Source organism: Microbacterium sp. VKM Ac-2923 (assembly GCF_022815605.1).
Lineage (GTDB): Bacteria > Actinomycetota > Actinomycetes > Actinomycetales > Microbacteriaceae > Microbacterium.
In genome coordinates, this window is record NZ_JALGRP010000001.1 from 91386 (window position 1) to 146836 (window position 55451).

A 55451-nucleotide genomic window follows, 5' to 3' on the forward strand; every position below is an offset into this window, starting at 1 on the left:
CGACGGTCTCGATGTTCGCCATGTGGGGTTCGCCGGCGAGGAAGCGGGAACCGGTGTAGAACATCCGCCAGATCCCGTCGGGGCCCTGCAGGACGTTTCCCGTCCAGGTGGCCGTCTCGTCGAACGCCCCGGCGGATCCGACCGAGAAGGGGGCGTCCCGCAGCTCCCACCGGACGAGGTCCGTCGACACGGCGTGACCGATCCGCGCGGCGCGGTGTCGGCGGGACTCGTCGCCCAGGGACATCGGTGCGTGCAAGAAGAACAGGTGGTGGTCGGTCCCGTCGTCGGCCAGCCAGAAGTCCCACACCCACGAGTCGTCGAGGCTCAGCATCGGGGGCACCCGCGTCCGTTCGTGGTTCCGCTTCGCGGTGTGGTGAGTGACACGGGGATCCTTCGGCGTTGAGGGTGGGGAGAGTGCTAACACGCTTGACTAGTGAAGTTAGGCGCTTTAGCAAACCGTGTCAAGCGCTTTAGCAAACGGATCGATAGGCTGGGATCAGGCAGCGGCGATGAGGAGGTGCGCACGTGGGGCAGAAGCGTGTGACGATGGCCGATGTCGCGCGCCTCGCGGGAGTCTCGACGACGGCGGTGTCGCTGATCATGAACGACCGGCAGGGCACCCGTCTGTCCGCCGATGCCGCTGCGCGCGTGCGCGCCGCGGCGGACTCTTTGGGCTATCGCCCCAATCTCACCGCTCGTGCGCTGAGCACGCAGAAGTCGCACGTGATCGGCTTCATCTCCGACCAGGTCACGACCGACCGCCTCGCGAGCGGGCTGATCCGCGGGGCGCTGAGAGAAGCAAAGAAGCACGGTCACGTTCTGTTCATCGCGGAGACCGACGGTGAAGACGGAGCGGTCGACGGAGCGATAGAGGCGCTGTTGGATCGGCAGGTCGACGGCATCATCTACGCCGCGACGAGACCGCATACCCTCTCGGTGCCCGAGCTCGTCGGTGTCACGCCCGTCGTGATGCTCAACGCGACCGCGGAGGGCGCCAGAGGGGTGGTGCTGGCCGACGAGTACCAGGGCGCGCGCGACATCGTGACGCTCTTGTTGGACGCGGGCCACACGACAGACGTCGTCATCCTGGGGCGGTCTCTCGACCAGCCCGATGACGAGTGGCTCACCGTCGCGGTGCAGCGACGACTCGACGGGATCTGGGACGCACTGCGCTCACACGATGTCGTTCCCGTGGCCCAAGTCCCCGTCCAGCCCTGGTCGATGATCAACGGCTACCGGTCCGTTCGCGCGCTGATCGACGACGGATCGGTGCCGGCCGCGCTCATCTGTCTGAACGATCGTCTGGCGTTCGGCGCCTATCGCGCGCTGGGCGAGGCGGGTCTTCGCGTGGGACGCGACGTCGCGGTCGTCTCCTTCGACGACGACGACATCGCCGTCTACCTGGATCCGATGCTGACGACGGCCGCCGCTCCGTTCGACGAGATGGGCGCCGCCGCGGTTCGCCTGCTGTTGGCGGGGGTCCAGCCCGAGCAGGAGCATCTCGTCCCGGTCCCGCTGCGCGTGCGCGGATCCGTCGACGTGCCCCCGGACCTCGCGCGAACGTTCGAGACGAGTCCGAGCGAACCCGACTGGGTGCGCTGATCGAACGCCGCACTCCTTCGCTCGAGGACGCGACGCGCCCTACAGCTCGAGCGTGATCCGCTCGCACGCGGCCCGCGACACGCACACCATCATCGTGCGGTTCGCCGCCTGCTCCTCGGGCGAGAGGACCGAGTCGCGGTGCTCCACCTCGCCGTCGACGATGGCGACCTCGCACGTGCCGCACGTGCCCACGCGACAACTGGAGGGGACGATCGCGCCGGCCTCCTCGATCACCTCGAGCACCGACCGCTCGGGCGGCACCGTCACGGTCACCCCCGACAGCATCAGGTCGACCTCGAACGGCTCCGTCCACACCGGCGGTCCCAGCACCTTGGCCTCGAAACGCTCGACGTGCAGGCTGCCGCCGGGCCAGGCCGACATGGCATCCTCGAGCGCCTCGAGCAGGCGCGCCGGCCCGCACGAATAGACGACCGTGCGTGCGACAGGCGCGGCGAAGCGGGCGGCCAGATCGAGGCGGCGTCCCTCGTCGGCGGCATACACCTCGACCCGCTCGTCGTACCGCTCGGCGAGCTCGTCGACGAACGCCATGGTCCGGCGCGAGCGCCCGGCGTACAGCAGCGTCCACGACGCGCCCGCGGCCTCGGCGGCCTCGATCATCGGCACGATCGGGGTGATGCCGATCCCGCCGGCGACGAACACGTACGACCGACCGGCGGTCGGCGCGAACAGGAAGTGGTTCGCGGGTCCGCGCACGCGCAGCGAGGCTCCGTCGTGCGCGTTCTCGTGCAGCCAGACCGATCCCTCGCGCTCCCGCAGTACGCCGATGCGCCAGGTGCCGCGCGCCGCGACCGAACCGCACAGCGAGTACTGCCGCTCGAGACCGCCGGGCAGCACGACGTCGATGTGCGCGCCGGGCGACCAGTGCGGCAGGGTGCCGGCGGTGCGCTCGAGGTCGAGCAGCACGATGCCGTCCGCGGCATCCCGTCGGGCGCGCACCACGACATCGAAGGTGACGCCGCCGCTCACGCGTCGGCCCCCGTCGGCTCGTCGGCGCCACCGCCGTGCACCCGTTCCTTCACGATGAGCAGTCGATAGGGCGAGCCGTCGGGTGAGTGCCACCGGTGCGGGGTGCCGGAGCGGCAGTAGACCGAGTCGCCGACGTGCAGGGTGCGCGTGCCGTAGACGCCGAACGAGATGACGATCGACCCCTCCAGGACGGTCAGGAACTCGTCTTCCTCGTGGACGTAGTGATCGCCGGGTTCCGCGTTCGAGCCGGCGAACTCGAGCGGTTCGAACCGGCGCGGACCGGTGGCGAGCAGTCGCGCCGTGCCCTCGGCGTACGGACCGATGACGCCTCCATCTGCGGCGACGAACGAGGGCTGTGCGTCCTGCTCGGTACGCGGAGGCTCGGATGCCGCGATGAGTTCCACACGGCTCGTGCCCAGGGCTCGGGCCAAACGCTCCAGGCTCGCCATGCTGGGGCGGGCGAGACCGCGTTCGAGCTGGCTGAGGAACGGATGCGACAGGGTCGCCGCCTCCGCGAGTTGGGTGAGCGTCAGCCCGCGGGCTTTGCGCAGGCCGCGGAGATGCGCGCCGAGCCGCTCGTCGCCGGTGGGGGCGTCGACATCGATCGCGGGGGCCATGGTGGTCATCGTCGCACTCTCTCGAACAGCTGGGCGACGATCTCTTCCTCGTCGGCGGTGGTGAGTCGGCCCTCGTCGACGACGATGCGTCCGTCGACGACGACCGTGCGGGGTCGGCGGCCGGGGGAGGCCCAGAGAAGCCCCGCGACGGGATCCGCGACCCCGGCGTCGGCGATGCCCGAGACGTCCCAGAGGCACAGGTCGGCGGCCGATCCGGGGGTCAGGCGCCCGAGCTCCGGTCGGCCGAGACCGTCGGCGGAGCCCGCGGTGGCCATCTCCAGCACCTCGGATGCCGGCAGCTGCGGACCCATGAGGGCGGAGACCTGCAGCGCCAGGCGCGCGTCGGCGAGGAGGTGACCTGCGTCGTTGCTGCCGCCGCCGCTCGTGCCGAGGCCCACGGCGAGCCCGGCGTCGCGGAGGAGCCGGACCGGGGCGACACCCCACCCCATCGGCACGTCGCAGCCGGGGGCGTGGGTGGCGGAGACGCCGGATGCCGCGAGGCGGGCGATCTCGTCATCGGTGACGTCGCACAGGTGCGCGAGGGTGACGTCGGGGGCCAGCCAGCCCCACTGCTCGAGCAGGTCGAGGGGGCGCGAGCCGTAACGCGCGAGCGCGATCTCGACGTCGACGACCTCGTTCGCCTGCGTCCGCCGACGCAGGCCGTGCGTCCGGGCGACCTCGCCCAGCAGGTCGAAGCTCTCTCGCGGGTCGCTGTGCACGCCCGCGGGTCCGACCGCGATCTGCAGCATCCCGTCTGTCGAGACGCCGCCGTGGATGCCGGGCAGGAGCGCGCGCACGATGGCGTCGGCCGAGGCGGCCGCCTCCTGCGGATCGTCGCGCGCCGCGCCGCGCACGAAGGCGAGGCGCGCACCGAGCCCGGCCGCGGCCCCCGCGGCGGCCTGCGCCATGGCGACGGTGTCCGCATCGCTCGGCCAGGTCAGGTGGTGGTCGGCGACGGTCGTCACCCCGCTCAGCAGCGACTCCGCGAGCCCGGCGCGGGCGGCGAGGCCCGTCAGCTCCGGGTCGACACCGGCCGACGCGTAGGCCGAGGCCATCGCGGGGAGCCAGTCGCGCATCGGGATGCCGCGCGTGCCCGGAAGAGTGCGGAACGCGGTCTGGAGCAGGTGGTGGTGGGCGTTGACGAGGCCGGCGGTCACGACGCACCCCGTCGCGTCCAGCACGGTGGCATCCGTGACATCCGCGCCCTCGACGATCGTTCCGTCGATGCTCACGACATCGCCGGTGCGCACGCGGCCGCTGTCTTCGACCACGGCCACCGCGCCGCGCACCACGAGGACGCTCACGCGGTCCTCACCGCGCACGCGGCCGTCGCACCGTGTTCCTCGGTGCCGTGTCTCGCAGTGCTGTGCAGTCGCGGCCCGTGCGCGGCGCGGAGGGGCCGGGCGTCGGCGCCGTTTCGGGATGCCACGATCTCGGCGATCACCGACAGAGCCGTCTCCTCCGCCGTCGCACCTCCCAGGTCGAGGCCCAGGGGTGAATGCAGCCGCGAGAGCTCGGCATCCGTCACCCCCGCCGCCCGCAGCAGCATCGCGCGGCGCGCGACGGTCGCGCGCGCCCCCATCGCCCCGACGAACCCCACCGGCAGCCGCAGCGCCGTCCGCAGGGCCGGCACGTCGAGGCGCTCGTCGTGGGTCAGGACGCAGATCGCGGTGCGGGCGTCGGGGGAGGGTAACTGCGAGAGGTATTCGTCCGGAGCGGCGACGACGAGCTCGGCGGCGTCGGGGAAGCGTTCCGGCGTCACCAGGAGCGCCCAGTCGTCGCACACCGTCACCGCGAAACCGGCCGCGGATCCCAGGCGGCAGAGCGCCGCGGCGTGCTCCCCGGCGCCGAGGATGATCAGGCGGGGAGCGGCCGGGCGGTGCAGGTCGAGACCGTCGCCGTCGAGGGCGAGGTGCAGCGAGGCCTCCCGCCCCGCACGGGCGGCGACGAGAGCCGGGAGCGAGAGGGCCGGGTCGATGCGGTAGGCCACGACGTCGACGGCGCCCCCGCAGGCGAGCCCGGCGGTGATGGGGGTGACGGTGCCGTCGTCGGTGAATCCGAAGCGCGCGCGGCGGACCGCATCGGTGCGGAGCGCATCGAGCCCGAGCATGACGGCGTCGTTCTCGACGCATCCGCCCGAGATCGATCCGATCACGCGCGCGTCGCGCGTGACGGCCAGTGTCGCGCCCACACCGCGCGGTGCGCTGCGCACCACACCGGTCACCGTCACCGCAGCGACGGGCACACCCGCCTCGAGCAGCGGCACCAGGTCGGCTGCGAGATCGAGCATGGCTTCGACCGTAGTCGGGGTGTGTTTCGCGCGCGCTACGCTGTCGTCACCATGCCGGCCACGCCCTCCGAAGCCCCCTGGGGGCTCGTGTTGGCCGCGGGAGCGGGGCGCCGATTCGGCGGTCCCAAGGCGCTCGCCCGTACGTCCGCCGGAACGCCGTGGATCGCCCTCGCCGTCCACGCCCTCCGCGCGGGTGGCTGCGGCCGGATCCTCGTGACGCTCGGCGCCGCCGCCGATGAGGCGTTGCCGCTCGTCCCCGCCGGGGCGACCGTCGTCCGCATCGCGGACTGGCAGACGGGGGTCGCGGCGTCGGTGCGCGCGGGTCTGGTGTCGGCGGCATCCGGATCCGCTTCGGCTGCCGTCGTGCTGCCGGTCGACACCCCGGACGCCCCGGCCTCGGCCGTCGCGCGGCTTGTCCGTCGCGCCGCACCGGACGCGCTCGCCTTCGCCTCCTACGACGGTTCCCCCGGACACCCGGTGCTCATCGGGCGGGAGCACTGGAGTGCCCTCGCGGCGTCGGTGCGCGGCGATGTCGGCGCTCGGCCGTATCTCATCGCCCAGGGGGCGGATGCCGTCGAGTGCGGCGATCTGTGGTCGGGCGCCGACCGCGACGAGCGCTGAGCCGCGACGCGCTCACGGGGTCGGCCCCGCTGGTGTGTCCACCGAGCGGGGCGGGGCTCCCCTCCCTGCTGAGCGAGGGCGGGCGTGCGGCCGAGGACGGCGTGTCGGCGTGGCCCGCGGGGTCGGCGGGGCCGGCGGGGTCGGCGGGGCCGCGGCGCGAGTTCGCAGCGGACGGGGCCGTGGTGACGACGGACGCGCAGCGGGCGGCGGCCGACATTCACCCTCGCCTTCACTCGCGGACGCGGTCCACGCCCCGTCCCCGGTCAGCGCGCGAGCGCGTCGCGATACGCGTCCAGGGTGCGCTGCGCCATGAACTGCCACGAGTACATCTCGGCCCGCCGGTGTCCGCGTGTGCGCAGACCCTCCGCCACCTCGGGGTCGGTCAGCACGCGCGAGACGGCGGCTCCGATCTCCGACACCCTCGACGGGTCGAAATACACCGCCGCGTCGCCGTACACCTCCGGAAGGCACGTCGCGTCGCTGCTGACCACCGGGCACCCGTGGCGCATGGCCTCGAGCCCGGGGAGTCCGAAGCCCTCGTAGAACGAGGGGAAGGCGTACACCGCCGCGTTCTCGTACAGCCATCGCAGGTGACCGTCGGACACGAAACCGGCGAAATGCGTCGCCGCCCGCTCCCGGTCGTCGAGGTCGCGGATCAAGCGCGCCCCGTCGCCGTCCACCTTTCCGGCGACGACGAGCCCGAGCGAATCGTCGGCGACGCGCAGGGCGGCGACCGCGCGGATGAGGGAGGAGAGGTTCTTGTAGGGCACTTGCGTGCCGACGTACAGCACGAAGCGCCGGAACGGCACCTCCACGGGCGCCGGGGTCTCGGTGATCGCATCCGCCGCCGGGTACGTCAGCGTCACCCCGCTCGCCGCGGCTCGGGTGTACTTCAGCAGATCGCGTCCGGAGTAGGCGCTGACGACGAGGTTGACGCGCGAGAGATGAGCGACGGCGGTGAAGGCGCCCGCGCCGACCGCACGTTTGGCGAGCGACACGACCGGATGCTTCTTGTGATTGCGGATCTTCAGCAGCGTCATGTCGTGGAAGGTCGTGACCCGGGGACTTCCCACGGAGAGCGGCTGCTGCGGCATCGCGAAGTGCACGAGATCGGGCTTCAGCGCGCGCAGTTCGCGTGAGAACGTCGTCTGCTCCCGCAGCGAGAAGTAGGGGGTGTCGGTGGCGGCCTTGGCGAAGAGCGGACTGCTCGGCTCCCAGTCGTCGTACTGCGCTCGCGGGAGGACGATCGTGTAGCGATGCTCGGTGTCGATGCTCTGGAGGTTTTCGATGAGCTTGCGCGTGTAGCGCCCCGTCGAGGTGAACATCGAACGGGCATCGATGACGATGTGCGGGCGTCGTGCATCCACGGGGTGCTCTCTTCTCGGTCGGGACGTCGCCGATTATGACCGCCCGGGGTGCGGCCGCGACGCACAGTGGGACCGCGGCTGTCACCCCGCCAGCGGGTGAAGGCGAAGGTGAAGTGGCGGAACGGCGCGCCGCGACCGGGGGCGCTCGGGCGTGCGCGCCGTCTGAGGGAGGGACGCACCGCGAGCGCTGCCGTCGAGGTCGCCGCGCGGTCGGCGGTGAGGGCGTTGGTAGCTTCCCCGGGACGCCCGCCTGTCCGTGCGGGTCCGTCCGGGAGCACGGTGCGAGGAGAACATATGCGGATCGTCAGCCTGATGGCGCACGTCCCGTACCCGGGGATTCCCCACGCGGGCGGACAATACGTCCTCGCCCACCTCCGTGCGCTTCGGGGGCGGGGTCACTCGGTCACGGTGATCGCTCCCGGCTGGCGGGGCAACGGCGAGAACGCCCGGCTGCTCCGCGACGAGCTCGACGTCGAGGTCGTCGTGTGCGAGCCGCTCCTCTCCGGTCGCCTCGCCGAGTGGTGGGACACCCAGCAGATCCGTCTGTTCCCCGTACGGCCCCCGCGGCGCTTCCGGCAGGCGATCCGACGCTCGCGTCGCGCGCAGGCCGCCCTCGCCGACGGCGAGCTGATCGAGGCGCAGTGGACCGAGATGGGATGGCTTGCGCGGTCCGCTCGCCGCGCGCACCCCCGGGTGCGCCGTGTGGTCACGGCCCATGACGTCATCGCGCAGACCTACGAGCGCGTGTTCGCCACGACGCAGACGAGGTCGCTCGCGCGCGTGCTGGGGCTGTGGCGTCGATGGAGCGTCGCGCGCGACGAGGGACGGCTGTATCGCGAGATGGATGCCGTGATCGTCTTCAGCGCGAAGGACGCCCGCTACGTGCGCGAACTGAGCGATGGGGCCGCTCGCGCCGTCGTGCTGCGACCTCCGTTCGACGGTGGTGTGGCCGACGAGTATCGCGTCCTCCCGGACGGCCCCCCGACGATCGTTTTCGTCGGTGCGTTCTTCCGCGACGTCAACGCGCAGGCCGCCGAGTGGCTGATCGACGAGATCGTCCCGCTCGTTCGCGAGCGGCGGGCGGATGTCCGCTTCGTCCTGGCCGGCGCCGGCCCCACCGCGCGGATGATCTCGGCCGCGGAGGCGGACCCTCTCCTCGAGGTGACGGGCGAAGTGCCCTCGCTCGAGCCGTCGTACGCGGCGGCGACGGCGGTCGTGGTTCCCCTGCGCATGGGTGCGGGGCTGAAGTTCAAGACGGTGGAGGCGATGATGCGCGGTATCCCGGTGGTGTCCACGACCGTGGGGGCGGAGGGGCTGGTGGGCGAGGGTGACACGACGGGTCTGATGGTCGAAGACGACGCTGGGGGCATCGCCGACGCCCTCCTGCGCGTGCTCGACGACCCGGCCGCCGCCTGGCGTGCGGCGCGACACTCTCGCGAGTGGGCCGTCTCGGCCTTCTCCGCGACGTCGTTCCCGGAGCGTCTCGAGAGCGCCCTTCTCGGACGGGCAGGTCAGCGATGAGCGCGGCCGCCCGCGTGGCGGTGATCGTCCCCACCTGGAACGGGCGAGACGACCTGCCCGGATGCCTCGAATCCCTCCGACGCCAGAGCGTTCCGGTGGAGATCATCGTGGTCGAGAACGGGTCGACGGACGGATCGGTCGAGATGCTCCGGGATTCGTACCCCGACGTCACGCTGCTCGTACAGCCGGTCAACCTCGGGTTCGCGGGCGGGGTGAACGTCGGGCTCCGGTACGCCCTGCACCGTGGTCACGCCTTCGCCGCGCTGCTGAACAACGACGCGGTCGCCGAGCCGACCTGGGTGGAGCGCCTCGTCGAGGAGATGGCGCGTGACGAGAGCGTGGGGATGGTGGCGAGCAAGTTCGTCACGATCGACGGCTCCCGACTCGACAGCACCGGGGAGTGCTATTCGATCTGGGGGCTGCCCTTCCCGCGCGGTCGGGACGAACCGCGGTTGGATGCCTATGACACCCTCCCCGAGTTGTTCGGCGCGAGCGGCGGGTCGACCCTGTACCGCGCCGACATGCTCCGTGACATCGGTCTGTTCGACGAGGACTTCTTCGCGTACTTCGAAGACGTCGACCTGAGCTGGCGAGCGCGCCTGCGGGGATGGCGGGTGCGTCTTGCTCCGGCAGCCGTCGCCTCTCACCGGATCGGCGCGACGAGCGGACGCATCCCGGGGTTCACGACCTACCAGACGATGAAGAACCTGTTCTGGGTCGTGGCCAAGAACGTTCCGCGCCGCTACCTGGCAACAGTGGTGCCACGGCTCGCGCTGGCCTACACGCTCACGTTCTGGCGGGCCGTTCTGCGCGGCAACGGCGTCGTGGCCGTGAAGGGCGTCGCGGTCGCGGTCGCGAAGATGCCGAAGAAGCTCGGGGAGCGTCGTGCGATCCAGCGGGCTCGCCGCATCGACGACGAGACGTTGCGGTCGATGCTGACCTGGGACCTGCCGCCGGGCTCCACGAACCTCCGACGTCTGCGGGCGCTGTTCAGGCGCTCCTGAGCTGGCGGCCGCGTCCGGACCGCGGTCGCGAGCGGGTGCGGCGCGCAGACACTTCACCCGTCGCCTCACCCCGGCGGCCGGTCAGTGCGGGCGTGACGACGCGGCTCTGCGTCGCGATCACGAAGAGCGGCACGATCATCGAGGCGAACAGGGTGTCGGGGGCGTCGGTGCGCCAGGCGGTCTCGGTGATCGACGCCGCCGCCAGCACGCAGAGGAACGCCAGGGCCGCGACATGCTGACGATGCGGCAGGTATGCGGCGATCCGCGCAGCATTCAGCAGGACCAGCGCGATGAGCATCACGAGGATCAGGCCCCCCGTGACGACGTAATTGGCGAAGACGTTGTGCCCGTGGCCGGCGGCGGTCGACAACGCCGAGCTGAGCAGATCGTAGTGATCCGTGAACCAGGTGTGCCCGAGCCCGACGATCCACTCCGTCCCGTGCAGCTGAGACAGCACGAACTGCCAGATCGCCCCGCGGTCGGTGTACGCCTCCGGATCGGTCGTCGTGAGGGGGATGACGGCGATGGCGGCGACGAGCCCGATGAGCAACACCCCCAGGACCCGGCGGAGCGATGCGCGCAGCAGGAGGTTCAGCAGCATCACCACGAGCCAGACCGCCGCGCCGAACAGCGCCGTGCGCGAGGACGACCACACGATCGCGGCCAGGATGACGCCGGCGGTCGCCCAGCGCAGGTACCAGTGCGAGAACAGGTGTGCGAGGGGGAGGGCGAGCAGAAGGAAGAGCCCGTTCGAGTTGGGATGGCTGAAGAAACCTGCGAGCAGCGGCAAACCCGTGAGCGACTTGTCGGACGCGGCGTCGAAGCTCTGCGGCATGTACATGAGCGTGGGCGCGGTGACGGTCAGAGCCATCGACGCGGCGGCGAGGGCGGCGGTCAGCAGGGCATACAGCTTCAGGTCGTCGACACGCGTCTGCAGGGCCCAGAAGGTCACGGCCACACCGATCGGAAGGATCATCTGCGGAGAGACCCGCCCGCCCCGGGCGAATTCGTTCAGGATGATCCACAGCCACGGCGTGATCAGGACCAGCACGGGGGCGACGTCGTTGCGGACGAACGCGAAGCGGAAGACGATCACGAGGATGGCCACGACAGCGGGCAGATAGAACGCGACGTTCCACGCGTCGACGACCGCCTGCGCCAGGGTCGTCTTGACCCCCTCGACAGCCACCCGACGGCTCATCGTCAGCGTCTGCGCGACCGGACCCGACACGCACGCGAGCCAGAACACGAGAAGAAGACCGTACGAAGCCGCGCGCGCCCCGGGGCTCCGCGCGCCGGCCTCGAGGCGAGGGAGGTCGCTGGTGCGCACCCGCGCGCGGGCACCGGCCACGGCTGAGGAAGTCATCCGCACAGGTTAGGGGCGCTCTGCGACGCCACCGCCGCGACGGTGAGACGGCCTCCCGAGTCGGACACCGGGTGAAGTATCGGGCCCACCCGGGCGGGTGGGGGTCGAGGGTGAGGGGTGCGAGCGAGAGCGGCATCTAGGGTTCCGAGGGATGCGTCGCGCGCGGCGCGACGGGAGAGGACGGCCCACGTGGAGCCCGACGCATCCCCCGGTTCACGCGCCCGGGGCGCGACCCTGCTGCTGTCGACGCAGTGGCTCCGGTACGTGCTGCAGATCGTCAACATCGTGGTGCTCGCCCGACTCATCGGCCCCGCCGACTTCGGGATCGTCAGCCTGGGCCTGGCGATCGTCGGGATCGCGTCGGTGCTCGGCGACTTCGGCCTGAGTCTGGCGGCGCTGCGCGAGAAAGACCTCAGCCAGCAGCAGAAGAGCAACCTGCTGTGGCTGAACACGGCCATCGGTGCCGCCCTGGCGCTGGTGGTGGCGGCGGCGGCGGTCCCTATCGCGACCGCCTTCGACGACGACCGGCTCATCGCGGTGGTGCTCATCGCGGCTCCCGCCTACTTGTTCCGCGCCGCCGTCGTGCAGTTCCAGGTCGAGCTCAATCGCACCGATCGGTTCCGGCGTCTGGCGGCATCCGAACTCGGCGGCGATGCCGTCGGTGTCGCGACGGCCGTCATCCTGGCTCTTGCCGGGTCGGGCTACGTGGCGCTGGCCCTGCAGGGGACCGTGGCGGCCCTCGTCTCGCTCGTCTGGGCCTGCGCGGCCACCGGATGGCGTCCGAGCCTCCCGCGCAGGGCCCCGATGCGGCGCCTGCTCGTCTTCGGCGTCTCGACGCTCGGCACCCATGCCGCGCACTACATCACGACGAACGTCGACACCATCGTCATGGGCGCCTGGTACTCCGCGGCCACGGTCGGTTTCTACAGCCGCGCCTACCAGTTGGTGATGCTTCCCCTGCAGCAGGTCGCCGCGCCCCTCACCCGCATCCTCCTCCCGCGCCTGGCGGCCGTCGCCGACGACCTCGACGCGCTCAACGACGCCCTCGTCCGCGCGCAGCGCCTGGTCAGCCACGCCCTCCTCGCCGTCACCGGGTTGCTGGTGGTCGGCGGTGCGCCGCTGATCGAGGTCGTGCTCGGGGCCGACTGGCTGCCGGCGATGCAATACCTGCCCGTCTTGGCCGCCGGCACCGTGTTCCAGACGATCGCGTACGGCTACTACTGGGGGTTCGCGGCCCGGGGACGCTCGGGCGCCCTCTTCTTCTCCGAGGTGGTGGGCCGGGTACCGATGGTGCTGCTCATCCTCGTGTGGGCTCCGCTGACACCCGTCGGTGTCGCGTGGGGAGTGGTCGCCGGTCAGGTGCTGATCTGGGCATCGGGGACGTTCGTCTTCGCGCCGCGGGCGGGTCTGCGGGTTCGCGAGCTTCTTCTCACCGCGATCGTGCCGGTCACAGTGAGCGGTCTGGCGACCCTCGGGTCGTGGGGACTCGACACCGCGGTGCTGGGCACGCTCCCCCCTGTCGTCCGGCTCCTCGCCGTCGCCGCGGCCTGGACGCTGCTGGCCGGCGGGCTGCTCGCGGTGTGCGGTCGCCGCGACGCACGCCTGATGGGCGAGACACTCCGTTCGATGCGGCCTCGACGTCCGTCGTCGGCCGACTGACGACGCCCGAGAGCGTGCCGGGACCGTGAGGGCGGCGTCGCCCGGGTGGACGCCTTTCGAGGTGCACGCGCCGTCGCCCCGCGGAGCGCGCCGCCTCGCTCAGCCCCCGATGACGACGTTCAGCGGCTCCTCGCCGGAGCGCAGGCGGTCGATCTGTCGGCGCAGCAGACGCACGATGCGCGGGCGCATGGCATCCGTCGCCCCTCCGACGTGCGGAGCGATCAGCACGCCGTCGAGGCTCCACAACGGGTGGCCGGCGGGCAGCGGCTCGGGGTCGGTGACATCCAGCGCCGCTCGGATGCGGCCGCGCCGCACATGGTCGACGAGGGCATCGGTGTCGATGAGGGGGCCGCGTCCGACGTTGACGACGAGCGCTCCGTCGGGGAGGGCGGAGAGGGCGTCGTCGTCGATGACGTGTCGCGTCGCGTCGCCCCCGGGGAGGGAGGCGATGACGATGTCGGTCTCAGCGAGGACGTCGTACAGCTTTCCGAGCGGGAAGACCTCGACCTCGTCCTGCAGACGGCCGTGCGAGGCGACCGCGCGCAGGTCGACCTCGAAGGGCTTCAGGCGCGCGGCGATTGCACGGCCGACGCCGCCGAATCCCAGCAGTGTCACGCGCTGATCGGCCAGGCCGGTCGCTCCTCCACCGATCCATTCGCCGCGGTCCTGCGCGCGCACGAACTCGGGCAGGCGCCGTTGCGCCGCCAGTGCGAGTGCCACGGCCAGCTCGGCGGTCGCGGTTTCGTGGACGCTCGATGCGTTGGCGTAGACGAGGCCGTCTGGCAAGCGCCCCTCGACGTTGTCGTAGCCGATCGACTGGCTCTGGACGAGTCCGACCGAAACGGTCGACAGAGCCTCGATGACGCCGTCCATCGACATGTACGGCGGCACCACCAGGTCGAAGCGCTCGCGCGGCGCGGCATCCTTCATGTCCCAGACCACCACCTCGACCCCGTCGGGCAGCGGCTGCAGCTCGTCGCGCAGCTGAGAGGTGGGCACGGACACGACGAGGGGAATCTCTGTGGTCACCCGCTTCACGGTACCCGCGCGCTCGCCGCGTCGTCCTCGGTGGACACGACGCAGGAGATCTGATGCGATGCCCGCGCCCGGGCGGCCTCGGACCGGCTCCGACGGGGGATTTCCTGCGTCGTGTCTTCAGCCGACGGCGATCGGCGCGGACGCGCGCCGGCCGACGTGGACTCCGACCGGGACGTCGTAGGCGAGGTACTCCGTCAGCAATACCGTCGAGTCGCGCTCGAACAGGCGTCGTGACAGCGCCGCGGCGAGCTTCGTCGCACCGCCGACGAGACCGGGGATCTGGTGGCTCAGCATCCCCTGCGACAGGCGGGCGCCGTGATTGAACATGTGGATGCGCGACAGCGCCGATCGTCCGGCTGCGCTGCGGCTGACGAGCCCGAAGTCGTCGCCGAGGTAGGGGAACGCCGCCAGCCCGGGGTTCTGGGCGGCATCCTCGGGTGGGAGACGGTCGCTCCACAGGGCGGCATCCGACGCCACCGTCGCGAGTTCCGGGCGACGCGCCAGGTCGGCGGCGATCCCGGTCGCAGCGAAGACGACGTCGTAGTGATGGATGCCGTGCGGCGTGGTGACGGCGATGTCGCTGCCGGTCCACTCCACGCGTTGCCACGGCGATCCGGTCAGGAAGCGGAAGGTGTCGAAGGAGTGCGCGCGCCACAGCGCGTTCTGCGTCGCCGGTTGGTCGACGGCGGAGAGATGCACGTTGAACGCCCACTTCTGCGCGTCGGTGAAGGAGCCGTAGTTCTCGATGAGTCCCGCGAACTCCATCCAGCGGTAGGGGCTCACCTGCGGCATCGCCGACCGCCGCATGTGCACGTCGACGGATGCCGCCCCGTGTTCGAGCGCGGTCGCGGCGTTGTCGAACGCGCCCGTCCCGGCGCCGAGAACCCCGACGCGCAGGCCCGCGAGCGAGGCGAAATCGATCTCGTCGTGCGTGTGGTGGACGCGCTCGGCGGGGAGGCCCTCGAGCAGCGCGGGCACGTGCCGACCTCCCGCGCCCTCGATCCCGGTCGCGAGCACGACGTGGTGGGCGGGCAGGAGCCACTGTCCGTCCGGCCCGTCGAGGTGCAGGTCGAGCGGGCCGTCGGCGGTGGTGGTCTCCAGACGGGTCACGCGGGTGGCGGGGACCACGGTGATGTCGGACACCTCCCGGTACCACTGGAGGAAGCCCTGCCACGCGGTCGTCGGGAAGTACTCGATGCTCTCCCATGCGTCGGTGCCGTGGACCGCCTCGAACCAGGCCCGCGGGCTCACCGCGGGGGTGCCCCAGGTGGGCCACGCGATGTCCTTCGGTGTACGCAGCGTGTGCATGCGGGCATATGTGGTCCAGGGGCCTGCGGACCCGGCCGGGGCGGCGTCGATCACGACGACGTCATCGATCCCGCGGCGGCGGAGCCCCCGGGCGAGCACGAGACCGGCTTGTCCGGCGCCGACGATGACGACGGGTCGCACGCCGTCGCGCGCGGAGACCCACGACCGTCCGTCGCCGGCGCTGAGGGCGGCCTGGTGCGCCGCCTCCCGCTCGAGGGCGGCGAGGCGCGACGAGGCGTCGGGCAGGGCGGTGAGCACGGTCACTCGGCGTCGATCACGACGCGTACGCCGTAGGCGTCGTCGAGTCGGTGGTTGTGGTGGTCGGAGACGTTGGTGTCGTCAAGCTCGAGGTTGACGAAGTCCATGCTCGGCTCGGTGAAGAAGGGTCCGGCGTGCCAGGTGCCCTTTCGCATCGTGATGGCGGTGCGCGGTGGGATGCGGAAGGCGCGGAGGTCCTCGAGCGCGGGCTCGTCGATGCCGGGCGCGGCCACGGCGATCGTCCACTCGACGTCGCCGACCGACATCAGCGTCTGAGTGGTCTCGAGGTGGCGCGTGACACGCACGAACGCAGCCGGCTTGTCCTCGAGGTGCATGAGGTAGAAGCGCGGGATGCCGTTGGACACGTCGAGAACGGCCTCCTCGGCGGTGAACGGGGTGCCGTCCTCCATCGGTGTCAGCACGACGCCGTAGGCCTCGAAGCCGGAGGGGGTGATCGTCGCGGCGGTCAGGGTGTGGGTGGTGAGGGTGTCGGACACGGCGGCTCGCTTTCGTCGGGTGAGGCGAGCGTACGCTTGTCCAACAAGCTTCCTCGCCACTTGTCCGACAAGTTCACGGTGCGGTTACTTCCTCGAAACGCGCGGCCGGTCGTGCCCCTCGGGCGAGGGAGGAGTTTCGGCGGCGGGAGGAAGCCAAGAGGTGCAGGTGTCCTCCGCTCCCCAGATCTCCTCCGCCGCCAACGGCGCGCGCGTCAGGACCGCGCGCGTCAGGACCGCGCGCGTCAGGACCGCGCGCGTCAGGACCGCGCGCGTCAGGACCGCGCGCCTCAGGATCGCGCGCGTCAGGACCGCACGCGCCGGATCAGCGCATTGCGCAGCCCGGGCGGAGCCGGCAGCTGCACCTCTCGCGACCAGTACCCGATCGCGTCGTCGGCGCCGTAGCCGCAGTACGTCATCTCGATCACGGGTGTGCCGGGCTCGGCATCCAGGATCGCGGCGCGCTCGGCGTCGAGCTCGACCGCGTCGATCCACATGGTCTCCCACGCGACGCGCACACCGTTGGCCACCTCGGCGAGATCGAACACGGGCCGGTGCGGGTCGAGGTCGACGGCGCGCGTGAGGGGGACCATGTCTTCGGCGAGGGCGTACGGGGCGCCGTCGACGCGCCACATCTTGCGGGTTCGCAGCACCTCGGTGCCGTCGGGCAGATCGTCGTAACGGTCGTCGCCGGACACGAGCGTCATGCGCTTGGCCGCCACGACCTCGAGAGTCGGCTCGTATCCCGCGTCGCGGATCGACAACGAGTGATCGAACTGCTCGTCGATGCGGCGCCCCACCCCCGGCAGGCGCCGGTTCAGCGACGTGCGGGCGCCCTGTGTGCGGTGCACGTACCCGCGCTCCTCGAGGCGGATCAGCGCCTCGCGCACCGAGTTGCGGCTCGCGCCGGTGAGCTCGGCGAGCCGCGGCTCGGAGGGGAGGGCGTCGGCATCCGCTCGCCACAGGGTGCGGATGCGATCGATGAGCGCGTCCTGGTCGGGTGAGCGCTTCTCGGTCACGGGTGACGGGTCAGGCGGCGGCGCCCACCACGGCGGCGATCGCCGAGGTGAAGAACCCCAGTCCGTCGACGCCGGAGCGCATGGCGGCGCTCGTGCCCGGGCCGAAGCCGGGTTCGACGGCGTGCTCGGGGTGCGGCATGAGGCCCACGACGTTGCCGCGCTCGTTGGCGAGACCGGCGATGTCGTCGAGCGAGCCGTTGGGGTTCACGCCCACGTAGCGGAAGGCCACCAGGCCCTCGCCGTTCACGCGGGCCAGGGTCTCGGCATCCGCGATGTACCCACCATCGGCGTTCTTCAGGGGGATGACGATCTCGTCACCCTCGGTGAAGTCGCTCGTCCACGCCGTCGAGGCGTTCTCGACCCGCAGGCGCTGGTCGCGGCGGATGAACTGCTGGTGCGCGTTGCGGATGAGGCCGCCGGGAAGCAGGTGCGCTTCGACGAGCATCTGGAAGCCGTTGCAGATGCCGAGCACGGGCATGCCCTTGGCTGCGGCATCTTTGACCTCGGCCATGATCGGCGCGAAGGCGGCGATGGCTCCGGCGCGCAGGTAGTCGCCGTAGCTGAAGCCGCCGGGCAGGACGAGGGCGTCGACGCCCTTCAGGTCGTGATCGCCGTGCCAGAGGGCCACCGGCTCGCCGCCCGCGAGGCGGATCGCGCGCTGCGCGTCACGATCATCGAGCGAACCCGGAAAGGTGATGACCCCGATGCGGGCGGTCACTCCACGACCTCGATGTTGACCACGTCTTCGATGACGGCGTTCGAGAGCATCTCGTCGGCGAGCTCGCGGACGCGGGCCAGGGTGGCCTCGTCGACCTCGCCCTCGACGGTGAGCTCGAAGCGCTTGCCGATACGCACATCGGAGAAGCGGTGCTCGCCGAGTCGCGAGAGAGCGCCGGCCACGGCCTTTCCCTGCGGGTCGAGAAGCTCGGCCTTGGGCATGACGTCGACGACGATGGTGGGCACTGCAGCTCCAGGAGTCGGGTGGCGTTGTGGATGCCAGTCTACGCGAGGCGGCCAGGCGATTCCGGATGCCGACGAGCGACGGAACGCGAGACTGTGGGAGCGGTCCCACCAAACATGGCATCATACGGGTGGCGGTGAGAGGATGACCCTCGCGCCCAGGGAAGGAACCCGAACCATGTCCCATATCCGACCGTTTCCCGACGGCTTCCTCTTCGGTGCCGCCACCGCGGCCTATCAGATCGAGGGGGCAGCGTTCGAGGACGGCCGCACGGCCTCCATCTGGGACGCGTTCTGCCGCGTTCCCGACGCCGTCATCAACGCCGACAACGGCGATGTCGCATGCGATCACTACCATCGCTACGCCGACGATGTGCGGCTCATGAAGGAGCTCGGCCTCCAGACCTATCGCTTCTCGACTTCGTGGTCGCGGGTGCGCCCCGACGGTGGTGCGCTGAACCCGAAGGGCGTCGACTTCTACGAGCGCCTCGTCGACGAGCTGCTGGACGCCGACATCCTGCCCTGGCTCACGCTGTACCACTGGGACCTCCCGCAAGCGCTCGAGGAGAAGGGCGGGTGGACGGTCCGCGAGACGAGCGAGCGCTTCACCGAGTACGCCCTCGACATGCACGACGCCCTCGGCGACCGCGTCGACGTGTGGACGACCCTCAACGAACCGTGGTGCTCGTCGTTCCTCAGCTACACCGCCGGCGCCCACGCCCCGGGGCACTACTCGCAGGCCGAGGGCATGCTCGCCGCTCACCACCTGCTGCTCGGCCACGGCCAGACGGTGCGGGAACTCCGTGCCCGTGACGCCTCCCTCAACCTGGGTCTCACGCTCAACCTCACCGTGGCGGATGCCGTGAACCCGGCGGACCCCGCCGACCTCGACGCCGCGCGCCGCATCGACGGGCAGTTCAACCGGTGGTTCCTCGACCCGGTGTTCCGCGGCGAATACCCGGCCGACATCATCAAGGACTTCCGCGACACCGACTCCGAAGCCGTCGCCCGCTGGCAGGGGGCCGTGCGCCCCGGCGACCTCGACATCATCTCGACCCCGATCGACTCGCTGGGCGTGAACTACTACCACGGCGAGTTCGTCGGCGGCGCGCCGCCCGAGGTCGAGCCGCCCGCCGGCGACGCCCCCACGACGCGGCCGATCGGCAAGCCGTTCCCCGCGCACGACAACCTGTTCTGGCACGACCGCGGCCTGCCGCGGACGAACATGGGATGGGAGGTGCAGCCGGAGGGTCTGACCCGCCTTCTCGAGCGCGTGAGCGAGGAGTACTCCGCCGCGGCGGGCACCGCGCTGTTCGTCACCGAGAACGGCGCCTCGTTCGACGACGAGGTCGTGGTCGAAGACGGTGAGACCCGTGTGCACGACGCCGAGCGCGTCGAGTTCGTCGAGGTGCACCTGGCCGCCGTTCTGGATGCGGTCGAGAAGGGCGTCGACGTGCGCGGATACTTCTACTGGTCGCTCCTGGACAACTTCGAGTGGGCCTGGGGCTACGCCAAACGCTTCGGGATCGTCTCCGTCGATTACCAGACTCAGGAGCGCTCCATCAAGGACTCCGGCCGGCGCTACGCTCACATCATCGCCGAGCGCGCCCTGGCCACCGATCCCGCGGTGTGACCTTCGCGCGAGGCCCACGAGGAGGCAGCGTGATGGAGCTCGCACCCGCTCGAGGCACCGCCACGATCGAGGAGGTGGCGGCGCGCGCCGGCGTCTCCCGGTCGACGGTGTCTCGCGTGGTCAACGGTTCCACCGCGGTCTCGCCGGCGGCCCTCGAGGCCGTGCGCCGCGCGATCGACGATCTGCAGTACGTCCCCAATCGCGCGGCGCGCTCGCTGGCCAGCCGACAGACCCGTGCCATCGCGCTCATCATCCCCGAGCAGACCGACCGCTTCTTCGGCGACCCGTTCTTCGCTTCGATCGTCGCCGGCATCGGCGAGGTGGTTGGTGAGAGCGACTACCTCATGAACATGCTGATCGCCAGCGACGATGCCAGCGCCAAAGCGCTCGGGTACCTGCGCGGCGGCAGCGTCGACGGCGCGATCGTCGCCTCGCACCACACCAGCGACACCTTCCTCGAACGCATCGCCGACGTCGTCCCCGTCGTCTACGGCGGGCGCCCCGCGCGGGTGCGGGCCGAGGACTACTACGTCGACGTCGACAACGTCGCGGGTGGCCGGGCGGCCACAGCGCACCTGATCGCGCGCGGCCATCGCCGTATCGCCGCCATCTCGGGCCCGCCCGACATGGCGGCCGGCATCGACCGTCTGCAGGGGTTCCGCGACGAGATGGCCGCTGCGGGCCTGGCCCCCGCGGCGGTCGAGGACGGTGACTTCACCGAGAGGGGCGGTGCCCTCGCGATGAGCCGCATCCTCGGCGCCGGCGTGCGGCCCGACGCCCTGTTCGTCGCCAGCGACCTCATGGCGCGCGGGGCGTACGCCGCCCTGCGCGAGAGGGGCATCGAGCCGGGACGCGACGTCGCGGTGATGGGGTTCGACGACTCCTCGGTGGCGACCGCCCTCATTCCCGCCCTCACCACCGTGCGCCAGCCTTCCCGCGCACAGGGGCGTCAGATGGCATCCGTGTTGCTCGACGTGCTCGCCGGACGGCCCGCGGTGCACGCGACCATCCTCCCCACCGAGGTCGTCGCGCGCGCTTCGGCCTGAGGCTGCGTTCGCAGGCCAGCGGACGCTATGGTGAGCGACCAGGGGCCGCAGTGACTGCCCCGAGAGAGCAGGGGCTCGCATGCGACGCAAGAACGTCCTGATGACGGCGCTGGTGCTCACCGCCGTGACCGCACTCGCGGGATGCAGCGGCGGTGGGGCGGACCCGACGCCGTCGTCGACCGTGTCGAGCGCCGCACCCTCGCCGAGCCCCACCCCCAGTGCGACACCGAGTCCGACTCCCACCTCGACCGCGGCGGCATCCGTGTCGATCCCGACCTCGTGCGACGACCTCGGGAGCGCCGCGACGCGGGAGCAGACGGTCGGCGGTCTCACCGCCCAGCACGCCGACGGGTTCGTGCGCCCCTCGCCCGCGAACGCCACGACCGATCTGTCGTGCAACTGGATCCAGGAGGAAGCCGCCGCGGTCCTGCTCATCATCAGCAGCGCGAGCGCGGCCGACGTCGAGTCGGGGCTGGCCGCGCTGCCGGCGCAGGGCTACCAGTGCCAGGCCTCGGACGACTTCGGCGCGCAGTATTGCGTGGCACCCGGTGCGTCGACCGACACCGAAGACGTCGTCGTCGCCCGCGACGGGACCTGGATCTACCTCGAAACCGTGAACGTCAACGCGCGCGCGTGGCTGTCGGAGATCGCCTCGCAGATCTTCGGCTGACGCCTCTCACCGGTCGCGGTTCCGTGGCTGCCCCTGGTACACGTCCGGGACGTCGTCGCCGTCGGCGTCCACCTCCTCGGCGATCGCGAGCTGCTTGTACCGCCGGTTGCGCACGAGCAGCACGGCCGAGGCGAGCACGGATGCCACGAGCGAGGCGACCATGATGGCGATCTTGGCGCCGTCGGTGTGCGGTGAGCCGTCGGGGAAACTCAGCTCGGCGATCAGCAGCGACACCGTGAACCCGATGCCGGCGAGCAGGCCCACTCCGGCGAGGTCGATCCACTTCAGAGCGGGGTCGAGTCGCACCTTCGTCACCAGCGTGAGCAGGCGCACGCCGAGCAGGATGCCGAGGGGCTTGCCGAGCACGAGCCCCGCGACGACGCCGATTGTCACGGGGTCCGAGACCGCACGGAGCAGGCCCTCACCGCCGCCGACGGAGACGCCCGCGGCGAAGAAGGCGAACAGGGGAACGGCGATACCGGCGGACAGCGGGCGGAAGCGGTGTTCGAACTGCTCGGCGAGGTCCACGCCGCGGATCTCGGGTCGGCGGCGTGAGGCGGCCACGGGGATGGTGAAGGCGAGGGCGACACCGGCGATCGTCGCGTGCACCCCCGACGCGTGCAGGAACGCCCAGGCGGCGAAACCGACCGGTAGCAGCACAGCCCACGCGCCCAAGGGGGTGCGCGCGAACCAGGCGCGCCCTCGGTGCGCGATGACGGCGTAGACCGCGACGAGCAGGACGAAGACCGCCAGCGGCAGCAGCGAGATGTCGCTGGTGTAGAAGACCGCGATGATCGCGATGGCGATGAGGTCGTCGACGACGGCCAGGGTCAGCAGGAAGATCCGCAGCGGGCCGGGCAGGTGCGAGCCGACGAGGGCGAGCACCGCCACGGCGAACGCGATGTCCGTCGCGGTGGGGATGGCCCAGCCGGCGAGCAGGCTCGGCTCGGCGTGCACGACGGCGACGTAGATCAGGGCGGGCACGGCGACGCCGGCGAAAGCCGCGGTCACGGGCACGATCGCCGTGCTCAGCCGGCGGAGGGAACCGACGACGATCTCGCGCTTGAGCTCGAGGCCGACCAGGAAGAAGAAGACGGCGAGCAGGCCGTCGGCGGCCCAGGATCCGACGCTCAACTCCAGATGCCACGGCTCGTAGCCGAAGCGGAGGTCACGAAGGGCGAAGTAGGCGTCCGACGCGGGCGAATTCGCCCAGATGATCGAGGCGATCGCGGCGACCACGAGCAGCATCCCGCCGACGGACTCCCGACGCAGAAGGGTGGTGACGCGGTGCACCTCGGCGTAGCCGGGCCAGGTCGGCGCGCGGACGGTGTCGTGGCTCATGACGCTTCCTCAGGGGTCGGTCGACAGAATGTCGACCAGACTTCCCGACGCACCGGAGCCCATTCTACGGTGAGGGGAGCCGCGCGACCGTGCCGGCCGCGCGGCGCCCGCTCAGGCCGACTCTTCGTCTTCCTCGGCGTTGAAGTGCGAGGCGGTGTCGGAGTGACCCGCGGCGACACCGTCGGGGTTGTTGGGAATGGTGCCATCGGTGCCGAGGCCGCCGGGCTTGGGCTCGCCCTCGGAGTCGTCGGAGGGTGCCCCCTCCGTGGGGGACGCTTCGACGTCGGCGCCCTCGTACGCGTTCTCGTCTGCGGCGGCCTGAGAAGGGTCGGGGATGTCGGATGCCATGAGCGTGCCTCTCGTCGGGGGCGGGGCGGCAGCCTCGCCGGGTGATCGACGCTATCGAGAGGCGCGGTGGTGGCATCCACCCTTGCGGCGTGGTGAGGGGTGTGCTGGCCACACAACACGCACTACCCCTCGCGGACGCCTCACCTCCACGGGTCCCGACCGCGGCGGATGAGTCCTCGCTCATTCGATGTCGGATCACCCCATCCGCGGCCTTCGCGGCCATCGGGGTCGCGCGGACCGTCGACGAGGCTGCTCCAGCCGGTTCCACCCGATGGATATGCTGCTGACGCGCTGCGTGTTGTCGGCGCGGACGATTCCAGGAGTCCTTCATGTCCGAGCCGCTCGAACTGCACCTCACCCTCCCCGCGGGGCCCGCTCGCGATGCCGTCGCGTCGGCATTGACGGAGCAGGGTTTCACCGTGAACCCTGCGGCGGCCGGTTCGCTCGACGTCTCCCGCGGGAGCTTGGGTACCACCCTCATCGCGGGAGCGTTCGCCGGGCAGGACATGCACGTGCGTTTCGACGTCCACGTGCGAGATGCCCCGGAGGGGGCGGTGGCCACGTTCGTGCACTCGGCGGCCGGCGGGTTCTTCAAGGGTGGCGCGGTCGGTGCCGTCAAAGCAGGTGATGTGGTGCGCGAGGCGGCGCACGTCGCGGGGGTCCGACTCGCGCAACAGGGGCTGATCGTGGGGGCCGTCCCGGTAGCCCCGTCGCCTGGTGCGGACGCCGGAGCAACGCCGTACTCGAGCACTCCGCCGACGGTGGGGGCGCCGATGTACGCCGGGGCCGCCCCCGTTCCTTCGCCGGTCGATTACGCCAATCGCACCAACGTGGTGGCCATCTTTGCGATCGTGCTCGGGTTCGTCGTTCCCATCGGCGGGATCGTCGCCGGCGCGGTGGGGCTTGCGCAGGTCAAGCGAACCGGCGAGAAGGGCCGTGGTCTGGCGATCGCCGGCATCGTCGTGGGCTCGGTGATGACCGTTCTCGGCACCATCGCCGTCATCGCGTTCTTCGCCTTCTTCGTCATCGCCGGCGCGGCGGGGAATGCCGCGGCCACGGGGGACGGGGGTCTCCCCGACCCGAGCGAGGACGTTCCCGCCGAAGTGTTGTCGTTGCAGATCGGTCAGTGCCTCGATGACGTCTCGACGGGCATCATCACCAGCGACAACGTCGTCGGCTGCGACGTCGCTCACACCTATGAGGTGTTCGGCGAGGTCATCGTTCCCGATGGGTCCTTCCCGGGTGACGACCAGATGGAGGCGACCGCGCAGCGGTCGTGTGACGAGGCGTTCGCGTCGTTCGTCGGCGTCTCGTACGACGAGTCGACCCTGGAGTACACCTATGTCGCTCCCACGAGCGACACGTGGGAGTTCGGTGACCGCCAGATCGCCTGCCTCATCACCGACCCCGCGGGCGAAACCACGGGGTCGCTGGAGAACTCCGGGCGCTGATCCCCTCCCGGCCCCGGTGAGACAAACACATCGCCGCACACGCCGAGCGCGCACGCCCCGCAACGGACGTGCGCGCTCGAGCAGCGGGTGTCAGACCGAGAGAGCCGGCTGCTTCACGACGAGGCAGTCGCCGTCCCAGCCCACGGGCATGGGGTCGGTGATGCCGCCGACGAAACCGCCGTCGGGACCGACGTTGCGGAACGCCAGCAGCTGCCACGCGCCCGCCCGGTCCTGGATCAGGCGTCCGACGTAGAGGTCGTCGTCGGTGATCGGCGTTGCGGCACCGATGTCGAACGGGCCGAGCACGCTGTCGGCGGGAACGGCCCACACCGCACCCCGCGGGTGGCGCTCGCGGACGGCATCCATCGCCTGTCCGGTCATGCACGAGAACAGCAGCACGGCGCGGCCGTCGATCTCTTCGACCTGGGTCACCTCGAGCTGGCCGAAACCGTCGGTGCTCGGTTCGCTGACCGGCGCCTGGAGCTGCCACGTCTCGAGGTCGGTCGAGGTGGCGTGCGCGACGACACCGCGGCCGTTGAGCTCGCCGTGCGTGGCGCGGGCGGTGACGTACATGTGCCAGCCGCGGCCCGCGGGATCGGCGAAGACCCACGGGTCGCGGAACGCCTCGTCGTGCCAGTCGCTGTCGGCCAGGCGCTCGTAGGTCGTGCCGTCCGCTTCGAGCACCGGGTTGGCGGGGTTCTTGTGCCAGGTGAAGAGGTCGGCGCTGGTGGCGTAGCCGATGCGCTGCACGTTGCGTCCGTCTTCGTCCAGGCGCGAGCCCGTGTAGAAGAGGAACCAGGTGCCGTCGGCGCGGCGGACGGTCGAGCCGGTCCAGGTGGCGAGGGCGTCGAAGTCATCGGGGCCGCCGCGCACGAGGGCGTCGGCGACGCGCTCCCACGACACCAGATCGGTCGAGACGGCGTGGCCCACCGAGGCGCGGTAGTGACGGTCCTCCGGATCGTGCAGCGCCCGCGAGGCGTAGAGGAAGAACAGGTGGTAGGCGTCGCCGTCATCGGCGAACCAGAAATCCCACACGTAGGAATCGGCGAGGTCGAACACGTCAGGCACTTTCTTTCGGCGCAGCGGCGCGCTGCAGGTCTTCTCGGGTCGGGGGCTGCGTGCCCTTGCGGCCGACCGTGATGGCGGCGGGCGCCGCAGCGCGACGGAGCAGGGGCGGAAACGTGGGGGCCGCGGGGACCTCGACGGCGGCGGCGGGGCTCCCGCCGGGGCGCTCGGCCGCCCCGGCGGAAGTGGTGACGATGTCGACGAGCGCTTCGCCGCGCACGACGACATCGAGATGTGGACTCATCCCTTGACCCCGCTCGCCGCGATGCTGCTCACGAACGCGCGCTGGAAGACCAGGAACACGATGAGCACGGGGAGGGTGATGAGGGAGGTGTAGGCCATGACCTCACCCCACGCGGTGTTGAGCTGGAAGAAGTACTGCATCCCGACCATGACGGGTCGCAGCTCCTCTTTCTGCACGACCATGAGGGGCCACAGGTACTGGTTCCACGCGGGGAGGAACGTCAGGATCGCCACCGTGGCGAACGCCGGCCCCGACAGGGGCACGATGATGCGGCGGTAGATGGTGAACCAGCTCGCCCCGTCGATGCGGGCCGCCTCGTCGAGGGAGGTGGGGATGGTCGAGAAATACTGCGCGAACAGGAAGATCGAGAAGGCGTTCGCGATGAACGGCACGATCTGAACCTCGTAGGTGTTCAGCCAGCCGAAGTCGTACTTCAGGACGCCGCCCTCCATGACGAGGGTGGGCAGCTGGTTGACCCAGTAGACCATCGGCACCGCGATTGTCTCGAAGGGCACGATCAGGGTCGCGATCACCAGCGCGAGCACGACGACCCGACCCTTCCACCGCAGGCGCGACAGGGCGAAGCCGGCGAGGGAGTTCACGATCAGACCGAGTCCGACGGTGAGCACCGTGACGAGGATCGAGTTGAAGAGGAACTGCGCCACGGGCACGCGCTCGAACACGCCGAAGTAGTTGTCGAGGCTGATCTCACCGGTGGGGAGGAACGCCGCGGGGGAGTTGATGTCGCGGAGGATCTGCGCATCCGGTTTCAGGCTCGACACGAACATGAACACCAGCGGGAAGAGGAAGAACACCGCCAGGATCGACATCGACACGTAGGTGAGGATGCGGCCGTTACGGCCCTCCGACGAGCGGGTGCGCGTGCGGGTGGGTGACGTGCGGCGGGCAGCGCTGCGGGGGCGCTCGAGGGTACTGGTCATGTCAGTTCTTCTCTCGGGTCAACCAGCGCTGGATGAGCGCGATGATGAGCACGGCGACGAAGAACAGCAGCGAGATGGAGGCGGCATAACCGATCTCCTGCTGCTCGTAGCCCTTGCGCACGGCGTGGAACACGACGGTCGACGTCGAGTTCAGGGGACCGCCCTGGGTCATCACGTCGACCTGCACGAACAGGCCGAGGGCGGCGATAGTGATCGTGACCAGGACGAACACCATGGTGGGGCGCAGGCCCGGCCAGGTGACGTTGGTGAACTGGCGCCAGCGGCTCGCCCCGTCCATCCGCGCGGCCTCGTACAGCTCCTCGGGGATGGTCTGGAGCCCCGCGAGCCAGATGATCATGTGGAAGCCGACGGCCTGCCAGATCGACAGCACGATGATCGCACCGAGCGCCGTGCTCGGGTCGTTCAACCAGTCGGCGCCGGTGAGGGCCCCGAACGTGAGCGTGTCGATCATCGAGTTGATGAGGCCGTCGCTCTGGTACATGAAGCGCCAGAGGATCGACACCACGACGATCGAGGTGACGACGGGGATGAAGAAGACGACGCGGAAGAAAGTCGTGCCGCGCAGCCGCTGGTTCACCAGCACGGCGAGCAGCAGACCCAGCCCGGCCTGCACGGGCACGACGACGAGCGCGAACAAGAAGGTGTTGAGCGCCGACTGCAGGAACACCGGGTCGGCGGTGAAGGCCCGGAAGAAGTTGTCGAGCCCGACGAAGCGCGGCGGGTTCGGCGAGATCAGACGGGCGTTCGTGAACGACAGCGTGAAGGCGAGCAGCACGGGGACGATCAGGAACAGCAGGAGCAGGAGCGCGGCGGGGGCCATCATCGCCAGGCCCGCCCACGATTCGCTCCCACGGGAGGAACGGATGCGGCTGAGGGATCGGCGCGGCTGCTTCGCCGCGGCGACCGGAGGAGACACGGTCATCAGGTTCTTCTTTCGCGGTTCGCGGTGGGGGTCCTGCACCGGACCCCCACCGCTGGGCGCGGCGCTACTTCGCGCCGTAGCCGTCGTTGGACTCGATGTTCGTGTCGATCTCGGTGACCGCGGCATCCAGAGCCGACTGCACGTCGGCGCCGTTCATGATGTCCTTGGCCGCCGTCTCGAACGTGGTCGAGATCACCGCGTAGGCGGGGGTCTCGGGACGAAGCACGGCGTACTCCTTCGAGAACTCGGCGAACGGCCGCAGGGCGCCGTCGGCGGAGTTGAAGTACTTCGACGCCTCGGCGGCCGCCTCGGTGGCGGGGATCACGAGCTGCTCGTCGGCGAACTGGGTGATGTATTCGTCGTTGAAGCTGAACTCCAGGTACTCGCGTGCCCCCTCGGGGTCGCTGCACGAGGCGGAGATGCCCCACTGCCACGAACCGCCGCCGATCTTGGGGCCGTTGCCGAGGTCCGGCGGCGGGAGGATCAGAAGGTCGTCGCCCACGGCATCCACCGCGGCGAGACCGTTCCACACGCCGGTGTAGCTGAGCGCGACGTCGCCGTCGACGAACTCCTGGTTGCCCACGGTGCCGCCGCTGTTTGCGTAGCCGTTGGTGAAGAGCGACTGGAACCACTCGCCCCACTTCACGGCATCCGGTCCGTTCAAGGCGCCGTCGGCCGAGAGCATGGTGTCGCGGTCGATGAGGTCGCCGCCGAAGCTCTGCAGGAACGGGGAGTAGGCGTAGGGCCACCACTCGCCCGTGTCCTCGGCACCGAGGTCGATCGGGGTCTCGTAGCCAGCGGCCTTGAGGGTGGCGAGCGCCGCGTCGAACTCGGCGGCGGTCCAGGGCTGGTCCATGGTGGGGATGCGGATGCCGTTGGCATCGAGCACCGACTTGCGCGCGAAGATGCCGAGGGCGGCATCCCAGTACCCGGCCGAGTAGATCTCGTCGTTGTACTTTCCGACCGCGGTGGGCAGCAGCTTGTCGGTGATCTCGCTGGAGATGCCGAGAGGCTGCAGGTAGTTGGCCCACGCCCAGTTGGGCATGATGGGACCGTCGAGGTCGAGCAGGCAGGGCAGGTCGCCCGAGGCCGCCGCCGCGACGATCGCGTCGTTGTACGCCCCCTGGGGGAACGACTCGGTCTTGACCTGGTACTTCTCCTGCGAGGCGTTGAAGTCGCTGATGATCTGCTCGTAGACCGCGAGCTCGGCGGGGTTGCCCGCGGAGTGCGTCCACATGGTGAGCACCGTGCGACCGTCTTCGGTCGTCTCGCCGCCTTGGCCTGCCTGACCGCAGCCGGTCAACACCAGCGCGGCAGCGACGCCCGTCGCGGCGAGCGGGATGAAGGACTTCTTCATCGTGTTCCTTTCGGTGAGCGGCGACATCGCTGTCGCCTTCGTGAGAGGACGCCGAGGTGGCGTCAGTCCGCGACCCGGGGGTCCCGCGCGCTGCCGAGGTGCGCGGGAGGGCCGACGGAAGCCCGACGAACGATCGGGCAGTCCATGAGGTGGGGGGATTCGGTGTCCGCCTCGCGGAGGCCGAGTGCGACCTCCATCGCCCAGCGGCCCATGGCCGCGTGGGGGAGCGAGACGGTGGTCAGCGGCGGATCGAGCTCCGAAGCGACGAGCTGCTGATCGTCGTAGCCGACGATCGACAGGTCTTCGGGGATCCGGATGCCGTGGCGGTGCGCCCACGTCACGACCCCGGCCGCGATGCGGTCGTTGTAGGCGAAGATGCCGGTCGGGCGCTGCGCGGGCTCGAGCGCGAACAGGTCGGCGGCGGCCTGCTGCCCGCCCGCCGCCGAGGTCGGCGAGAAGACGTGGAGGGCGGGGTCCGGCTCGATGCCGGACTCGGCGAGCACGTCGAGGTAGCCGCGAAGGCGGAGTTCGGCGGCCACGGGGCGGTCTTCGTCGTTGTCGATGTAGGCGATGCGGCGGTGTCCGGCGTCGACGAGCTCCTGGGTGGCGACCCGGCCGCCGGCGTAGTCGTCGGGTACGACGGCGGGGTAGCCGCCGTCTTCGGGGCGGCAGTCGAGGAACACCGTGCCGGCGGGGAGTCCCGCGGGGGCCGGGATGACCCGGTGGTACATCGAGGCGTAGACCATGCCGTCGACGCGGTGGTTGACGAGCGTCGAGATCGCGTCGGACTCGATCTCGGGGTGACCGTCGGTGTCGACGAGGATGACGAGTCGGCCGTTCTCGCGGGCGACCTCTTGGGCTCCGGCGAGCATGCGGCCGGCGAAGGGGGTGGTGGCGATGCGGTCGGAGACGAGGCCGATGGTGCCGGTGACGCGCGTGCGCAGACTCCGGGCGATCGGGTTGGGCGAGTAACCCACCTCGTCGGCGACGCGGCGGACCCGCTCCTTGGTCTCGGCGGAGATACGGGACTCGGCGTCGTTGAGGACGAGCGAGACGGTCGCGGGGGAGACGCCTGCCGCTTTCGCGACGTCGGTAAGACGCACTCGTGTCATCACTCCACCCTCCCTTGGATAATCGATTTACCTTGATGATAAAACGATTTTTCAGCGACCGAGATCAGTGTGCTTCCTCGGACGCGGCGGTGTCAAGTAACGGTGCCGTAACGGTGGTTGAGAGGGTGCGGCATCCGCCCGGCCGGCCACCGTGCCCTCGCGAGACCGCACGCGTTTGCCGAGGCCGCAGCCGTTTTGTCGCATTCGCATGCGGTCTCGGCGAACGAGTGCGTTCTCGTGTTCCGGATGCCGCGATCCAGCGCGCGGCGACGGGTCCCGGCCGGCGGGGCGAGGTCGGTTCGCCCCCGCCCGGCGTGCGTGCCCTCGCGAGACCGCACGCGTTTGCCGAGGCCGCAGCCGTTTTGTCGCATTCGCATGCGGTCTCGGCGAACGAGTGCGGCCTCGGCATCCATTCGACAGGCGCGGGCCAGGCGCGGGCGCGCCGGCCAGGGGCCTGCCGGCCAGAGGCCCGTCGGCCGGAGCCCCACAGGGCCGCCACCATGCGCCGCCGACCGGCGCCGCGCGGTCAGGCGGGGTCGCCGCCGAGCGGGCCGACGGCGGGAATGGGGCCGCCGTCGTCGGCGCCGGTCCGGCGCGCACGGGCGATGGCGTTGCCGAGGTGGTAGATGACGAGAGCCGCGAACGATCCGAGCACGATCGCGCCGAGCTGGAAGTCGCCGAACTGCATCGAGAAGCCCGCGATCGCCAGCACCAGCGCGACGGCGCCGGTGTACTGGTTGACCGGGCGTGAGAAGTCGACGCGGTTGTCGACCCAGATCTTGATGCCGATGATGCCGATCAAGCCGTAGAGCGCGGTGGTCACACCTCCGAGCACCCCCGGCGGAATCGTGTTGAACACCGCCCCCACCTTGGGCGAGAGGCTCAGCACGATCGCCGCGAGACCGGCCACCCAGTACACGGCTGTGGAGTACACGCGAGTGGCGGCCATCACACCGATGTTCTCGCCGTACGTGGTGGTGCCCGAGCCTCCGAAGGTGCCGGCGAGGGTCGTGGCGACGCCGTCGGCGATGAGGGCGCGACCCGTGGAGCGGTTGGCGGTGGCATCCGTCATCGCCGCGACTCCGCGCACGTGTCCGACGTTCTCCGCGACCAGCACGAGCACGACGGGGAGGAACATCGCGATGACCGACCACGTCTGCGGCGACGCGAAGTCGGCGATGTGGAATTCGGGCCAGCCCACCCATGGCGCCGCCTCGACGGCGGCGAAGTCGATGAGCTTCTCGCCCGTGGCGGCCTGGATCAGCACCGTGGCCACGTAGCCCACGATCACGCCGAGGAAGATCGAGATGCGCCCGAGGAAGCCGCGGAACAGCACGCTGAACAAGACGACGGCGACCAGCGTGATCGTTCCCGGCAGCGGCTGGATCTGGAAGTTCGACCAGGCCACGGGCGCGAGGTTGAAGCCGATCAGCGCGACGATCGCGCCGGACACCACCGGCGGCATCACTTTGTCGACCCATCCGAGTCCGACGAACTGTACGACGAAGCCGATCGCGGCGAGCAGGATGCCGACGGCCACGATGCCCGCCAGCGCCGATCCCATGCCGGCGCTCGCCGTGGCGGCGGTGACGGGCGCGATGAAAGCGAACGACGACCCCAGGTAGCTGGGGAGGCGGTTGCGCGTGACGAGAAGGAACAGCAGCGTTCCCACGCCCGAGAACAGCAGCGTCGTCGACACGGGGAAGCCGGTGAGCACCGGCACGAGGAACGTGGCGCCGAACATGGCGATGACGTGCTGGAGCCCGATCGCGATCGTCGCGCCCCAGTTCAGGCGTTCGCTCGGGGCGACGACGGCCCCGGAGGCGACGGTGCGGCCGTTGCCGTGCAGTTTCCAGCGGAACATGTGTCTCCTCAGGGGGATGAATGGATGCCGAGATCACGCGCCTTTTGCGAGGTCACGCCCCGTTGCGTCGAACCGCGCGTGAGCTCGGCGAAAGCGGGTCACCTCGGCGACGTGACGGCGCCGGAAGGCCGGTCAGGACGCCGTGAGCAGGCGCAACAGCGTCGCGTAGCGCTCTCGGGTGCGCTCGACGATCTCGGCGGGGAGCGCGGGCGGCTCGCCCTGCTTGTCCCAGTTGTCGGCCAACCAGTTGCGCACGATCTGCTTGTCAAAGCTGGCCATGCGCTCCGCGGGCGTGGTGCCGGCGCGCCAGGACTCGGCATCCCAGTACCTCGACGAGTCCGACGTCAGCACCTCGTCGGCCAGCGTCAGCACGCCGTCTGCGTCGAAACCGAACTCGAACTTCGTGTCGGCCAGGATCAATCCGTGCGCCTCGGCGGTCGCGGAGGCGCGGCGATAGATCTCCAGCGATGCGTCGCGCAGCGCCGACGCCGTGTCGGCGCCGACGAGCTCGACCGACCTCTCGAACGTGATGTTCTCGTCGTGCTCGCCCATCGGGGCTTTGAAGGCGGGGGTGTAGAGCGGCTCCGGCAGGCGGTCGCCGTCTTCGAGCCCCTCGGGAAGGGGGATGCCGCACACCGTGCCCTCCGCGCGGTACTCGGCCCAGCCCGAGCCGGTGAGGTAGCCCCGCACGACGCACTCGATCGGTTGCATGTCGAGCGACCGGACGAGCATCGCGCGCCCCTGCACGGCATCCGGGATCAGCTCCACCGTGCCCTCGCCCGCGAGCGCGTGGTCGGGAGCGAGGTGGTTCGGGATGCCGCGACCCCCGTCGGCGCCGGCGAGCTGGTCGAACCACCACAGGCTCAGCGTCGTCAGCAGCACGCCCTTGTCGGGGATGCCGGGTGAGAGCACGTGGTCGAAGGCGCTCACGCGGTCGCTCGCCACGACGAGCAGGTGAGCGGGAGTCGCCTCGTCGCGGGTGTCGGCGGGGACGTAGAGGTCGCGCACCTTGCCGGAGTAAGTGTGGCGCCAACCGGGGAGCTCGAGCGGGGGAGCGAAGGTCACCCGCTCATTATCGCGGGTACGGGCCCCGTGCACCGGCGCGGATTGTGTCACACGCCGTCGTCGCGTGCCTGCCCTCCGGCCGGGGCGAGGGTCGTGACTACCCTTGATCGAATGAGCGAGGCAGCCCCCGACTCCGCGGTATCCGTCGATCCCCACCTCGGCAGTCGCCACAGCACCATCCGCGGATGGGTCTTCTGGCCGGCGGCCGGGATCGCACTGGCCTTCATCGCCTTCACGATGCTGTTCCCGGATGCCGCCGAGGCGACGTTCGGGGCGGTGCAGACCTCGATCGTCTCGGCGTTCAACTGGTACTACGTGCTGATCGCCGCGTTCTTCGTCGTGTTCGCCCTCGCGATGGGGTTCAGCCGATTCGGCAACATCAAGCTGGGTCAGGACGACGACGAGCCCGAGTTCTCGACGATGTCGTGGTTCTCGCTGCTCTTCGCCGCGGGCATGGGCATCGGTCTGGTCTTCTACGGGGTGAGCGAGCCGCTCAGTCACTTCGTGGAGCCCCGGCCGGGGGTCGAAGGCACCCCGAACCAGCTCGCGCAGCAGGCGATGTCGCAGACGTTCCTGCACTGGGGCGTTCACGCGTGGTCGATCTACGTCGTCATCGGTCTCGCACTCGCCTACGCCTTCCACCGCCGCAAGCGTCCTCGCACGATCCGCTGGGCGCTCGAACCCATCCTCGGGGCGCGCCTCGTGCAGGGAGCGTTGGGCAACGCGGTCGACGTCGCGGCTCTCGTGGGCACGTTGTTCGGCGTCGCGACGTCGCTCGGTCTCGGCGTCATCCAGATCAGCGCCGGTCTGGACTACCTGGGCATCGTGTCTCCGTCGGTGATCAGCGAGGCGATCATCGTCGGCATCATCACCGGCTTCGTGCTCTTCTCCGTGCTCTCGGGCGTCGGCAAGGGCATGAAGTGGCTCTCGAACATCAACCTCGTCCTCGCCGGCGTGCTGATGCTGTACCTGCTGTTCACCGGGCCCACCGAGTTCCTCCTGCGCGATGTGGTGCAGTCGATCGGCAACTACATCCAGAACTTCGTCGGACTCTCCTTCACCACGAGCGCGTACTCGGGCGAAGACGGCGTCGCCTGGCAGGGGACGTGGACGTCGTTCTATTGGGGCTGGTGGATCTCGTGGGCCCCCTTCGTCGGCATCTTCATCGCGCGCATCTCGCGGGGTCGCACGGTTCGCCAGTTCGTCACCGGAGTGATCCTGGTGCCCACGCTCGTCGGCATCCTGTGGTTCACCGTGCTCGGCGGCACGGCGATCTACGGCGAGCTGACCGGCACCGTGAGCCTCGTCGGCGAGGACGGCGCGGTCAACGTGTCGACGGCGCTCTTCCAGATGCTGCAGGGGGTGCCCGGAGCGGTGTTCCTGTCGATCGGCTTCCTCGTGCTGATCGGGATCTTCTTCGTCACCTCCGCGGACTCGGGTGCTCTCGTGATGGGAATGATCGCGACGGGTGGCGAGGAGGAGCCCAAGCGCTGGGTGCGCATCTTCTTCACCCTCGCGACCTCGCTCATCGCGTTCGCACTTCTCCTGGCGGGCGGTCTCACCGCGCTGCAGGCGGCGGCGATCAGCATCGCCCTGCCGTTCAGCCTCGTCCTCCTCGCCATCTGCTGGGCAACGGTCGTGGCCTTCCGGCGCGAGCTGCGCGCGTACGACAAGGCCGAGCGGGCGCAACTGCGCGACTCGATCGGCGAGCACTACGGGCTCGAGGTCGAGGAGCCCAACCAGCGCGGCATCTTCGGCATCCCGGTGCGGTGGGGTCAGCGACGGGCGGCCGCGAACGCGTCCCCGCCCGTGCGGCCCGAGGCGCCGTCGTCGCCGCAGTCCTGACACCGTCCCCTCCGCGCATCCCTCCCTCTCCCGCGCCCACCCCTTCCCTGTCGAGTGTCCAGAACACGCTGTGTGCGCTTGTGCGACGCGGCGTGTTTCGGACGTTCAACGGGTTCGCGCGGGGGTTCGCGTGTCGTCCGTAATGGGCGTATAGTCCACGTGGACTAGTCGACACGGACCACGAGGAGGACGGATGCCGCAGCCCCTCCGCCTCACCCCGATCGCGGTCATGATCCTCGCCACCCTGCGCGAAGCCGACATGCACACCTACGAGATGGTGCGCCTGCTGAAGGAACGTCGCGACGACCGCCTGATCCCTCTGCAGAAGGGCACGATCTACCACACGGTCGCGCGCCTCGAGCGGGACGGCCTTCTCGCCGAGGTCGGCGTCGACCGCGACGGCAACCGCCCCGAGCGCACGACCTATACGCTGCTCCCGGCCGGCCGCCGCGCTGTGGAGGAATGGGTGCGCGCCGAGTTGCCCCAGATCGATCGGGCGAGCGACTTCCGCGTCGCCCTCTCGGAGGCGCACAATCTCGAACGCGAAGAAGTCGTCGCCCTGCTCGACCAGCGCCGAGAGCTCCTTGTCGCCTCCGTCGACGAGCACCGCACCGGGCTCGGTGGCGCGGCAGCGCGAGAAACCCCCGAACAATTCCTCGTCGAGCTGCAGCGGCAGTCCGCTCTGCTCGACGCCGAACTCGCGTGGCAGGACTCCCTGCGTGCGCGCCTCGCCGATCGCTCCCTCGCCTGGGGTATCGCCGAGATCCCTGAGCACATCAAGAAGAAGCATCGCGTCTCAAAGGAGACCACCCCATGACCGACTCCCGCGCCGCCTCCGCGGCATCCGCCCCCACCGGGTCGACCCGCACAGGGTCCACCCGCACCACCGAACGCAGTCCCTGGCCCGCCCTCTGGGCGCTCGTCATCGGCTTCTTCATGATCCTGGTCGACACCACGATCGTGTCGGTGGCGAACCCCGCGATCAAGGCCGCCCTCGACCCGAACACCAACAGCCTCGACAACGTCGTGTGGGTCACCTCGGCCTACCTGCTGACGTACGCCGTTCCTCTGCTCATCACCGGCCGCCTCGGCGACCGCTTCGGCCCGAAGAACATCTACCTCATCGGCCTCGCGCTCTTCACCATCGCCTCGCTCGCGTGCGGGCTGTCGTCGTCGCTCGAGATGCTGATCGTGGCTCGTGCGGTGCAGGGCCTGGGCGCAGCCCTCGTGACGCCGCAGACGATGGCCGTCATCACCCGCACCTTCCCGCCGCAGCGCCGAGGAGCCGCCATGGGCCTCTGGGGGGCGACCGCCGGTGTCGCCGTGCTCGTTGGCCCCCTCGCCGGCGGCCTGCTCGTCGACGGCCTCGGCTGGGAGTGGATCTTCTTCATCAACATCCCCGTCGGCGTCATCGGTTTCATCGCCGCCGTCATCCTCGTGCCGCAACTGCCCAAGACCGCTCACAAGTTCGACATCGTCGGGGTGCTCCTCAGTGCTCTCGGCCTGTTCCTCATCGTGTTCGGTCTGCAAGAGGGCGAGCACTACTCCTGGGCCCCGTGGATCTGGACGATGGTCGCCGCCGGCCTCGCCGTCATGGCGCTGTTCATCTGGACCCAGGCGCGCAGCAAAAGCGAGCCGCTGGTTCCGCTCGACCTCTTCCGCGAGCGCAACTTCTCGATCGCGAATCTCGCTATCGCCACGGTCGGTTTCACCGTCACGAGCATGGCGCTGCCGCAGATGTTCTACCTGCAGCTGGCGCGCGGTCTCACGCCGACCGAGTCGGCGTTCCTGCTCATCCCCCTCGCGATCCTCTCGGGCGTGCTCGCCCCCTTCGCGGGCAAGCTGCTCGACCGCACCGACCCGCGGTTCCTGCTCGTACCGGGCCTGCTGCTGGTCGGCGGATCGCTCGGGATCTACACGGCGCTCATCCTGAACGATGCGCCGATCTGGGCGTTCCTCATCCCCTCGGCCCTCATGGGCATCGGTAACGCCGGTATGTGGGGTCCGCTCGCCACCACCGCCACGCGCAACCTGCCGCCGCGCCAGGCGGGTGCCGGCGCCGGCATCTACAACACCACGCGCACCGTCGGCTCGGTGATGGGCTCGGCATCCATCGCCGCGTTCATGCAGGCGCGGCTCGAGGCGAACCTGCCGGGGGCAGCGGATGCCGGAGCCAGCTTCGGCGGAGGCGCGTTGCCGCCGCAGGTGGTGGAGGGCTTCTCGACCGCCATGGGTCAGTCGCTGATCCTGCCGATCTGCGTGATCGCCGTGGGACTCGTCGCGGTGCTGTTCATGCGACGTCCGTCGATGATCCGCCCGCACGGGGCTCCGCGTGAGGCGGCCCCGGTCGAGCGTGCCGCCCAGGAGGCTCCGGCCACCGCGGGCGAGTAACCCACCCGCCTCGAACGCCGTCGTCCCGGAAGGGCCGGCGGCGTTCGTCGTTCGCGCTCAGCGCTCGGGCGCTCGCGTCGGATGGATCATGACGGTGATGAGCGGAGGAGCTGGGGCGGAGGGAGGACGGATGCCGTGCCGGCGGTCCTCCGCTCGCCGCGACTCCTCCGCTGGGCACGGTTCAGCGGCGGTGCCGCTCGGCGCTGTCGCCGCTCGCGGCTACGGCGTGATCTCGTCGACGAACGCGCGGGCCTCGTCGATGAGGCCCCGCCATCGGTCGGCGCCCGCGTCGAGGGGCACCTCCGCCCACTCGCGCAGCGGACGCCCGCGCATGATCATGGGCCCGGCGATTCCTTCGTCGACGATCTCGCCGATGCGCTTCTCGGGCAGTTTCACCACCAGCGAGCCGTTGTGCACGACGAAGGCGAATACCTTCTCGCGGATGCGAAGGCCCTCGGTGCCGAACATGCGCCCGATGTCGACCCCGGGCAGTGCACACAATCGCTCCGCGATCGGATCGAAGACCTCGTGGCCGCGAGCCATGGCATCCCTGTCGATCATGGCCCACACGCTAGCGGCGAGGGGACGCCCGGGCCAGTGGGCGACGGTGAGGGGGCGTACGCAGTGGGCGCCGAAAGCGGCTTGCTCTATAAGTAGTATGCGCGCATACTAATAACATGCGCATCCTCGCCTCCGCCATCCGTGAATCCTCCGCCTCTCCCGCCGCGTTCTTCGCCCGGTGGGTCGATCACGACACATGGCGGGAATGGTCGCCCGACACCGAGTGGGTGCGCATCGAGCACCCGGTCGCGCAGGGTAGTCGCGGCATCTTGAAGCCCGAGGGTGGCCCGCGCGTGAAGTTCGTCGTCGCCGAGCTCGAGGCCGACCGTGTCTACACCGATGTCACACGGATGCCGGGAGCCCGACTGACGTTCCGTCACGGCGTCGAGCCCACCGCCGGGGGGTCTCGTGTCACCGCCGAAGTGACGATCGACGGTCCGCTGTCGGGGCTGTGGGCGCGCACCGCGTTCGCCGGCTTCGAGCAGTCGGTTCCCGCCGATCTCGACCGGCTCGTCGCCGTGGTGGAAGGCCGATGACCGCCTGGATCGGCGTCGCGTCCGCGGAGCACGTCGCGCGCGGTGTCGCGCTAGGTATCGCCCAGATCGGCCACGGCAAACGCCCCGGGCTCGCCCGCATGCGGCCGGGCGACACGCTCGTCTATTACTCGCCGGTGCACCGCCTCGGCGACACCGCGAAACTGCGGGAGTTCACCGCCATCGGACGCGTGGACGAGGGGGAGATCTGGCAGGCCGACGAGGGGGACTTCCGTCCGTTTCGTCGGGCGGTGACGTATCGATCGGCGCGACCCGTCGCCGTCGCCGACCTGCGGGGCCGGCTCGCTCTGACCGCCGAGCCGAACTGGGGGTATCAGCTCCGGCGCGGTCTCGTCGAGATCGCGCAGGCCGACGCCGACGTCATCGAGCACGCGATGATCGAGAGATGACGAACCCCCTCGACAGCCGCTTCCCGACCGGCGATGTGAGTCCCGGGTTCTTGTTGTGGCAGGTGACGAACCGGTGGCAGGCCGCGATCCGTCGAGCGCTCGCCCCGCACGAGCTGACGCACGTGCAGTTCGTCCTGCTGGCGGTGCTCACCTGGGGCGACACCGCTGAAGGAATGACCCAGGCCGAGTTGAGTCACCGCGCGGGCGCCGACCCGATGATGGTGTCGCAAGTCGTCCGGGCGCTCGCCGAGCGCGGTCTCGTCGAACGGCATCCGGATGCCGCGGACCGCCGCGCCATCCGTGTGCGTGCCACCGCCGAGGGGCGCGAGCGGGCGCGGGCGGCCAACAACGCCGTCGAGGACGTGGATGAGGCGGCGTTCGGGGACCGGGCGGGCGATCCCAGGCCGCTCGCCGGTCATCTTGCCGACGTCCTGCGCCGGCTGCAGTCCTGAGGCCGCGACACGATCGTCGGTGAGTCGTGGCGGGCGGTTCCATATTCATTTATACGCCGCTATAGTGAAAACGAGCCGCCGTCCGATCCCGGTCACTCGCAGGAGCATCCATGACCACCTCCGCCCCGCACATCACCACTCCGAACCCCGTCGCGAGCGACGCCGCGACAATCCGACCCCGCCCGCGGTGGGCCCGAACCGCCGGCATCCTGATCGCCGTCGGCGGGGCTCTGCTCACCGCGGCGACCGCGATCGAGCTCACCGCCGACGTCGCCACCGAGTCCGGGCCGGCGACGGCCTTCTGGGTACTCTTCCTCGCGAGCACGCTCACCCACGTCGCGGCGATGGTCCCGCTCGCGCTGGGCCGAGGCGACGGGCAGGGCGCCGTGGGCGCGTCTCTCGTGGGCAAGGTCGCGCTCCTCGGATTCGGGGCGCTGTTCCTCGCGAACCAGAGCATGTACCTCGTCACGGCCTACCTGCTGCCGTCCGCCGCGCTCACCGAGGGGGCGCTGGCGTTCCTGGTCGGGATGAGCGCCGCGCAGGGCGTCGCTCTCCTGGTCGGCGGCATCGTCATCGTCCGCGCCGGGGTGCTGACGGGCGGGGCGCGCTGGGCCGTCTTGGTGCTGGCGCTCGTCGGCTTCGCGCTCGGCGTCGTGCTCAACGTGAGCACCGTCGAGGCGCTGTCGAACGCGATGTACTTCGTCTCCACCGGCGCGCAGATCGTCGCGGGGCTCGTGATCTTCCGGTCGACGGTCGCGGCGGCGAAGTAGCGTTCTCCCGTGCCCCGTAGTTACCACTCGCCCAAACGGCAGGCCGACGCCGCGGAGACCCGCGCGACCATCGTCGACGCGGCGGCCCGGCTGTTCGTCCGCGACGGGTACGTCACCACCTCGATCAAGGCGATCGCGGCCGAGGCGGGGGTGTCGGTTCCCACGGTGCATCTGAACGGGCCCAAGCATGCCCTGCTCATCGCGGCGTTCGAGCGCACGTTCGCGGGAGACGAGGGGAGGCACTCGCTCGCCGATCGCCCCGAACTCGTCGCGATCATGGGCGAGCCCGACACCGATACCGCGATCGCCCGGTACGTGGACTTCCTCATCGACGCCAATCAGCGCTCGGCGGCGATCGTTCGCGCGATGGTGGCCGCCGCCGACAGCGACCCCGAGGCGCGCGCCGCCTACCTCGACCTCGAGATGCGCCGCCACCGCGACATGACGATCGCCGCGGGCTGGTTCCAGCAGCGCGGCCGCATCCGCGTCGACCAGCTCGACATCGCTGCCGACGTCCTGGGGCTCCTCACCGGCCCCGATCCGTGGACGCACCTCACCGTGGCCCGCGGGTGGGCCGTCGCCGCCTACCGGACCTGGCTGACGGCCCAGCTCGTCCACCTCGCCGACAACCTCGCCTAGACCCCCGTCCGTCGGCGGACGGGGTCATCCTCGAAGGACTCAGACATGACACCCTCCGCCCTGCTGTGCAGCATGCCCGCCACAGGCCACGTGGGCCCGCTCCTCGTCGTCGCGCAGGAACTGCAGCGGCGCGGGTGGCGCGTGCGCCTGCTCACCGGGTCGCGGTACCAGCGGATGGTGGAGGAGGCCGGCATCCTGTTCCTCCCTCTTCCGGCCGACGCCGACACGCTGGAAGGGATCGGCGCCGACGAACGCGACCGCGGGCTCGCGACCATCAACCGCGGCGTGGAGCGCGCCTTCGTCGACCCCGCAGCGCCGGCGGCGGCCGCCCTCGAGCAGATTCTGCGCGACGAACCCGCCGACGTGGTGCTGCACGACATGACCTTCCTCGGCGTGCAGACCTTGTTCGCACGGCCGCGCTCTCAACGCCCCCTCACCGTGATGTGCGGCATCGGGCCGGCCGGTTTCTCCAGCCGCGACACCGCCCCGTACGGACTCGGCATCACGCCCCTGCGGGTGCCCGCACTCAACCGCCTGCGCAACGGTGTGCTGGGGGTGGCGGCGAGAACGGTGCTGCGTCCCGTGCACCGCTCGCTCGATCTGTTCCTCGCGGGCGTCGGTGCGCCGCCCCTGAACGGCGCGTTCTTCATGGACGTCCTCTCGCGCAGCGACCTGCTCGCGCAGTTCACGGTGCAGGAGTTCGAATACGCCCGCCGCGACGCCCCGGAGGCCCTCCGGTTCTACGGCCCCATGGCATCCGCCGCCGCCCACCCCGTTGCGGCACCGGAGTGGTTCGACGACCTCGACCCGACCCTGCCGCTCGTGCACGTCACGCAGGGAACCGTCGCGAACACCGATTACGCCGAGGTGATCGAGCCGACGCTGGCGGCACTTGCCGACCTGCCCGTGCAGGTGGCGGTGACCACCGGCGGGCGCGACGTCGAGACCTTGCCCGCCCTCCCCGACAACGCCTTCGCCGCGAGCTACCTGCCCTACGACGACCTGCTCGCCCGCACGAGTGTGCTGGTGACCAACGGCGGCTATGGGGGCCTTCACCACGCGATGCGCCACGGCGTACCGATCGTGATCGCCGGCGACTCGGAAGACAAGGTCGAGACCTCCGCGCGCGTGCAGTACGCCCGGGTGGGCGTCAACCTGCGTACGGGGCGTCCGACTCCGGATGCCATCCGCGCGGCCGTCCGGCGCATCCTCGCCGACGACGGCTACGCGGACCGCGCCCGCCGCGTCGGCGACGCGATCGCGCTCGCGCCCGGCGCCCCCGGGCTCGTCGACGACATCGAGCAGATGCTCGGCGCGCGCCGCTGACCCTCCTCCTCCCACCTCACCGAAACGAAGGACACTCCATGACATCTCTCTCCGGACGCACCGCCGTCGTCACCGGCGCCACGAGCGGTATCGGAGCCGCCGTCGCCCGCCGCCTCGCCGAAGCCGGCGCGCGCGTCGTCGTCTCCGGGCGCGATCTCGGCCGCGGCGCTGCCGTCGTACAGGCGATCGTCGACGCGGGCGGAGACGCGCGGTTCGTCGCCGCCGACGTCACGCGCGACGCCGACGTGGCAGCTCTCGCCCGGGACGCGGCATCCGAGGCTCCGATCGACTTCTGGTTCTCGAACGCGGGAACAGAGGGGCCGATCGGTTCGATGGACGCCTGGACCGCCGAGGCCCTGCGCGAAGTGGTGGATGCCAACCTCACCGGCGTGCTGTCAGGACTCCACCACGCCTCGTCGCACATGCGCCGCGGGGGCGTGATCGTCAACACCGCGTCGTTCGTGGGTACGGTGCTGCCCGTTGCGATCGCCGTTCCCTACGCGGCGGCCAAGGCGGGTGTGGTGGCTGCCGGTCGCAGCGCCGCGCCACTGCTGGCTGAGGCGGGCATCGACGTGCTGACCCTGTGCCCCTGGGTGATCGACACTCCGATGGTCGATCGTCTCACCGGCGGCGCGGCCGATGACAAGGCGGGTTTCGCGGCCGGCTTCGCGCCCAGCGGGCGGCTGACCACCGTCGACGACGTCGCGCGGGCGGCGGTCGACCTGCTCACCGAGCAGCCCCGGCGCGCCAGCGGTACGGCGGTTCTCGTGGATGCCGGCCCGACCGTGACCGTTCTGGCGTGACCACCGCCCCGGGCGTCGCCGTCTCGGAGGTGGCTTCTGGCCGGAGTGTCCGCGCCGCTCAGCGCCGAGACTCCGGGCGTCAGGCCCCGGCGACGCGCGCGGCGATGTCGGTGCGGTACTGCCCGCCCTCGAGGCCGATCCGCTCGAGGCCGGCGTAGGCCGCGGTGCGCGCCTCGGCGAACGTCGTGCCGGTGGCGACGACGCTGAGTACGCGTCCGCCGGTGGCCACGAGCTCGCCGTCGCGGAGCGCCGTGGCGGCGTGGGCGACGTGGACGCCGTCGACCTCTTCGGCCTCGTCGACGCCCGTCAGCACTCGACCGGTGAGCGGCGCCTCGGGGTAGCCCTGGCTCGCGAGCACGACCGTCACCGCGGTCGCCTCGGCGAACGCGGGGCGGGGCTGATCCTCGAGCGTGCCCGAGGCAGCGGCCAACAGCAGCCGCGACAGCGGGTCGAGAAGGCGGGGGAGCACGACCTGCGTCTCGGGGTCGCCGAACCGGGCGTTGAACTCGATGACCTTGACGCCCTGCTCGGTGAGGATGAGTCCGGCGTAGAGGAGTCCGATGAAGGGGGTGCCCTCGGCATCCATCCGCCGGATCACCGGTTCGGCGATCGCGCGGGTGACGTGGTCGACGAACTCGTCTTCGCCGCCGAAGCGGTCGGTCAGCCACGGCAGCGGCGAGTAGGCGCCCATGCCGCCGGTGTTGGGGCCCTCGTCGCCGTCGCGCAGGCGCTTGAAGTCCTGCGCGGGGCTGAGAGGTGCGACGTGGTCGCCGTCGCTGAGGAAGAACAACGACACCTCGGGGCCCGAGAGGAACTCCTCGATCAACACGGCGCCGGTGGGCAGATAGGTCTCGGCGTGCGCGATCGCGGCGTCGCGGTCGGAGGTGACGATGACGCCCTTGCCCGCGGCCAGGCCGTCGGCCTTGACCACGTACGGGGCGCCGTACTCGTCGAGAGCCGCTTCGACCGATGCCAGGTCGCCCGCGCGGGCCGATCGTCCGGTGGGGACGCCCGCGGCATCCATGATCCGCTTCGCGTACGTCTTCGAGCCCTCGAGCTGGGCTGCAGCCTTGCCGGGACCGAAGACGGGGATGCCGTGGGCTCGCAGCGGATCGGCGACGCCGGCGACGAGGGGCGCCTCGGGGCCCACGATGACGAGATCGACGGCCTCGGTCTTGGCGAACTCGAGCACGGCCGTGGGGTCGAGCGGATCGAGATCGACCAGGTGCGCCTCGCGGGCGATGCCGGCGTTGCCGGGCGCGGCGAAGATCGCGTGCGACTCCTCTTCGGAGCGCAGGGCGAGGATGATGGCGTGCTCGCGCGCGCCCGAACCGAGGACCAGGATTCTCACGCGGCCAGCCTACCGACCCCGCGACGGGCTGCCTCGAGCGTCCAGGACACGCCGCGACCGCCGAAGCGACGCGGCGTGTGCTGGACGGTCACCGCCGGGGACCGCCCCGGGCACACGCGTCGTCGCGGAACGAGACGAGCGAACGCGTCAGGTGCGCCGGGTCGACGAACGGCGACATGTGCGCGCCGTCGCCGACGTGGAGGACGGCGCGCGGCAGACGCCCGGCGAACGCCGCCATGACCTCGGGCGTCGAGACCCCGTCGTGCCGCTGCGCGAGAAGGGTGACGGGGACGTCGAGCGTCGCGGCCTCGGCGGCTCGGTCGAAGCTGGAGATGGCGCGCAATGCGCGTGCCCAGTCCCGCGGCGCGCGGTGGGCGACCGCGAGGTCGGCTGCCGCACGGACGACCGCGTCGCCGTGTGCCGCCCGTTCTGCGGGAAGGAACCAGCGAGCCAAGCCCGCCTCGACGGGCGGTCCCTCCCCGGCGGCGACCGCGTCGGCGACGGCGGCGAAAGCGGGGAAGGGGGTGTCGCGGCTGCAGAGGACCGTGAGCGAGCGCACCCGCTCGGGCTGGGCCAGTGCCAGCTCGAGCACGATCTGTCCGCCGAAGGAGTGACCGACGAGGTCCCAGCGGCCCGGCGGCAGCGTGGGAGCGAGGCGACCGGCCACCGTGGCCTGGACGTCGACGGTGTCGGGCAGGTGCGACACGTCGGGGCAGACGACGGGCTGGTCCGTGAGCCGCGACGACACCCCGTCCCACACCGCGGGGCTGAGCGGGGTGCCGTGAACCAGGACCCAGGTCGTCACGCACTCATGGTGGCACCTCGCCGTCCGTGCGCGCGATGCCGGGCGGAAGGGTCGACGTGGCGAGTGCGGGTGCGCTACCCGCCGGGTCGCGTGACCCGCGGGTAGCGTGGATGCCATGCCTCCCCGCCGTATCGAGACCGGAGACGGCCGTGCAGCCCTCGCCGCCGTCGCCGCCGGAGACGCCCCGCGCCCGGCGACCGCCACAGCGGTGCGTTACCTGCTGCAGCTGCTGGCCGAGAAGGCGCCCGGCAACTCGGTCGAGATGCGTGTGCCGCCCTTCGGTGCCGTGCAGGTGATCGAGGGCCCCCGCCACACGCGAGGCACCCCGCCCAACGTCGTCGAAACCGACGCCGCCACCTGGATCGCCGTCGCGACGGGCCAGGAGCACTGGGCGGATGCCACGACCGCGGGCCGCATCGTCGCCTCCGGCGTGCGCGCCGACATCAGCGCGCTGCTCCCGCTGCGGCCGTAGCCCGGACCGCGCCCCCGCGGCTCATCGCCGAGATCACACGATCCGCGCGAGATCACCGGATCGAGCCGCGCAACACCGCGTGATCTCAGGCGGAACGTGTGACCTCGCTGACCGGACCGAGGCCGAAGGCTGGCGCGCGCTACCGGCAGACCGGCCCGTCGGGAGTCATCGCTGGACCGGGTCGGCGCCGCCGGCGAGGAACCGCACCAGGTCGCGGCGGGTCGGGGCCGCCTCCCAGTCGCCGGGTACGAGGCACGCCATCGCTCCGCAGGCGTTGGCGCGCACGAGCGTGTCGGCGACGTCGAGTCCCTCGAGGTGGGCGCTGAGGTAGCCGGCGACGAAAGCGTCTCCGGCGCCGACGGTGTCGAGGGGGTCGATGACGAAGCCGAGCGCCTCGGTGACGCCGGTGCCGGTGAAGACCGCCGCCCCTGCGGGGCCGCGTTTGACCACGACCTGCTCGACGCCGGCGACGAGCAGCGATTCCGCGGCATCCGGGGTCAGCAGGGCGAACTCCTCCACGCCGCCGAAGACCAGCGTCGCGCGCTCGGCGATCTCGCGCAGGAGGGGCCCGGCGACGTCGGGGGCCGCCAGCGCTGAGCGGTAGTTCACGTCGAAGCTCACCGGTACGCCGGCGTCGCGCGCACGATCGACGGCGGCGAGCACCGTGTCGCGTGCGCTGGGCGACAGCAGCGGCGTGATGCCCGTGACGTGGAGCAGGTCGGCATCCTCGATCCATCCCGCGGGGATGTCGGAAGGGGCGAGGCGCGAGCCGGCCGAGCCGCGCCGGTAGTAGTGGACCGCGGTGGATGCCGCGGAGGGACGCTCCTTCAGCATGAGGCCCGTGGGCGCATCGGCGTCGACGAGCGCGTGCACGTCGAGGCCTTCTCCGCGCAGCTCGCGTGCGATGCGCTCGCCGAGGGGGTCGTCGCCCACGCGGCCGAGCCAGGAGGTGTCGATCCCGAGGCGCCGCAATCCGACGGCGACGTTGCTCTCGGCCCCGCCGATGCCGAGGGCGAGGCCCGCGGCGTGACGCAGCGACCCGATCTCGGTCGTGCGGGCGAGCGCCATCGTCTCGCCGAGGGTGACGACGCGGGTCACGAGCCGTGCCCCGCGTCGCGGGCCGACCCCGCAGCCGCGCGCGCCACGCCGGACCGGCCGACCGTCGAGGTCGCGATCCAGGCCTGACCCGCCGGGGACGCGCCGCTCACGCCGAGACCCCCACGTACCGCGCCGCTCACGCCGAGACCCCCGCGCACACCGCGACGAACCGCTCGGCCCGCTCTCGCAATGCGCCCAGGTCGCCGCCGCGGAACGCGTCGCCGAGCAGAGGCCCGCCGACGCTGACCGCCACGGCGCCCGCCGCCAGCCAGGCGGCTGCGCTGTCGGCATCCACCCCTCCCGAGGGGACGACGGCGATGTCGGGGAAGGGACCGCGCAGATCCTTGAGGTATGCGGGACCGACCTGGCCGGCCGGGAACACCTTGACCGCCGAGGCGCCCGCCGACCACGACGCGAACAGCTCGGTGGGGGTGAGCCCGCCCGGGACGATCGGCATGCCGGCGGCGACCGCGCGCTCGACGAGGGCGGTCGAGGTGATCGGGGTGACGACGTAGTCGGCGCCGACGGCGATCGCGCGCTCGAGCTGGTCGAGGTTCGTGACCGTCCCGATGCCGAGGTCGCCGTCGAACGACGCGCGGAGTTCGGCGAAGGCGTCGAAGGTGCCCGGCGTCGTGAGGGTCAGCTCGACGCTCTGCACGCCCGCATCGGCGAGGGCCGTGAGCACCGGAGCGTAGTCCGAGGCCGCGGACGCGCGGGCGACCACGACGAGCTTCGACGAGACGGTGCGGGTGGGAAGCTCACCAGTCATGGACGGTCCCATCCAGCAGGCGGTTCACGGGCAGGTACGCCTTCGTGTACTCGAACGCACCGGCGGCCTCTTCGTCGAGCTCGACGCCGAGACCGGGCTGGTCGCCGGGGTGCAGGAAGCCCCTGTCGAAGGTGAAGGAGGTCTGGAACACCTCGAGCGTCTGCTCGTTGTGCGGCATGTACTCCTGGATGCCGAAGTTGTGGATCGCGAGGTCGAGGTGAAGCGCCGCCGCCATGCCGACGGGCGAGATGTCGGTGGGACCGTGGATGCCGGAGCGGATGCCGTAGATCGCGGCGAAGTCGAGCAGCTTCTTCATCGCGGTGATGCCGCCGGTGTGGGTCACGGCCGAGCGGACGTAGTCGATCAGGCGCTCGGTGATGAGCGTCTGGTAGTCGTACACGGTGTTGAAGACCTCGCCGATCGCGAGCGGGGTGGTGGAGTGCTGGCGGATGAGGCGCAGCGCCGTCTGGTCCTCGCCGGGGGTGGCGTCCTCGAGCCAGAACAGGTCGTAGGGCTCGACGTCCTTCGCGAAGCGCGCGGCCTCGATCGGCGACATGCGGTGGTGACCGTCGTGGAGGATGCGGAGGTCGGTGCCGAACTCCTCGCGGATCTTCGAGAAGACCCCGGGCATGTGGTTGAGGTACTGGCGGGTGTCCCACGTCTCCTCGGCCGGGCGGTCACCGGAGCGCTTCGCGGGTTCGTAGTCGTAGCGCACACCGGGGCCGGCGGCCGAGACGCCGTAGATCTGGCCGAGGCCGGGAACGCCGGTCTGCACGCGCACGGCGGTGAAGCCGAGTTCGCGGTAGCCCGTGATGGCGTTGGCCAGGGCCTCGAAGTCGGTGCCCGAGGCGTGGGCGTAGACGCGGACGCCGTCGCGGCTCGCGCCTCCGAGCAGCTGGTACAGCGGCATCCCGGCCTTCTTGGCCTTGATGTCCCACAGCGCCATGTCGACCGCGGCGATCGCGGCCATGGTCACCGGTCCGCGGCGCCAGTACGCCCCGCGGTAGAGGTACTGCCAGGTGTCTTCGATGCGGTCCTCGTCGCGGCCGATCAGCATCGAGGCGAGGTGGTCGGAGAGGTACGACGCCACCGACAGCTCGCGGCCGTTGAGGGTGGCATCCCCCCATCCGACGACGCCGTCGCTCGTGGTGACCTTCAGGGTGACGAAGTTGCGTCCGGGGCTGGTGACGATGACGTCGACGGAGGCGATGCTCATGAGGGACTTCCTGGTCGAGAGGTGAAGGGGCGGCGAACGGGCTCGTCGCCCGGAGGGGGCGGTATCCGGGACCGGGGTCCTCCGCCGCGGGGGAGGGATACCGGGCGGGCCCGCCGTCACGAGCCCACCCGGACGCGGACCGCGCGGCCCGCGGGTGACGGAGCTCCCTGGAGGAAGCCCCGCCGGATCACATCGCGGGGCGGGGATCCCGCAGGTCGCGGCCGGTCCACTCGGGTGCGACGATCGCGGCGACCAGGGCGGACGCCGTGAAGATGCCCATGAGCACCATGATCGGGATGATGCTGCCGGTCGCGGCGGCCACCCACGCGGCGGCGACGACCGGGCCGATGCCCGTGGCGATGATGGCGGCGACCTCGCGGACGACGGCGGTGAGGGTGTAGCGGTTGCGGGCACCGAAGATCTCGGGGATCGAGATGTTCTCCATGGATGCCAGCCCCAGCACCGAGATGTTGTGGATCAGCGCGTAGCCGACGAAGATCCAGCCCACCTCGCGGGAGTTGATCAGCAGCAGCGTCGGGACGATCAGCACGAGCGACAGCGACGACATCACGATGTACATCCGGCGGCGACCGACCTTGTCGCCGAGGAAGCCGACGAGGGGGATCGTGATGAAGCCGATCAGCGACGACACGATGACGATCTCGGGGCCGACCTCCTTCGAGATCGCGAGGGTGATCGTGATGAACGAGATGAGGTAGGTCTGCACGATGCCCGAGTTGCCGGCCTGGCCGAAGCGCAGGAAGAACGACACGAGGATGGCCTTCAGCGGCTTCTTCTGCAGCGACTCGAGCGTGCGGACGTCGTTGGTCTCTGTGGCGACCTTCTGGAGTTCGGCCCGCGAGAGCGCCTTGCCGTCGACGACGTCGGTGCGCTCCTCGAAGACCGGGCTCTCCTTGAGGTTGAAGCGCACCCACAGGGCGAAGAGCATGATCACGGCGCTGCCGATGAAGGGGATGCGCCAGCCCCACGCGATGACGTCGCTCTCCATCATCACGGCGAGCAGGATCGCCCAGATGCCCGAGGCGAAGAGGGTTCCGCAGTTGGTGCCGAGGGCGACCAGCGAGGCGACGACGCCGCGGCGGTTGTCGGGGGCGTACTCGGCGAGCATGACGCCCGCGCCCGAGATCTCGGCCCCCGCACCGAAGCCCTGCGCGAGACGCAGGATCACCAGCAGGATCGGAGCCAGGATGCCGACCTGTTCGTACGTGGGCAGCACGCCGATGAGGGTGGTCGCAGCCCCCATGAGCAGGATCGTGTAGAAGAGCACCTGCTTGCGGCCGATCTTGTCGCCGATGCGGGCGAAGAAGAACGCGCCGACCGGGCGGGCAACATAACCCACGCCGTAGGTCGCCATCGCCAGGACGACCGCCATGGCGGCATCCCCTCCGGCGAAGAAGATCTGGCTGAAGACCAGGGCGGCGGCCAGCGAGTAGAGCTGGAAGTCCATGAACTCCAGCGCGGTGCCGAGCCAGCCCGAGACGGCGGCGCGGGCGAGGTCGCCGGTCGACCTCTTGGCGACGGGCGGTGACGTCGAGGCGTCGACGCCGGGGGCGGAAGAGCTGCTCATCGGATTACTCCTTCGTAGTGATGACGGGTCTGTGACAGCGGGTGTCGGTGGGTTAAAGGGAGAGGAGGACCTTGGCGGATGCCGAGGAGTCGCGCGCGGTGGCGAACGCGCTGACGGCGTCGGTCGCGGGCACGACGTGCGAGACGACCGCGTCGAGGGTGTCGGTCGACGCCAGCATCGCGATGGCGTCGTCGATCTCGGTCGAGAAGCGGAACGCACCGCGCAGCGTGAGCTCCTTCGCGAGCATCGGGGCGAGGTTCACTCCGAGCTCGGCATCGGGGAGCATGCCGACCTGCACGACGGTGCCCGCACGGCGGGCCGCGCGCACGGCCTGCGTGAGGGCGACCCCCACGCCCGAGCACTCGAACACGACGTCGAACGATTCGTTCTCGATCGTGTCGGTGCCGACGAGGAAGGTCTCGGTCGCACCGAGTGTCCGCGCCCGTTCGAGGGGCTCGGGGCGCACGTCGCTCGCGCCCACGACCGCGGCGCCCGCGTGGACGGCCGCGGCGGCGACGAGCAGGCCGATCGGACCCGCGCCGATGACGAGGGCGCGCCTGCCCGTGAGGTCACCGGCCAGGCTCACCGCGTGGATGGCGACGGCCAGCGGCTCGGCGAGGGCGGCGCGCTCGAGGGGGAGCCCCTCGGGCAGGACGCGCACCATGTGCTCCTCCACGATGAGCAGTTCGGCGGCGCCGCCCTGACGGTGGGGGAATCCTGCGGCGCTGCCGAGGTAGTCACCGCCCGCGCGCAGGTGCGGGCGGTCTTCGAGACCCGCGACCGAGGGGCCGAATCGTGCCGGGTGCACGGTGACGGGGGTCCCCGGCGCGAGGCGCCCCGAGGGGTCGAGGTCGACCTCGGCGGAGAGCTCGTGACCGGGGGTCAGGGGCTCGCGAACGGCGTACTCGCCGTTCTTGCCGTGGAAGTAGTAGTGCAGGTCGGAGCCGCAGATGCCGACGTAGCGCACGCGCAGGCGCACCTCGCCGTCACCGGGCTCCGGGGTGGGGCGGTCTTCCCAGCGGATGTCTTCCGCGCCGTGGATCGCGAGAAGCTTCATCGCGTCTCCTTCGTGTCGTGTGCGCTCCGGGAGCGCCGGGTGGTCAGGGGGTGGTGGTCGCCAGGGCGCGGGATGCCGAGAGGGCGTCGGCGACGGCGCTGTCGACCCCGCGCTGCACGATGGTGTCGAGCAGGTCACCGACCCGGTCGACGAAGGCGGTGCGGTGCGCGAGGTCTTCGCCGAACAGGTGCAGGTCGACGATGGCGCGGGCCGCGAGGTCGCGGCCGCCGCGCACGGCACCCGCGGTGAGGCGTTCGCGCGCGTTGTCGTTCATCGCCGCGGCGTGCGGACCCGGGTCGAATCCGGCGGGCGGCGCGACGCAGGCGAGGTAGGCGGCGACCGTGAGGGCGATGAGGTGCGGGAACTCCCCGCGGTCCAGTGCCTGCAGGACGGGACCGGGGATGCGCTGGCCGAGCTTGACCGATCCGTCGGAGCCGACCTGGTCGGTGCGGTGTCCCAGCGCGCTGTTGCCCCAGCGGGCGAACAGCTCGCGCTCGTACTGCTCGACGTCGACGCCCGCGGGCGCGGTGATCGAGGGCTCGTACTCGTGACGCAGCACGGCTGCGGCGGAGGCCTCGATCACGGGGAGGGCGATGGCATCCGGAATCGTCGCCGCGCCCTTCAGAGCGCCGAGGTAGGCGATGAGCGAGTGCGTGCCGTTGAGCAGACGCACCTTGAGCAGCTCGTACGCGCCGACCTCGTCGGTGAACACGGCGCCGCCGGCCTCCCACATCGGTCGTCCCGCGGCGAAGCGGTCTTCGATCGCCCACATCGTGAACGGCTCGGCGGGCACCGGCGCGTCGTCGCGTACGCCGAGCAGGGCGGCGACGCGATCGGCGAACTCCGGGGTCGTCGACGGGACGATGCGGTCGACCATGCTCGAGGGGAAGGTCACCGCGCGGTCGAGGTAGGCGAGGACGTCGGCGCCCTCGGCATCCGGGAGCTCCTGCAGGAACGCCCGCACGAGCTTCTCGGTGTGCGAGCCGTTGGACAGCAGGTTGTCGCAGCTGAGGATCGACACCGGCTCGCCGCCGGCCTGGGCGCGACGCTGGAGTCCGCGTGCGAGCTGCCCGATGGTGGACCGGGGAGCGCCGCCGCGGATGTCGGCGGCGACGATCGGGTCGGCGACGTCGAGCCGCTGACTCGAGGGCGAGTAGTTGTAGCCGTTCTCCGTCACGGTGAGCGTGGCGATGCGGATCCGCGGATCGGCGAGGTCGGCGACCACGCGCGCCGGGTCGTCGGCGGCGACGTAGGAGTCGGTGTGCACGCCCGGAATCTCCAGCGAGGTGCCCTCCGGCGAGACGGTCGCGACGGCGTAGAGGTGATCCTGCGCGTGCAGGGAGTCGACGATGCGGCGCGACCGCGAGGCGACGCCGACGATTCCCCAGTCCCCGCCGTCGGAGCGGAGGGCGGCGGCGGTGTAGACGGCCTGGTGCGCACGGTGGAAGCTGCCGAGCCCGAGGTGGAGGATCCCGGCGGAGGCGGGCGAGGGTGGCACGACCGCCGACGTGGCCGCGTCGCGGCTCAGACGGGCGGTCATGCGCGTACTCCGCTGAACGCGGCGGGAGTCGCCTGGTAGGGATCGTCGATGATCGGCATGGCAAGAGTGTGCAGCAGGTTGTACAAACTTGTCAAGCTTTTGCACAGAGGGATGCACGATGATGGGAGGACGACGACGGGAGGTGGAGATGGCGGCGAACCTCACGGAGGTGGCGCGGCACGCGGGAGTGTCCATCGCCACCGCGTCGCGCGCCTTCGGCGAACCCGACCGATTGGCCCCCGCCACGCTCGAACGGGTGCGCCGTTCCGCGGCCGAGCTGGGCTACGCGACGCCCCAAGCGGCCACCGGCACGCGCACGATCGCCGTGGTGGTTCCGGATGCCGCCAACCCCGTGTACGCCACCCTGCTCAAGGCCATCCAGGGTCAGGCGTGGCACGGTCGCCACCGCATCGTGCTGTTCGACGCCGACGAGGATCTGCGCCGCGAGCGCGAAGCCATCGAGCTCGGATGCCGCACCGACGGTCTCGTGCTGTGTTCCCCGCGCCTTCCCGAGGTGGAGGTGCTGGGGCTCGTGCGCGACACTCCGCACGTCGTCGTCAACCGCGTCCTTCCCGGAGCGCTCTGCGTGGTGATGGACGCCGAGCGGGGACCGACGCAGGCGGTCGAGCACCTCTCGGCCCTCGGTCACGATCACGTCGCCTATGCGTCGGGGCCGCACGGGTCCTGGGCCGACGAGCAGCGCGCCGGCTCCGTGGCACGCGCCTGCGAGCGTTTCGGCATCCGTCTGACGCGGTTGAGCCATCACGCGGCATCCATTCAAGGAGGCCGGGCAGGGGCCGCGGCCGCCGTCGCCAGCGGCGCCACCGCGGTCATCGCCTACAACGACCTCGTCGCCCTGGGCCTCGAGGCGGGCATGGCCGAGCTCGGCCGCGTCTGCCCCGACGACATCAGCATCGTCGGCATCGACGACATCGATCTGGCCGGGGCGGTCACGCCGAGCCTCACGACCGTGCGCATGCCCATCGCGCGCGCCGGTGCCCTGGCCGTCGACCTGCTGCTGCAGGCGATGGTCGGCGCCGCGCCGACCGGCGAGACGGTGCTGCCCTCGCAGCTGATCGTGCGCAGTTCCACAGCGCCCCCGCGCGTGCCCCGTCGCTGACGCGCGTCGGGGCGTCGGCCTCATCCGCGCGCCGAACCCGCCTCCGTTCGCCGATCCCCTGGACGTCCGCGACCATCTCGTGCGGTCTGGACGCTCGCGTACGGAGGGGACGATGCCCGCCGCCGCGTCCGCCCTGCCGCCTGCCTCGACGCCGAAAGGTCACGACCCACAGCGAACCCGACGGTGGGACAATGAAGACATGGCCGAGCAGCCCGACCCCGAACGACCGGTATACGTCCGCGACGATATCGAGACCGCGACCGTGCGTCGCGCGCCCAAATACGGCGTGTTCCTGGCGGCGGGGGCGTTCCTCGGCATCCTCGTCGCCCTCATCCTGAGTGTGGCCATCGACGGTTCCGACGTCAGTCCGTACACGCAGGTCGTCTACTCGCAGCTGCAGGTGTTCGGTTTCACCGCGCTCATCTGCGTCGTGGCCGGTGTCGCCCTCGCGGCGATCGTCGCGCTGGTCTTCGAGCGGGTGCTCGGCGGACGCACGCGGCAGGTCACCGTCGACCACGAGCAGTACGAGGTCTGAGCCTCACGCCAGCTCCGCGATGATCGGGTGGATCGCGGTGTCGAAGGCCACGACGTCGCTGCGCAGGCCGTCGGTGACCGCCACCGTGAGCGAGCCGATCCACCACACCCCGCGCTGCGTCAGTGGCAGCACCTGGACGTTCAGCTCGAAAGAGTGAGCCCGTCGCCCGACAGCTCGCTCGTGTGCGGCGATGGCGCTGGCGTAGGCGCGGTACGACACTCCGGGCCGCGCTGCCGACTCCCGCGCGTAGCGGTCATGGCCGAGGCGCGCGAAGTCCACCGCGTCGTCGGCGTGCGCCGCCACGGCTTCGCGGAGCGTGTCGGCGCCGTCGACGGGCAGCGCAATGAGGCCGTCGAAGCCCTCCACGAGTTCCAGTGGGACGGGTGAGGGGTGCGCCTGGGGCTCCACCGTCATCGCCCAGAACCCCCGCCATTCGCGTTCGAGTTGCGCGTGCGCCGCCTCCGTCTCGTGTCCGACTGCCGGTGGCGGCACGCGCCGCAGGGAGGGCAATTCTTCGGGGGAACGGATGCCGAGCACCTGGCGCAGATACAGCGCGATCAGCACCGATGTCGCCGCGTCCTCGCGGATCACCCACTCCGGCTGGCCGCCCGTCATGGCGCCATTGTAAGGACGCTCCGTGCCCAGGGGGATGGATCTTGCGCCCGGTCGGGCGTTCGGCGGGGAGAGCGGAGGGGCGGGGACGGCGGCAGCGCCGTGTGCGGGGCGTCGGGCGCGGGGCGCGGGGCGCCGGGGCGACGAGCCGGGGGCGAGAGGAGGGGTTGGGGTGAGGGGAGGGCCGTACGCAGGGATTGCTCCTCCGACCCTCCCTCGTCCTCTACTCGTCACCTGCGGCACGGCTCCTCCCCAGCCCGCGCGCCCGGGTATTTCTCCCCCGGAGGCGCCTCGGGCTCTTCGCACGCCTCGGCATTCGACCACCCTGAGCCCCATGTCACGGCGCCCAGATCCCGTCGACCTCGTG

At 70.9% G+C, this 55451-nt stretch carries 56 protein-coding genes and 1 pseudogene (2 of these 57 cut by a window edge); 23 read left to right on the forward strand and 34 right to left on the reverse strand.

The features are described 5' to 3' along the window. Positions 1-331 carry the start of a glycosyl hydrolase family 32 gene (locus tag MT347_RS00355; protein WP_243497084.1) on the reverse strand. 647 nt of this gene lie to the left of the window's left edge, so only the first 331 of its 978 coding nucleotides appear in the window; its start codon is at positions 329-331; its stop codon lies beyond the left edge, outside the window. A gap of 194 nt (positions 332-525) precedes the next feature. On the opposite strand from MT347_RS00355, the gene MT347_RS00360 reads away from it, so the two are divergent. Beyond that, positions 526-1602, forward strand: a complete 1077-nt coding sequence (locus MT347_RS00360; protein ID WP_243497085.1) for a LacI family DNA-binding transcriptional regulator — start codon at positions 526-528, stop codon at positions 1600-1602. A gap of 39 nt (positions 1603-1641) precedes the next feature. On the opposite strand, the gene MT347_RS00365 is transcribed toward MT347_RS00360, so the two are convergent. From MT347_RS00365 to MT347_RS00380, 4 genes are read right to left on the reverse strand one after another with little or no spacing between them, the layout of a single operon-like run. Beyond that, entirely contained in the window at positions 1642-2589 is a 948-nt protein-coding gene (locus MT347_RS00365; protein ID WP_243497086.1) for a PDR/VanB family oxidoreductase, read from the reverse strand. Beyond that, a complete protein-coding gene (locus tag MT347_RS00370) occupies positions 2586-3215 on the reverse strand; it encodes a helix-turn-helix domain-containing protein (protein WP_243497087.1) in 630 nt (209 codons plus the stop codon). The genes MT347_RS00365 and MT347_RS00370 overlap by 4 nt, the downstream gene beginning before the upstream one ends. Continuing rightward, positions 3212-4510 (reverse strand): amidohydrolase family protein, encoded by a 1299-nt coding sequence (locus tag MT347_RS00375; RefSeq protein WP_243497088.1) that lies wholly within the window; start codon positions 4508-4510, stop codon positions 3212-3214. The genes MT347_RS00370 and MT347_RS00375 overlap by 4 nt, the downstream gene beginning before the upstream one ends. Continuing rightward, positions 4507-5496: an XdhC family protein gene (locus tag MT347_RS00380; protein ID WP_243497089.1), complete on the reverse strand. Its 990-nt coding sequence runs from the start codon at positions 5494-5496 to the stop codon at positions 4507-4509. The genes MT347_RS00375 and MT347_RS00380 overlap by 4 nt, the downstream gene beginning before the upstream one ends. A gap of 51 nt (positions 5497-5547) precedes the next feature. Here MT347_RS00380 and MT347_RS00385 point away from each other — a divergent pair, with 51 nt between their 5' ends. Then, positions 5548-6117 carry an NTP transferase domain-containing protein gene (locus MT347_RS00385; protein ID WP_243497090.1) on the forward strand — a complete coding sequence of 190 codons (570 nt, stop codon included), beginning with the start codon at positions 5548-5550 and terminating at the stop codon, positions 6115-6117. 263 nt (positions 6118-6380) lie between these two features. Here the strand turns inward: MT347_RS00385 and MT347_RS00390 are convergent, their stop codons facing one another. After that, positions 6381-7484 carry a glycosyltransferase family 1 protein gene (locus MT347_RS00390; protein ID WP_243497091.1) on the reverse strand — a complete coding sequence of 368 codons (1104 nt, stop codon included), beginning with the start codon at positions 7482-7484 and terminating at the stop codon, positions 6381-6383. 294 nt (positions 7485-7778) lie between these two features. On the opposite strand from MT347_RS00390, the gene MT347_RS00395 reads away from it, so the two are divergent. Together MT347_RS00395 and MT347_RS00400 are read left to right on the forward strand one after the other, a co-directional pair. Then, on the forward strand, positions 7779-9005 hold the full coding sequence (locus tag MT347_RS00395) for a glycosyltransferase family 4 protein (RefSeq protein WP_243497092.1): 1227 nt from the start codon (positions 7779-7781) through the stop codon (positions 9003-9005). Next, positions 9002-10009, forward strand: coding sequence for a glycosyltransferase family 2 protein (locus MT347_RS00400; RefSeq protein WP_243497093.1), 1008 nt, complete (start codon positions 9002-9004; stop codon positions 10007-10009). The genes MT347_RS00395 and MT347_RS00400 overlap by 4 nt, the downstream gene beginning before the upstream one ends. Here the strand turns inward: MT347_RS00400 and MT347_RS00405 are convergent. Continuing rightward, positions 9996-11375, reverse strand: coding sequence for an O-antigen ligase (locus MT347_RS00405; protein ID WP_243497094.1), 1380 nt, complete (start codon positions 11373-11375; stop codon positions 9996-9998). The two genes, MT347_RS00400 and MT347_RS00405, sit on opposite strands and share 14 nt — an antisense overlap. Positions 11376-11564: 189 nt before the next feature. Here MT347_RS00405 and MT347_RS00410 point away from each other — a divergent pair, with 189 nt between their 5' ends. Next, entirely contained in the window at positions 11565-13034 is a 1470-nt protein-coding gene (locus tag MT347_RS00410) for a lipopolysaccharide biosynthesis protein (RefSeq protein ID WP_243497095.1), read from the forward strand. Positions 13035-13133: 99 nt separating this feature from the next. Here MT347_RS00410 and MT347_RS00415 read toward each other — a convergent pair whose 3' ends face one another. The 7 genes from MT347_RS00415 to purS all read right to left on the reverse strand — a co-directional run bounded on the left by MT347_RS00415 (position 13134) and on the right by purS (position 18114). After that, positions 13134-14063, reverse strand: a complete 930-nt coding sequence (locus MT347_RS00415; RefSeq protein WP_243497096.1) for an NAD(P)-dependent oxidoreductase — start codon at positions 14061-14063, stop codon at positions 13134-13136. Between the two features lie 126 nt (positions 14064-14189). Further along, positions 14190-15644, reverse strand: coding sequence for an FAD-dependent oxidoreductase (locus MT347_RS00420; RefSeq protein WP_243497097.1), 1455 nt, complete (start codon positions 15642-15644; stop codon positions 14190-14192). Then, positions 15641-16135 carry an ureidoglycolate lyase gene (locus MT347_RS00425; protein ID WP_243497098.1) on the reverse strand — a complete coding sequence of 165 codons (495 nt, stop codon included), beginning with the start codon at positions 16133-16135 and terminating at the stop codon, positions 15641-15643. Before MT347_RS00425 ends, MT347_RS00420 begins: the two co-directional genes overlap by 4 nt. Before the next feature lie 84 nt (positions 16136-16219). Next, a complete protein-coding gene (locus tag MT347_RS18515; protein WP_374206479.1) occupies positions 16220-16543 on the reverse strand; it encodes a pentapeptide repeat-containing protein in 324 nt (107 codons plus the stop codon). Further along, complete coding sequence (locus tag MT347_RS18315) at positions 16438-17151, reverse strand: GntR family transcriptional regulator (protein WP_308194193.1); 714 nt, start codon at positions 17149-17151, stop codon at positions 16438-16440. The genes MT347_RS18515 and MT347_RS18315 overlap by 106 nt, the downstream gene beginning before the upstream one ends. Before the next feature lie 10 nt (positions 17152-17161). Further along, the gene (gene purQ / locus MT347_RS00440) at positions 17162-17869 is read right to left on the reverse strand and encodes a phosphoribosylformylglycinamidine synthase subunit PurQ (protein ID WP_243497099.1); all 708 of its coding nucleotides are present in this window, start codon (positions 17867-17869) and stop codon (positions 17162-17164) included. Next, positions 17866-18114, reverse strand: coding sequence for a phosphoribosylformylglycinamidine synthase subunit PurS (gene purS, locus MT347_RS00445; protein WP_243497100.1), 249 nt, complete (start codon positions 18112-18114; stop codon positions 17866-17868). The genes purQ and purS overlap by 4 nt, the downstream gene beginning before the upstream one ends. Before the next feature lie 175 nt (positions 18115-18289). On the opposite strand from purS, the gene MT347_RS00450 reads away from it, so the two are divergent. The 3 genes from MT347_RS00450 to MT347_RS00460 all read left to right on the forward strand — a co-directional run bounded on the left by MT347_RS00450 (position 18290) and on the right by MT347_RS00460 (position 21460). Continuing rightward, positions 18290-19744, forward strand: a complete 1455-nt coding sequence (locus MT347_RS00450; RefSeq protein ID WP_243497101.1) for a glycoside hydrolase family 1 protein — start codon at positions 18290-18292, stop codon at positions 19742-19744. Between the two features lie 32 nt (positions 19745-19776). Beyond that, positions 19777-20790 carry a LacI family DNA-binding transcriptional regulator gene (locus tag MT347_RS00455; protein ID WP_243497981.1) on the forward strand — a complete coding sequence of 338 codons (1014 nt, stop codon included), beginning with the start codon at positions 19777-19779 and terminating at the stop codon, positions 20788-20790. Positions 20791-20869: 79 nt separating this feature from the next. Further along, the gene (locus MT347_RS00460) at positions 20870-21460 is read left to right on the forward strand and encodes a hypothetical protein (RefSeq protein WP_243497102.1); all 591 of its coding nucleotides are present in this window, start codon (positions 20870-20872) and stop codon (positions 21458-21460) included. A 6-nt stretch (positions 21461-21466) separates the two neighbouring features. Here the strand turns inward: MT347_RS00460 and nhaA are convergent, their stop codons facing one another. Then, a complete protein-coding gene (gene nhaA / locus MT347_RS00465; RefSeq protein ID WP_243497103.1) occupies positions 21467-22801 on the reverse strand; it encodes a Na+/H+ antiporter NhaA in 1335 nt (444 codons plus the stop codon). A gap of 111 nt (positions 22802-22912) precedes the next feature. Next, complete coding sequence (locus tag MT347_RS00470) at positions 22913-23149, reverse strand: hypothetical protein (RefSeq protein ID WP_243497104.1); 237 nt, start codon at positions 23147-23149, stop codon at positions 22913-22915. 329 nt (positions 23150-23478) lie between these two features. On the opposite strand from MT347_RS00470, the gene MT347_RS00475 reads away from it, so the two are divergent. Beyond that, a complete protein-coding gene (locus MT347_RS00475; protein WP_243497105.1) occupies positions 23479-24600 on the forward strand; it encodes a DUF4190 domain-containing protein in 1122 nt (373 codons plus the stop codon). Between the two features lie 90 nt (positions 24601-24690). Here the strand turns inward: MT347_RS00475 and MT347_RS00480 are convergent, their stop codons facing one another. The 8 genes and pseudogenes from MT347_RS00480 to MT347_RS00515 form a co-directional block, all read right to left on the reverse strand. Continuing rightward, on the reverse strand, positions 24691-25659 hold the full coding sequence (locus tag MT347_RS00480; protein WP_243497106.1) for a glycoside hydrolase family 68 protein: 969 nt from the start codon (positions 25657-25659) through the stop codon (positions 24691-24693). Between the two features lie 151 nt (positions 25660-25810). Continuing rightward, positions 25811-25909 (reverse strand): annotated as a pseudogene (locus MT347_RS18520) (carbohydrate kinase); the annotation flags it as partial. Beyond that, a complete protein-coding gene (locus MT347_RS00490; RefSeq protein ID WP_243497108.1) occupies positions 25906-26850 on the reverse strand; it encodes a carbohydrate ABC transporter permease in 945 nt (314 codons plus the stop codon). The pseudogene MT347_RS18520 and the gene MT347_RS00490, both read right to left, overlap by 4 nt. Before the next feature lies 1 nt (position 26851). Then, positions 26852-27793, reverse strand: a complete 942-nt coding sequence (locus MT347_RS00495) for a carbohydrate ABC transporter permease (protein ID WP_243497109.1) — start codon at positions 27791-27793, stop codon at positions 26852-26854. Positions 27794-27857: 64 nt separating this feature from the next. Then, positions 27858-29150, reverse strand: coding sequence for an extracellular solute-binding protein (locus MT347_RS00500; protein WP_243497110.1), 1293 nt, complete (start codon positions 29148-29150; stop codon positions 27858-27860). Positions 29151-29212: 62 nt separating this feature from the next. Continuing rightward, complete coding sequence (locus MT347_RS00505; RefSeq protein ID WP_243497111.1) at positions 29213-30262, reverse strand: LacI family DNA-binding transcriptional regulator; 1050 nt, start codon at positions 30260-30262, stop codon at positions 29213-29215. 526 nt (positions 30263-30788) lie between these two features. Beyond that, positions 30789-32126, reverse strand: coding sequence for a uracil-xanthine permease family protein (locus MT347_RS00510; RefSeq protein WP_243497112.1), 1338 nt, complete (start codon positions 32124-32126; stop codon positions 30789-30791). A gap of 132 nt (positions 32127-32258) precedes the next feature. Then, positions 32259-33191 carry a phosphoribosylaminoimidazolesuccinocarboxamide synthase gene (locus MT347_RS00515; RefSeq protein WP_243497113.1) on the reverse strand — a complete coding sequence of 311 codons (933 nt, stop codon included), beginning with the start codon at positions 33189-33191 and terminating at the stop codon, positions 32259-32261. A gap of 111 nt (positions 33192-33302) precedes the next feature. Here MT347_RS00515 and MT347_RS00520 point away from each other — a divergent pair, with 111 nt between their 5' ends. The 3 genes from MT347_RS00520 to MT347_RS00530 all read left to right on the forward strand — a co-directional run bounded on the left by MT347_RS00520 (position 33303) and on the right by MT347_RS00530 (position 37427). Continuing rightward, positions 33303-35036, forward strand: coding sequence for a BCCT family transporter (locus tag MT347_RS00520; protein ID WP_243497114.1), 1734 nt, complete (start codon positions 33303-33305; stop codon positions 35034-35036). Positions 35037-35229: 193 nt separating this feature from the next. Next, a complete protein-coding gene (locus MT347_RS00525; protein WP_243497115.1) occupies positions 35230-35853 on the forward strand; it encodes a PadR family transcriptional regulator in 624 nt (207 codons plus the stop codon). Further along, positions 35850-37427, forward strand: a complete 1578-nt coding sequence (locus MT347_RS00530) for a DHA2 family efflux MFS transporter permease subunit (protein WP_279390902.1) — start codon at positions 35850-35852, stop codon at positions 37425-37427. Before MT347_RS00525 ends, MT347_RS00530 begins: the two co-directional genes overlap by 4 nt. 219 nt (positions 37428-37646) lie before the next feature. Here the strand turns inward: MT347_RS00530 and MT347_RS00535 are convergent, their stop codons facing one another. Further along, positions 37647-37988: a TfoX/Sxy family protein gene (locus tag MT347_RS00535; RefSeq protein WP_243497116.1), complete on the reverse strand. Its 342-nt coding sequence runs from the start codon at positions 37986-37988 to the stop codon at positions 37647-37649. Between the two features lie 116 nt (positions 37989-38104). Between MT347_RS00535 and MT347_RS00540 the strand changes: the two genes are divergently transcribed. From MT347_RS00540 to MT347_RS00570, 7 genes are all read left to right on the forward strand, one after another. Further along, positions 38105-38524, forward strand: a complete 420-nt coding sequence (locus MT347_RS00540) for an SRPBCC family protein (RefSeq protein WP_243497117.1) — start codon at positions 38105-38107, stop codon at positions 38522-38524. Continuing rightward, positions 38521-38931 (forward strand): EVE domain-containing protein, encoded by a 411-nt coding sequence (locus tag MT347_RS00545; RefSeq protein ID WP_243497118.1) that lies wholly within the window; start codon positions 38521-38523, stop codon positions 38929-38931. Before MT347_RS00540 ends, MT347_RS00545 begins: the two co-directional genes overlap by 4 nt. Next, the gene (locus MT347_RS00550) at positions 38928-39383 is read left to right on the forward strand and encodes a MarR family winged helix-turn-helix transcriptional regulator (RefSeq protein WP_243497119.1); all 456 of its coding nucleotides are present in this window, start codon (positions 38928-38930) and stop codon (positions 39381-39383) included. Before MT347_RS00545 ends, MT347_RS00550 begins: the two co-directional genes overlap by 4 nt. A gap of 110 nt (positions 39384-39493) precedes the next feature. Beyond that, complete coding sequence (locus MT347_RS00555) at positions 39494-40153, forward strand: hypothetical protein (protein WP_243497120.1); 660 nt, start codon at positions 39494-39496, stop codon at positions 40151-40153. 9 nt (positions 40154-40162) lie between these two features. Then, on the forward strand, positions 40163-40792 hold the full coding sequence (locus MT347_RS00560; protein WP_243497121.1) for a TetR/AcrR family transcriptional regulator: 630 nt from the start codon (positions 40163-40165) through the stop codon (positions 40790-40792). A gap of 45 nt (positions 40793-40837) precedes the next feature. Then, positions 40838-42118, forward strand: coding sequence for a glycosyltransferase (locus MT347_RS00565; RefSeq protein ID WP_243497122.1), 1281 nt, complete (start codon positions 40838-40840; stop codon positions 42116-42118). Between the two features lie 38 nt (positions 42119-42156). Further along, positions 42157-42921 (forward strand): SDR family NAD(P)-dependent oxidoreductase, encoded by a 765-nt coding sequence (locus MT347_RS00570; RefSeq protein WP_243497123.1) that lies wholly within the window; start codon positions 42157-42159, stop codon positions 42919-42921. Between the two features lie 79 nt (positions 42922-43000). Here the strand turns inward: MT347_RS00570 and purD are convergent, their stop codons facing one another. Then, a complete protein-coding gene (gene purD, locus MT347_RS00575; RefSeq protein ID WP_243497124.1) occupies positions 43001-44272 on the reverse strand; it encodes a phosphoribosylamine--glycine ligase in 1272 nt (423 codons plus the stop codon). Positions 44273-44360: 88 nt separating this feature from the next. Next, positions 44361-45077 carry an alpha/beta fold hydrolase gene (locus MT347_RS00580; RefSeq protein ID WP_243497125.1) on the reverse strand — a complete coding sequence of 239 codons (717 nt, stop codon included), beginning with the start codon at positions 45075-45077 and terminating at the stop codon, positions 44361-44363. A gap of 115 nt (positions 45078-45192) precedes the next feature. Between MT347_RS00580 and MT347_RS00585 the strand changes: the two genes are divergently transcribed. Next, positions 45193-45549, forward strand: a complete 357-nt coding sequence (locus MT347_RS00585; RefSeq protein ID WP_243223984.1) for a sterol carrier family protein — start codon at positions 45193-45195, stop codon at positions 45547-45549. 165 nt (positions 45550-45714) lie between these two features. On the opposite strand, the gene MT347_RS00590 is transcribed toward MT347_RS00585, so the two are convergent. The 6 genes from MT347_RS00590 to MT347_RS00615 form a co-directional block, all read right to left on the reverse strand. Then, positions 45715-46647, reverse strand: a complete 933-nt coding sequence (locus MT347_RS00590) for a sugar kinase (RefSeq protein WP_243497126.1) — start codon at positions 46645-46647, stop codon at positions 45715-45717. A 136-nt stretch (positions 46648-46783) separates the two neighbouring features. After that, positions 46784-47416: a bifunctional 4-hydroxy-2-oxoglutarate aldolase/2-dehydro-3-deoxy-phosphogluconate aldolase gene (locus tag MT347_RS00595; protein WP_243497127.1), complete on the reverse strand. Its 633-nt coding sequence runs from the start codon at positions 47414-47416 to the stop codon at positions 46784-46786. Next, positions 47406-48632: a D-mannonate dehydratase ManD gene (gene manD, locus MT347_RS00600; RefSeq protein WP_243497128.1), complete on the reverse strand. Its 1227-nt coding sequence runs from the start codon at positions 48630-48632 to the stop codon at positions 47406-47408. The genes MT347_RS00595 and manD overlap by 11 nt, the downstream gene beginning before the upstream one ends. Positions 48633-48819: 187 nt before the next feature. After that, positions 48820-50220: an MFS transporter gene (locus MT347_RS00605; RefSeq protein WP_243497129.1), complete on the reverse strand. Its 1401-nt coding sequence runs from the start codon at positions 50218-50220 to the stop codon at positions 48820-48822. 52 nt (positions 50221-50272) lie between these two features. Then, positions 50273-51277, reverse strand: a complete 1005-nt coding sequence (locus MT347_RS00610) for an L-idonate 5-dehydrogenase (protein ID WP_243497130.1) — start codon at positions 51275-51277, stop codon at positions 50273-50275. A gap of 43 nt (positions 51278-51320) precedes the next feature. Further along, positions 51321-52817 (reverse strand): mannitol dehydrogenase family protein, encoded by a 1497-nt coding sequence (locus MT347_RS00615; protein WP_243497132.1) that lies wholly within the window; start codon positions 52815-52817, stop codon positions 51321-51323. Between the two features lie 118 nt (positions 52818-52935). Between MT347_RS00615 and MT347_RS00620 the strand changes: the two genes are divergently transcribed. After that, on the forward strand, positions 52936-53937 hold the full coding sequence (locus MT347_RS00620; protein WP_243497133.1) for a LacI family DNA-binding transcriptional regulator: 1002 nt from the start codon (positions 52936-52938) through the stop codon (positions 53935-53937). 199 nt (positions 53938-54136) lie between these two features. After that, positions 54137-54472, forward strand: coding sequence for a potassium transporter Trk (locus MT347_RS00625; protein ID WP_243497134.1), 336 nt, complete (start codon positions 54137-54139; stop codon positions 54470-54472). Positions 54473-54475: 3 nt separating this feature from the next. On the opposite strand, the gene MT347_RS00630 is transcribed toward MT347_RS00625, so the two are convergent. After that, a complete protein-coding gene (locus MT347_RS00630; protein WP_243497136.1) occupies positions 54476-55087 on the reverse strand; it encodes a zinc-binding alcohol dehydrogenase in 612 nt (203 codons plus the stop codon). A 361-nt stretch (positions 55088-55448) separates the two neighbouring features. Here MT347_RS00630 and MT347_RS00635 point away from each other — a divergent pair, with 361 nt between their 5' ends. Then, a protein-coding gene (locus MT347_RS00635) for an endonuclease domain-containing protein (RefSeq protein WP_243497138.1) crosses the window boundary here: on the forward strand, positions 55449-55451 show its beginning. Its footprint extends 813 nt past the window's final position; the window shows 3 of its 816 coding nt (coding positions 1-3); the start codon lies at positions 55449-55451; its stop codon lies beyond the right edge, outside the window.

What these genes read in the sequence shown, in the direction of transcription:
- MT347_RS00460 (WP_243497102.1), top strand. Translation starts at nt 20,870, where the DNA reads ATGCGACGCAAGAACGTCCTGATGACGGCGCTGGTGCTCACCGCCGTG.
- MT347_RS00525 (WP_243497115.1), top strand. Translation starts at nt 35,230, where the DNA reads ATGCCGCAGCCCCTCCGCCTCACCCCGATCGCGGTCATGATCCTCGCC.
- MT347_RS00475 (WP_243497105.1), top strand. Translation starts at nt 23,479, where the DNA reads ATGTCCGAGCCGCTCGAACTGCACCTCACCCTCCCCGCGGGGCCCGCT.
- MT347_RS00595 (WP_243497127.1), bottom strand. Translation starts at nt 47,416, where the DNA reads ATGACTGGTGAGCTTCCCACCCGCACCGTCTCGTCGAAGCTCGTCGTG.
- MT347_RS00495 (WP_243497109.1), bottom strand. Translation starts at nt 27,793, where the DNA reads ATGACCGTGTCTCCTCCGGTCGCCGCGGCGAAGCAGCCGCGCCGATCC.
- manD (WP_243497128.1), bottom strand. Translation starts at nt 48,632, where the DNA reads ATGAGCATCGCCTCCGTCGACGTCATCGTCACCAGCCCCGGACGCAAC.
- MT347_RS00380 (WP_243497089.1), bottom strand. Translation starts at nt 5,496, where the DNA reads ATGCTCGATCTCGCAGCCGACCTGGTGCCGCTGCTCGAGGCGGGTGTG.
- MT347_RS00385 (WP_243497090.1), top strand. Translation starts at nt 5,548, where the DNA reads ATGCCGGCCACGCCCTCCGAAGCCCCCTGGGGGCTCGTGTTGGCCGCG.
- MT347_RS00630 (WP_243497136.1), bottom strand. Translation starts at nt 55,087, where the DNA reads ATGACGGGCGGCCAGCCGGAGTGGGTGATCCGCGAGGACGCGGCGACA.
- MT347_RS00620 (WP_243497133.1), top strand. Translation starts at nt 52,936, where the DNA reads ATGATGGGAGGACGACGACGGGAGGTGGAGATGGCGGCGAACCTCACG.
- MT347_RS00585 (WP_243223984.1), top strand. Translation starts at nt 45,193, where the DNA reads ATGCCTCCCCGCCGTATCGAGACCGGAGACGGCCGTGCAGCCCTCGCC.
- MT347_RS00520 (WP_243497114.1), top strand. Translation starts at nt 33,303, where the DNA reads ATGAGCGAGGCAGCCCCCGACTCCGCGGTATCCGTCGATCCCCACCTC.
- MT347_RS00405 (WP_243497094.1), bottom strand. Translation starts at nt 11,375, where the DNA reads ATGACTTCCTCAGCCGTGGCCGGTGCCCGCGCGCGGGTGCGCACCAGC.
- MT347_RS00470 (WP_243497104.1), bottom strand. Translation starts at nt 23,149, where the DNA reads ATGGCATCCGACATCCCCGACCCTTCTCAGGCCGCCGCAGACGAGAAC.
- MT347_RS00505 (WP_243497111.1), bottom strand. Translation starts at nt 30,262, where the DNA reads ATGACACGAGTGCGTCTTACCGACGTCGCGAAAGCGGCAGGCGTCTCC.
- MT347_RS00400 (WP_243497093.1), top strand. Translation starts at nt 9,002, where the DNA reads ATGAGCGCGGCCGCCCGCGTGGCGGTGATCGTCCCCACCTGGAACGGG.
- MT347_RS00555 (WP_243497120.1), top strand. Translation starts at nt 39,494, where the DNA reads ATGACCACCTCCGCCCCGCACATCACCACTCCGAACCCCGTCGCGAGC.
- MT347_RS00510 (WP_243497112.1), bottom strand. Translation starts at nt 32,126, where the DNA reads ATGTTCCGCTGGAAACTGCACGGCAACGGCCGCACCGTCGCCTCCGGG.
- MT347_RS00615 (WP_243497132.1), bottom strand. Translation starts at nt 52,817, where the DNA reads ATGACCGCCCGTCTGAGCCGCGACGCGGCCACGTCGGCGGTCGTGCCA.
- MT347_RS00535 (WP_243497116.1), bottom strand. Translation starts at nt 37,988, where the DNA reads ATGATCGACAGGGATGCCATGGCTCGCGGCCACGAGGTCTTCGATCCG.
- MT347_RS00490 (WP_243497108.1), bottom strand. Translation starts at nt 26,850, where the DNA reads ATGACCAGTACCCTCGAGCGCCCCCGCAGCGCTGCCCGCCGCACGTCA.
- MT347_RS00530 (WP_279390902.1), top strand. Translation starts at nt 35,850, where the DNA reads ATGACCGACTCCCGCGCCGCCTCCGCGGCATCCGCCCCCACCGGGTCG.
- MT347_RS00455 (WP_243497981.1), top strand. Translation starts at nt 19,777, where the DNA reads ATGGAGCTCGCACCCGCTCGAGGCACCGCCACGATCGAGGAGGTGGCG.
- MT347_RS00540 (WP_243497117.1), top strand. Translation starts at nt 38,105, where the DNA reads ATGCGCATCCTCGCCTCCGCCATCCGTGAATCCTCCGCCTCTCCCGCC.
- MT347_RS00605 (WP_243497129.1), bottom strand. Translation starts at nt 50,220, where the DNA reads ATGAGCAGCTCTTCCGCCCCCGGCGTCGACGCCTCGACGTCACCGCCC.
- MT347_RS00550 (WP_243497119.1), top strand. Translation starts at nt 38,928, where the DNA reads ATGACGAACCCCCTCGACAGCCGCTTCCCGACCGGCGATGTGAGTCCC.
- MT347_RS00545 (WP_243497118.1), top strand. Translation starts at nt 38,521, where the DNA reads ATGACCGCCTGGATCGGCGTCGCGTCCGCGGAGCACGTCGCGCGCGGT.
- nhaA (WP_243497103.1), bottom strand. Translation starts at nt 22,801, where the DNA reads ATGAGCCACGACACCGTCCGCGCGCCGACCTGGCCCGGCTACGCCGAG.
- MT347_RS00450 (WP_243497101.1), top strand. Translation starts at nt 18,290, where the DNA reads ATGTCCCATATCCGACCGTTTCCCGACGGCTTCCTCTTCGGTGCCGCC.
- MT347_RS00565 (WP_243497122.1), top strand. Translation starts at nt 40,838, where the DNA reads ATGACACCCTCCGCCCTGCTGTGCAGCATGCCCGCCACAGGCCACGTG.
- MT347_RS00570 (WP_243497123.1), top strand. Translation starts at nt 42,157, where the DNA reads ATGACATCTCTCTCCGGACGCACCGCCGTCGTCACCGGCGCCACGAGC.
- MT347_RS00625 (WP_243497134.1), top strand. Translation starts at nt 54,137, where the DNA reads ATGGCCGAGCAGCCCGACCCCGAACGACCGGTATACGTCCGCGACGAT.
- MT347_RS00395 (WP_243497092.1), top strand. Translation starts at nt 7,779, where the DNA reads ATGCGGATCGTCAGCCTGATGGCGCACGTCCCGTACCCGGGGATTCCC.
- MT347_RS00370 (WP_243497087.1), bottom strand. Translation starts at nt 3,215, where the DNA reads ATGACCACCATGGCCCCCGCGATCGATGTCGACGCCCCCACCGGCGAC.
- MT347_RS00610 (WP_243497130.1), bottom strand. Translation starts at nt 51,277, where the DNA reads ATGAAGCTTCTCGCGATCCACGGCGCGGAAGACATCCGCTGGGAAGAC.
- MT347_RS00500 (WP_243497110.1), bottom strand. Translation starts at nt 29,150, where the DNA reads ATGAAGAAGTCCTTCATCCCGCTCGCCGCGACGGGCGTCGCTGCCGCG.